This window comes from Bradyrhizobium sp. URHA0013, from assembly GCF_000518345.1.
Lineage (GTDB): Bacteria > Pseudomonadota > Alphaproteobacteria > Rhizobiales > Xanthobacteraceae > Bradyrhizobium.
The window spans coordinates 657,254-714,924 of sequence record NZ_KI912426.1; the positions used below are offsets into that span (position 1 = coordinate 657,254).

General features: G+C 64.4%; 48 protein-coding genes (1 of these 48 cut by a window edge). 23 read left to right on the top strand and 25 right to left on the bottom strand.

Features of this window, described 5'->3' with window-relative positions:
- Positions 1-72: 72 nt before the first annotated feature.
- The 3 genes from N551_RS0123665 to N551_RS0123675 all read right to left on the bottom strand — a co-directional run bounded on the left by N551_RS0123665 (position 73) and on the right by N551_RS0123675 (position 2,776).
- The gene (locus N551_RS0123665) at positions 73-387 is read right to left on the bottom strand and encodes a hypothetical protein (RefSeq protein ID WP_027569001.1); all 315 of its coding nucleotides are present in this window, start codon (positions 385-387) and stop codon (positions 73-75) included.
- Positions 388-531: 144 nt separating this feature from the next.
- Complete coding sequence (locus N551_RS0123670; protein WP_027569002.1) at positions 532-714, bottom strand: hypothetical protein; 183 nt, start codon at positions 712-714, stop codon at positions 532-534.
- 322 nt (positions 715-1,036) lie between these two features.
- On the bottom strand, positions 1,037-2,776 hold the full coding sequence (locus N551_RS0123675; RefSeq protein ID WP_027569003.1) for a methyl-accepting chemotaxis protein: 1,740 nt from the start codon (positions 2,774-2,776) through the stop codon (positions 1,037-1,039).
- Between the two features lie 220 nt (positions 2,777-2,996).
- Here N551_RS0123675 and N551_RS0123685 point away from each other — a divergent pair, with 220 nt between their 5' ends.
- The 4 genes from N551_RS0123685 (at position 2,997) to N551_RS0123700 (ending at position 9,483) form a co-directional block, all read left to right on the top strand.
- Positions 2,997-4,379, top strand: a complete 1,383-nt coding sequence (locus N551_RS0123685; RefSeq protein ID WP_027569004.1) for an ethanolamine ammonia-lyase subunit EutB — start codon at positions 2,997-2,999, stop codon at positions 4,377-4,379.
- A gap of 152 nt (positions 4,380-4,531) precedes the next feature.
- On the top strand, positions 4,532-6,118 hold the full coding sequence (locus N551_RS0123690) for a B12-binding domain-containing radical SAM protein (protein WP_027569005.1): 1,587 nt from the start codon (positions 4,532-4,534) through the stop codon (positions 6,116-6,118).
- Positions 6,119-6,124: 6 nt separating this feature from the next.
- Positions 6,125-6,910: an ethanolamine ammonia-lyase subunit EutC gene (gene eutC, locus N551_RS0123695; RefSeq protein ID WP_027569006.1), complete on the top strand. Its 786-nt coding sequence runs from the start codon at positions 6,125-6,127 to the stop codon at positions 6,908-6,910.
- Between the two features lie 206 nt (positions 6,911-7,116).
- The gene (locus N551_RS0123700; protein ID WP_027569007.1) at positions 7,117-9,483 is read left to right on the top strand and encodes an RND family transporter; all 2,367 of its coding nucleotides are present in this window, start codon (positions 7,117-7,119) and stop codon (positions 9,481-9,483) included.
- Positions 9,484-9,605: 122 nt separating this feature from the next.
- Here N551_RS0123700 and N551_RS0123705 read toward each other — a convergent pair whose 3' ends face one another.
- Positions 9,606-10,103 (bottom strand): hypothetical protein, encoded by a 498-nt coding sequence (locus tag N551_RS0123705; RefSeq protein WP_027516853.1) that lies wholly within the window; start codon positions 10,101-10,103, stop codon positions 9,606-9,608.
- A gap of 461 nt (positions 10,104-10,564) precedes the next feature.
- Here N551_RS0123705 and N551_RS38975 point away from each other — a divergent pair, with 461 nt between their 5' ends.
- From N551_RS38975 to N551_RS0123735, 6 genes are all read left to right on the top strand, one after another.
- Positions 10,565-10,798, top strand: a complete 234-nt coding sequence (locus N551_RS38975; protein ID WP_007593627.1) for a hypothetical protein — start codon at positions 10,565-10,567, stop codon at positions 10,796-10,798.
- Positions 10,799-10,993: 195 nt separating this feature from the next.
- Positions 10,994-11,878 carry a squalene synthase HpnC gene (gene hpnC, locus N551_RS0123715; RefSeq protein ID WP_027569008.1) on the top strand — a complete coding sequence of 295 codons (885 nt, stop codon included), beginning with the start codon at positions 10,994-10,996 and terminating at the stop codon, positions 11,876-11,878.
- The gene (gene hpnD, locus N551_RS0123720; protein ID WP_027569009.1) at positions 11,868-12,707 is read left to right on the top strand and encodes a presqualene diphosphate synthase HpnD; all 840 of its coding nucleotides are present in this window, start codon (positions 11,868-11,870) and stop codon (positions 12,705-12,707) included. Before hpnC ends, hpnD begins: the two co-directional genes overlap by 11 nt.
- Positions 12,707-13,960, top strand: coding sequence for a hydroxysqualene dehydroxylase HpnE (gene hpnE, locus N551_RS0123725; protein ID WP_027569010.1), 1,254 nt, complete (start codon positions 12,707-12,709; stop codon positions 13,958-13,960). Before hpnD ends, hpnE begins: the two co-directional genes overlap by 1 nt.
- A 76-nt stretch (positions 13,961-14,036) precedes the next feature.
- A complete protein-coding gene (gene shc, locus N551_RS0123730) occupies positions 14,037-16,004 on the top strand; it encodes a squalene--hopene cyclase (RefSeq protein ID WP_027569011.1) in 1,968 nt (655 codons plus the stop codon).
- The gene (locus N551_RS0123735) at positions 16,001-16,750 is read left to right on the top strand and encodes a phosphorylase (protein ID WP_027569012.1); all 750 of its coding nucleotides are present in this window, start codon (positions 16,001-16,003) and stop codon (positions 16,748-16,750) included. Before shc ends, N551_RS0123735 begins: the two co-directional genes overlap by 4 nt.
- A 170-nt stretch (positions 16,751-16,920) precedes the next feature.
- On the opposite strand, the gene hpnH is transcribed toward N551_RS0123735, so the two are convergent.
- Together hpnH and ispH are read right to left on the bottom strand one after the other, a co-directional pair.
- Positions 16,921-18,081 (bottom strand): adenosyl-hopene transferase HpnH, encoded by a 1,161-nt coding sequence (hpnH, locus tag N551_RS0123740; protein WP_027569013.1) that lies wholly within the window; start codon positions 18,079-18,081, stop codon positions 16,921-16,923.
- Positions 18,082-18,116: 35 nt separating this feature from the next.
- Positions 18,117-19,043, bottom strand: coding sequence for a 4-hydroxy-3-methylbut-2-enyl diphosphate reductase (ispH, locus tag N551_RS0123745; RefSeq protein ID WP_027569014.1), 927 nt, complete (start codon positions 19,041-19,043; stop codon positions 18,117-18,119).
- 461 nt (positions 19,044-19,504) lie between these two features.
- Here ispH and N551_RS0123750 point away from each other — a divergent pair, with 461 nt between their 5' ends.
- Positions 19,505-22,093 carry an MMPL family transporter gene (locus N551_RS0123750; protein ID WP_027569015.1) on the top strand — a complete coding sequence of 863 codons (2,589 nt, stop codon included), beginning with the start codon at positions 19,505-19,507 and terminating at the stop codon, positions 22,091-22,093.
- Here the strand turns inward: N551_RS0123750 and N551_RS0123755 are convergent.
- Positions 22,061-22,693: a DUF2147 domain-containing protein gene (locus tag N551_RS0123755; protein WP_027569016.1), complete on the bottom strand. Its 633-nt coding sequence runs from the start codon at positions 22,691-22,693 to the stop codon at positions 22,061-22,063. The genes N551_RS0123750 and N551_RS0123755 overlap by 33 nt on opposite strands.
- Positions 22,694-22,834: 141 nt before the next feature.
- Between N551_RS0123755 and hpnO the strand changes: the two genes are divergently transcribed.
- From hpnO to N551_RS39440, 3 genes are all read left to right on the top strand, one after another.
- Positions 22,835-24,226 (top strand): aminobacteriohopanetriol synthase HpnO, encoded by a 1,392-nt coding sequence (gene hpnO / locus N551_RS0123760; protein ID WP_026233264.1) that lies wholly within the window; start codon positions 22,835-22,837, stop codon positions 24,224-24,226.
- Positions 24,227-24,341: 115 nt separating this feature from the next.
- Positions 24,342-24,596: a GFA family protein gene (locus tag N551_RS39435; RefSeq protein ID WP_245287875.1), complete on the top strand. Its 255-nt coding sequence runs from the start codon at positions 24,342-24,344 to the stop codon at positions 24,594-24,596.
- Positions 24,572-24,745: a hypothetical protein gene (locus N551_RS39440; RefSeq protein WP_346730827.1), complete on the top strand. Its 174-nt coding sequence runs from the start codon at positions 24,572-24,574 to the stop codon at positions 24,743-24,745. Before N551_RS39435 ends, N551_RS39440 begins: the two co-directional genes overlap by 25 nt.
- A 15-nt stretch (positions 24,746-24,760) precedes the next feature.
- On the opposite strand, the gene N551_RS0123770 is transcribed toward N551_RS39440, so the two are convergent.
- The 5 genes from N551_RS0123770 to N551_RS0123790 form a co-directional block, all read right to left on the bottom strand.
- Positions 24,761-25,522, bottom strand: coding sequence for an anti-sigma factor (locus tag N551_RS0123770; RefSeq protein ID WP_027569017.1), 762 nt, complete (start codon positions 25,520-25,522; stop codon positions 24,761-24,763).
- Entirely contained in the window at positions 25,519-26,067 is a 549-nt protein-coding gene (locus tag N551_RS0123775) for a sigma-70 family RNA polymerase sigma factor (RefSeq protein ID WP_027569018.1), read from the bottom strand. The genes N551_RS0123770 and N551_RS0123775 overlap by 4 nt, the downstream gene beginning before the upstream one ends.
- Before the next feature lie 157 nt (positions 26,068-26,224).
- Positions 26,225-26,560, bottom strand: coding sequence for a cupredoxin family copper-binding protein (locus N551_RS0123780; RefSeq protein WP_027569019.1), 336 nt, complete (start codon positions 26,558-26,560; stop codon positions 26,225-26,227).
- A gap of 23 nt (positions 26,561-26,583) precedes the next feature.
- Entirely contained in the window at positions 26,584-27,528 is a 945-nt protein-coding gene (locus N551_RS0123785; RefSeq protein WP_027569020.1) for a metallophosphoesterase, read from the bottom strand.
- Positions 27,529-27,715: 187 nt separating this feature from the next.
- Positions 27,716-29,335 (bottom strand): GMC family oxidoreductase, encoded by a 1,620-nt coding sequence (locus N551_RS0123790; protein ID WP_027569021.1) that lies wholly within the window; start codon positions 29,333-29,335, stop codon positions 27,716-27,718.
- A gap of 198 nt (positions 29,336-29,533) precedes the next feature.
- On the opposite strand from N551_RS0123790, the gene N551_RS0123795 reads away from it, so the two are divergent.
- Positions 29,534-30,706: a M20 aminoacylase family protein gene (locus N551_RS0123795; protein ID WP_027569022.1), complete on the top strand. Its 1,173-nt coding sequence runs from the start codon at positions 29,534-29,536 to the stop codon at positions 30,704-30,706.
- A gap of 78 nt (positions 30,707-30,784) precedes the next feature.
- Here N551_RS0123795 and N551_RS0123800 read toward each other — a convergent pair whose 3' ends face one another.
- The 3 genes from N551_RS0123800 to N551_RS0123810 all read right to left on the bottom strand — a co-directional run bounded on the left by N551_RS0123800 (position 30,785) and on the right by N551_RS0123810 (position 35,189).
- Positions 30,785-32,413 (bottom strand): inorganic phosphate transporter, encoded by a 1,629-nt coding sequence (locus N551_RS0123800; RefSeq protein ID WP_027569023.1) that lies wholly within the window; start codon positions 32,411-32,413, stop codon positions 30,785-30,787.
- A gap of 98 nt (positions 32,414-32,511) precedes the next feature.
- Positions 32,512-33,954, bottom strand: coding sequence for a UdgX family uracil-DNA binding protein (locus N551_RS0123805; protein WP_027569024.1), 1,443 nt, complete (start codon positions 33,952-33,954; stop codon positions 32,512-32,514).
- The gene (locus tag N551_RS0123810) at positions 33,954-35,189 is read right to left on the bottom strand and encodes a putative DNA modification/repair radical SAM protein (RefSeq protein WP_027569025.1); all 1,236 of its coding nucleotides are present in this window, start codon (positions 35,187-35,189) and stop codon (positions 33,954-33,956) included. Before N551_RS0123810 ends, N551_RS0123805 begins: the two co-directional genes overlap by 1 nt.
- A gap of 163 nt (positions 35,190-35,352) precedes the next feature.
- Here N551_RS0123810 and N551_RS0123815 point away from each other — a divergent pair, with 163 nt between their 5' ends.
- Genes N551_RS0123815 through N551_RS0123825 form a run of 3 tightly spaced genes read left to right on the top strand, consistent with a single transcriptional unit; the run spans position 35,353 to position 40,995 of the window.
- Complete coding sequence (locus N551_RS0123815) at positions 35,353-36,141, top strand: ImuA family protein (protein WP_027569026.1); 789 nt, start codon at positions 35,353-35,355, stop codon at positions 36,139-36,141.
- A complete protein-coding gene (locus tag N551_RS0123820; RefSeq protein ID WP_035961813.1) occupies positions 36,038-37,630 on the top strand; it encodes a DNA polymerase Y family protein in 1,593 nt (530 codons plus the stop codon). Before N551_RS0123815 ends, N551_RS0123820 begins: the two co-directional genes overlap by 104 nt.
- Complete coding sequence (locus N551_RS0123825) at positions 37,627-40,995, top strand: error-prone DNA polymerase (protein ID WP_027569028.1); 3,369 nt, start codon at positions 37,627-37,629, stop codon at positions 40,993-40,995. Before N551_RS0123820 ends, N551_RS0123825 begins: the two co-directional genes overlap by 4 nt.
- Positions 40,996-41,110: 115 nt before the next feature.
- Here N551_RS0123825 and N551_RS0123830 read toward each other — a convergent pair whose 3' ends face one another.
- Positions 41,111-41,881: an SDR family NAD(P)-dependent oxidoreductase gene (locus N551_RS0123830; RefSeq protein ID WP_027569029.1), complete on the bottom strand. Its 771-nt coding sequence runs from the start codon at positions 41,879-41,881 to the stop codon at positions 41,111-41,113.
- 174 nt (positions 41,882-42,055) lie between these two features.
- The gene (locus N551_RS0123835; protein ID WP_007593600.1) at positions 42,056-42,343 is read right to left on the bottom strand and encodes a hypothetical protein; all 288 of its coding nucleotides are present in this window, start codon (positions 42,341-42,343) and stop codon (positions 42,056-42,058) included.
- A 54-nt stretch (positions 42,344-42,397) separates the two neighbouring features.
- Between N551_RS0123835 and N551_RS0123840 the strand changes: the two genes are divergently transcribed.
- The 3 genes from N551_RS0123840 to N551_RS0123850 all read left to right on the top strand — a co-directional run bounded on the left by N551_RS0123840 (position 42,398) and on the right by N551_RS0123850 (position 48,355).
- Complete coding sequence (locus N551_RS0123840) at positions 42,398-43,810, top strand: CoA transferase (RefSeq protein WP_027569030.1); 1,413 nt, start codon at positions 42,398-42,400, stop codon at positions 43,808-43,810.
- Positions 43,811-43,955: 145 nt separating this feature from the next.
- Complete coding sequence (locus N551_RS0123845) at positions 43,956-45,200, top strand: efflux RND transporter periplasmic adaptor subunit (RefSeq protein WP_027569031.1); 1,245 nt, start codon at positions 43,956-43,958, stop codon at positions 45,198-45,200.
- A 38-nt stretch (positions 45,201-45,238) separates the two neighbouring features.
- Entirely contained in the window at positions 45,239-48,355 is a 3,117-nt protein-coding gene (locus N551_RS0123850; protein WP_027569032.1) for an efflux RND transporter permease subunit, read from the top strand.
- Between the two features lie 9 nt (positions 48,356-48,364).
- Here N551_RS0123850 and N551_RS0123855 read toward each other — a convergent pair whose 3' ends face one another.
- The 6 genes from N551_RS0123855 to N551_RS0123880 all read right to left on the bottom strand — a co-directional run bounded on the left by N551_RS0123855 (position 48,365) and on the right by N551_RS0123880 (position 54,008).
- Positions 48,365-48,991 carry a LysE family translocator gene (locus N551_RS0123855; protein ID WP_027569033.1) on the bottom strand — a complete coding sequence of 209 codons (627 nt, stop codon included), beginning with the start codon at positions 48,989-48,991 and terminating at the stop codon, positions 48,365-48,367.
- A 200-nt stretch (positions 48,992-49,191) separates the two neighbouring features.
- Entirely contained in the window at positions 49,192-50,154 is a 963-nt protein-coding gene (locus tag N551_RS0123860; RefSeq protein WP_027569034.1) for an amidohydrolase family protein, read from the bottom strand.
- 51 nt (positions 50,155-50,205) lie between these two features.
- Positions 50,206-50,763, bottom strand: a complete 558-nt coding sequence (locus N551_RS0123865) for a hypothetical protein (RefSeq protein ID WP_027569035.1) — start codon at positions 50,761-50,763, stop codon at positions 50,206-50,208.
- Between the two features lie 25 nt (positions 50,764-50,788).
- Positions 50,789-52,219, bottom strand: a complete 1,431-nt coding sequence (locus tag N551_RS0123870) for a TolC family outer membrane protein (RefSeq protein WP_027569036.1) — start codon at positions 52,217-52,219, stop codon at positions 50,789-50,791.
- 184 nt (positions 52,220-52,403) lie between these two features.
- Positions 52,404-53,183 (bottom strand): enoyl-CoA hydratase, encoded by a 780-nt coding sequence (locus N551_RS0123875; RefSeq protein ID WP_027516881.1) that lies wholly within the window; start codon positions 53,181-53,183, stop codon positions 52,404-52,406.
- A 162-nt stretch (positions 53,184-53,345) separates the two neighbouring features.
- On the bottom strand, positions 53,346-54,008 hold the full coding sequence (locus N551_RS0123880) for a hypothetical protein (protein WP_027569037.1): 663 nt from the start codon (positions 54,006-54,008) through the stop codon (positions 53,346-53,348).
- A gap of 288 nt (positions 54,009-54,296) precedes the next feature.
- Between N551_RS0123880 and N551_RS0123885 the strand changes: the two genes are divergently transcribed.
- Both N551_RS0123885 and N551_RS0123890 read left to right on the top strand, forming a co-directional pair.
- Positions 54,297-54,842: a sigma-70 family RNA polymerase sigma factor gene (locus N551_RS0123885; RefSeq protein WP_027569038.1), complete on the top strand. Its 546-nt coding sequence runs from the start codon at positions 54,297-54,299 to the stop codon at positions 54,840-54,842.
- A gap of 2 nt (positions 54,843-54,844) precedes the next feature.
- A complete protein-coding gene (locus N551_RS0123890) occupies positions 54,845-55,483 on the top strand; it encodes an NrsF family protein (RefSeq protein WP_027516884.1) in 639 nt (212 codons plus the stop codon).
- A gap of 10 nt (positions 55,484-55,493) precedes the next feature.
- Here N551_RS0123890 and N551_RS0123895 read toward each other — a convergent pair whose 3' ends face one another.
- Both N551_RS0123895 and N551_RS0123900 read right to left on the bottom strand, forming a co-directional pair.
- The gene (locus N551_RS0123895; RefSeq protein WP_027569039.1) at positions 55,494-56,597 is read right to left on the bottom strand and encodes a DUF2336 domain-containing protein; all 1,104 of its coding nucleotides are present in this window, start codon (positions 56,595-56,597) and stop codon (positions 55,494-55,496) included.
- Positions 56,598-56,660: 63 nt separating this feature from the next.
- Positions 56,661-57,671, bottom strand: the 3' portion of a protein-coding gene (locus N551_RS0123900) for a GGDEF domain-containing protein (RefSeq protein ID WP_027569040.1). Its footprint extends 147 nt past the window's final position; only the last 1,011 of its 1,158 coding nucleotides appear in the window; the start codon falls outside the window, past its right edge; the stop codon is at positions 56,661-56,663.

Genomic DNA, 57,671 nt, shown 5'->3' on the forward strand with positions numbered 1-57,671 from the left:
AAAAGCGGCGAGTTTGTAGTTCAAAAAAGCCGCGGATTGCTCCGCGGCTTTTGCATTCACAGGATTCGTATCTCAGTAGCGGTCGGTGCCGATGCCGACGCTCACGCCGGGAGCGCGGAAGCCGATGCCGCTGCGCTCTTCATAGCCGCGCCGCTCGATGTAGCGCTCGCGAGGTGCATATCCGTAGGAATCGCGCCCATCGCGGATGATGACATGGCGTTCGCCGCGCTCGCGCCAGCAACGACCGTCTTCATTGCAGACCATGCGGACGTTTTGAACGTTGCTGTCCGGTGCGGCGGAAAGGTTGGGGGACAGCGGGGCTGCAGCAGCAGCGGTCACGAGAAGGGTGGTTGCTGCGGCCGCCAGAGCGGCTGTGAAAAATTTCATGGTGTTCTCCAAATGTGAGGTGTCAGTGAGGCAATAGACTGGGAACCCAATGGTTCCATGGCTGAACAGATATCGTCAGCTGCCGCCACTCTGTTCGCAGGCATCCCGTGCCCGAAAGACAGATCAACTCGCTATGATTGGCGATTATGACTTGGAAGATGGGATTGCGGAGAGAGCCATCGCGCGCTCTCTATGAAGATCGGCTTCGAGATCCTGGACGATGTCGTGGAGCAGAACGGCGGCAAGCGGATCGGTCACCTCTCGCTCCAACGCCCGGTAGCGCAAGATCAGGACCTCCTGTTCGTCGAATTGGCAGTCTGCAGACATGCTGTAATTCCCTCCGCATACCGACGCAGAGGCGGCTGGATAGTTTCGCTAAAAGTTCTGGATCATTGTCTATGGGTCATCAAGCGATGAGAGGCGGCCTCAGCCGGCCTTCGGCTTTCCACGATCAGCCGGCCCCCAGCGGAAAGCTCCAACATTGACATCATGCCCCTGTTTTGCCCGACGCAGCAAATGGATTCGCAAAATCCGCAAAAAGTAACGCCGATGGCCAAGCCATTGAAATCGCTGTCCCCGGCTACTGTGCATGGGGTTGTTTTCGCGTTTTATTGATAGAGCGACCCCAGCGCCGCCGGTGGACGTCCCGTCATCCGGCCTTGGCGATGCGGCCGTCCGCTGCGCCCGAGCGCAGGTTCTGGAAGAACTTCTCCACCTCGCGCGACAGCGTCTCCGCCGTCTCGGTCACGCTGCTCGCAGCCGTCAGCACCGAGGAGGCCGCCGTATCGGTCTCGCCGATGGCGTCGCGGAGCGAGCTGATGTTGGCGACCAGGGTCTCGTTGCCTTGGGCAGCCGATTGCGCGTTGGACGAGATCTCGCGCGTGGCGGCGTCCTGCTGGCCGATGGCTCCGGCGATCGCCGAGGTGACGTCGTTGATCTCGCGCACCGCGCCGCCGATCTCGCGGACGGCGTCGACCGCGTTGCGGGTGGAGGACTGGATCATCGAGACGTTCTCGCTGATGTCGGCGGTCGCTTTCGCGGTCTGCCCTGCGAGTGCCTTGACTTCATGTGCGACGACGGCGAAGCCGCGACCGGCATCGCCGGCGCGCGCCGCCTCGATGGTGGCATTGAGCGCGAGCAGATTGGTCTGCTCGGCGATCGCCTGGATCAGGCTGAGCACGCCGTCGATGCGTTGCGTGGCAGCGGCCAGGCTCTCGATCTCGGCGATGGATTTCTCGGTGCGCTGGCCGGTCTGCTCGACCGCGCTGGCGGATTGCCGCACCTGCCGGCCGATCTCCACCACCGACGCAGACAGCTCCTCGGCCGCGCCTGCCACCGCCGTGACGTTGTGCGAAGCCTGCTCGGTGGCGTTCGCCGCCGTGCCGGCGCGGCTGCTCGCGTCCGCGGTGACGCGGGTGATGGTCTGCGCTGTCTCGCGCATCACGGAGGCGTTGTCGCTGAGGCCGCGCATGATCGCGCCGATCGCCTCGCGAAACGCGTCGACGGATTGTTCGATGTGGCGGGCGCGCTCTTCGCGCGCGGCGGAGTCCTGCGAGACCTGTGAGGCGAGGTTGCGGTTACGCGCCATCGCGTCCTGGAATATCTGGATCGCGCGTGCCAGTGCGCCGATCTCGTCGGCGCGGTGGCTGTGAGGCACCACGACGTTCTCGGCGCCGTCAGCGACCTGCTTGATGGTCGCGGTGATGGCGGAGAGGGGGCGTGCGATCGAGCGGGCGATGATGACGATGCCGATCACGACGAGCGCGAGCGCCACGCCGGCGAGGCAGGTCAGGACGAGGGACAGGATGCGATTGGTCTCGGTCTCGTGCGCGATTTGCCTGGCGCGCTCGGCATAGACCTTGGACAGCCCCTCGAGATCCTTGTTCAGCGCCGAACGCACGGTGCGGTTGGCGTCGTTGTCGCCCCATTCGCGGCCCGCGGCCGCATTGGTCTCGACGCCGCGGCGCACCAGCTCCTTGCGAAACTCGACGAACTGCTCGATGCGCTTCTTGAAGGTGGCGAACTGCTCGGCATCGTCAGCCTTGACGATGGTCTCCCAGCGCTTCACGACGTCGAGGATCTGGGCGTTGAACTTGAGCAGGCCGTCGCCGTATTTCTTCACCACGGCGGGCTCGGTCGACATGTAGACGCCGCGCGATTCCATCACGACCGCATAGACCAGCGAGTTGACCCGCTCGACGTTCAGCGCGGCGGCGTTCGCAGTCTCGATCGCGCTCGTCAGGTCGGCACCGCGGCGGCTGTTGTAGTCGGACAGCATCGCGATCGCCGCCGTGAGCAACGCGAACAGTGCAAAGATCGCGTAGAGCTTGTTGGCAAGCGTGAAGCGGCCGGCGAGGCCGGTGGCATTCCCAGGTCGGTCAGTTGTCATGGTTTTCAGGGGCCCGAATGGCCGGGAGCGGCCGGAGAGCGCGGTCGTGCAAATGATTGCAAAACTATGCAGAATGAAGATGGACGCGGCGTTAACGCCGGGTTTGGCCCCCTTTGCCCTCGGCCGAAAGAAAGGTAGATATTTCAGCGTCTTGATCTGAAGGTATAGTCTTGGGATCGCCCTGGAGTCGCCCTCTGGCCGACGAACCCCGGAGAGACCTTTGGTCTACCGCCACACCATCGACGCAACGACCTACACGTTCCCGGATTTGCGCGACCTGCTCGCCAAGGCGACGCCGCCGCGCTCCGGCGACCGGCTGGCCGGGATCGCCGCCGCCAGCGCCGAACAGATGATCGCGGCGCGGATGGCGCTGGCCGATGTCTCGCTCGGGCAGTTCTTGCAGGAAGCCGTCATCCCCTATGAGATCGACGAGGTCACCCGCCTCGTCATCGACAGCCACGACGCCAAGGCCCTCGCGCCGGTGGCTTCGCTGACGGTCGGCGCCTTTCGCGACTGGCTGCTGTCGGACGCCGCGACACCCGAAATCTTGCGGAAGCTAGGAGGCGGAATCACCCCTGAGATGGCCGCCGCGGTCTCGAAGCTGATGCGCAACCAGGATCTGATCCTGGCGGCGCGGAAATGCGAGGTCACCACCGCTTTCCGCAACACCATCGGCCTGAAGGGCCGGATGAGCACCCGGCTCCAGCCCAACCATCCCTTCGACGACGCCAGGGGCATCACCGCATCCATCCTCGACGGCATCCTGCTCGGCGCCGGCGATGCCTGCATCGGTATCAACCCGGCGAGCGACGATCCGGCCGTGATCGGCCAATTGCTGCGGCTGCTCGACGAGGTCATCGCGCGGCTGAAGATCCCGACCCAGGCCTGCGTGCTGACCCATGTCACCACGACGCTGTCGCTGATCGGGCAGGGGGCGCCGGTCGACCTCGTGTTCCAGTCGGTCGCCGGCACCGAGGCCGCCAACCGCAGTTTTGGCATCGACCTCGCGCTTCTTAAGGAGGCGCAGGAGGCCGGGCTGTCGCAGAAGCGCGGCACGGTCGGGCAGAATGTGATGTATTTCGAGACCGGGCAGGGATCGGCGCTGTCGGCCAATGCCCATCACGGCGTCGACCAGCAGACCTGCGAGGCGCGCGCCTATGCGGTCGCCCGCGCCTTTGCGCCCCTTCTGGTCAACAGCGTGGTCGGCTTCATCGGCCCGGAATATCTCTACGACGGCAAGGAAATCATCCGAGCCGGGCTGGAGGATCACTTTTGCGGCAAGCTGCTCGGCCTCCCGCTCGGCATCGACATCTGCTACACCAATCACGCCGAGGCGGACCAGGACGACATGGACAATCTGCTGACTCTGCTGGCGGCCGCCGGCGTCACCTTCATCATGGGTGTTCCCGGCGCCGATGACGTCATGCTGAACTATCAGTCCACGTCTTTTCACGACGCGCTCTACGTCCGCGACGTCTTCGGACTGCGCCGCGCACCGGAATTCGACGACTGGCTGGTGCGGTCCGGCATTGCGGGCCCAGATTTCCGTCTTGCCGGCGATGCAGGCCTGCTGCCCGATTTTGCGTCACGGCTGATCGCGTGACTCGGCGGAGGCACCCGGCGACCCGAGGAAACCATTGGTGCCATGGGGAATTAGGCTCATGCCACAATATTGAGAAATTCCGGCGGCAGCATTACGCTATGTGTCTGTCTGGCAATTTCCGCGGCTAAGTCGAGCGTGGCGGGGGAGCTTTGATGCGAGCTGAAAGTAACGGGACGTCCCGGCGGATTCTTTGCGTGTTTCCGCGATACACATCGTCGTTCGGGACGTTCGAGCATTCCTACCCCCTGACCGATGGCGTCCGCGCCTTCATGCCGCCGCAGGGACTTTTGCTGCTCGCGGCCTATTTGCCCAAGGAATGGCAGGTCAAATTCGTCGACGAGAACCTTCGCCGCGTGACAAGGGAAGAGTTCGAGTGGGCCGAGGCGGTCTTCGTCAGCGGCATGCACATCCAGCGCCAGCAGATGAACGATATCTGCCGCCGCGCCCACGAGTTCGATCTGCCCGTCGCGCTCGGCGGTCCCTCCGTCAGCGCCTGCCCGGATTACTATCCGTCCTTCGACTATCTCCATGTCGGCGAGCTTGGCGACGCCACCAATCAGCTGCTGGAAATCTTGTCGCGCGATACCTCGCGTCCGGAAGCGCAGGTGGTGCTGACCACCAAAGACCGCGTGCCGATGACGGAGTTTCCGATCCCGGCCTACGAGCTCGCCGACGTGAAGAAGTACTTCCTCGGCAGCATCCAGTATTCCAGCGGCTGTCCCTATCAGTGCGAGTTCTGCGACATCCCCGGCCTCTACGGCCGCAATCCGCGCCTCAAATCGCCGGAGCAGATCATCGCCGAGCTCGACCGCCTGCGCGAATGCGGCATGACCGACACGGTCTATTTCGTCGACGACAATTTCATCGGCAACCGCAAGGCGGCGCTGGACCTCCTGCCGCATCTGATCGAATGGCAGAAGAGGACCGGCTACATGGTGCGGCTCGCCTGCGAGGCGACGCTCAACATCGCCAAGCGGCCGGAAATCCTCGAGAAGATGCGCGAGGCTTATTTCGTCACCATCTTCTGCGGCATCGAGACGCCCGACCCCGATGCGCTGAAGGCGATGCACAAGGACCACAATATGATGGTCCCGATCCTCGAGGGCGTGCAAACCATCAACTCCTACGGCATGGAGGTCGTGTCCGGCATCATCATGGGGCTCGACACCGACAAGCCCAACACGTCGGAGGCGCTGCTCGCCTTCGTCGAGGACTCCCGGATTCCGCTGCTCACGATCAACCTGCTTCAGGCGCTGCCGAAGACGCCGCTGTGGGACCGTCTGGAGCGCGAGGGGCGCCTGGTCGAGGACGACGGCCGCGATTCCAATGTCAACTTCCTGTTGCCCTACGACGACGTCGTCGCGTCCTGGAAGCACGCCATGGCCGTCGCCTACGAGCCCGAGAAGGTCTACGCGCGCTTCCAGTATCAATGCGACCACGTTTACGTGCACCGCCTTAAGATGCCGACACCAGACGAAATGAAGACCTGGCCCAACATCAGGCGCGGCCTCGTCATGCTGCGAAACATCTTCTGGAAGGTCGGCGTGCTCGGCGACTACAAGCGCGTGTTCTGGAAGTTCGCGCTGGGCCGCATCAAGCGCGGCGATCTCGAAGGGCTGATCGGCTGCACCCTGATCGCGCACCATCTCATCACCTTTGCGCGGGCGGCCTCGACCGGCCAGCAGAACGCCTCGAACTATTCGATCCGGCTACGCGAGGCTTCCGTCCCCGCCGAATGATGCGACATGTCTGATCCGGCCACCCCGCGTCGCCCGACCCTCGATCTGCGGTCGCTCACGCCTGCGCGCGTCGCGCTCGGGCGCAGCGGCGCGAGCCTGCCGACGCGGGCACTGCTCGATTTCACGCTGGACCATGCCCGCGCCCGCGATGCCGTGCATGCCGTCTTCGATGCGCCGCGGCTGGTTGCGGATCTCCGCGCGCTTGGCCTCGTCGTCACCGAGGCGAACAGCCGGGCGGTCGATCGCAGGGACTATCTGCGGCGGCCCGACCTGGGCAGACGGCTCGATGCCGGATCAATCGAGGCCCTGGCGCGGAGCGCTTCGGAGCCGTGCCGACTCGCGGTCGTGATTGGCGATGGGCTGTCAGCGGCGGCGGTCCACGCCCATGCGGCCGCGCTGGTGATGCGCCTGCTGCCGTTGCTCGCAGCCGACGATGGTGTCGCGATCAGCCATGTCGTCGTCGCCTCAGGCGCGCGCGTCGCGCTGGGCGACGAGATCGGCGCCATTCTCGGCGCGCGCATGGTCGCGACGCTGATCGGCGAGCGGCCGGGCCTGTCGGCGCCCGACAGTCTCGGCGCCTATCTGACTTTCGCCCCGAAGCCGGGCCGCACCGATGCCGAGCGCAATTGCGTGTCGAACATCCACAAGGCCGGGTTGAGCTATGACGAGGCGGCCTTCAAGATCGCCTGGCTGGTCCGCGAGGGGCTCGCGCGGGAAGTGAGCGGTGTGGCGCTGAAGGACGAGAGCGCGGACCGCGCGCCGCGTCGAATTGGCACGGCTTTGCCCGAATGAAGGGCATTAAGGCAAAATCGCCACATCTTGATCGATTCGGCCACACTCCGCCTGCTTGCGAGATGGGTGATTGACCTGCTAAACCCCTCGCGGCGATTTTCTGCGCATTTTCAAAGGGCAAGCCTCCCATTGGTATGGCATTTTCAAGCCGTTCGCGGGGCGCGACAAGCTCACAGACCCGAGCCGATTTAGGAACTGGACAAGGCATGCTCGAAAAGCACAGCGAGAGTGAGGTTCATGTCGACAAGGTCGAGCAAGGCCCTGCGTCCTCGATCGCCTTCGGGCTGGAGCGCATTGGGCTGATCGCCGTCCGGGCGCCCATCGTCTCCTGCATCGTCCTGCTCGTGCTGATCGTCGGCGCCGTGTTCGGCATCCACCGCATCAAGATCGACGATTCGCTGTCGCAGCTGTTCCGGTCCAACACGCCGGAATTCCGCCAGTACGAAGCGGTGACCAAGAAGTTCCCAGCCGAGGAATTCGACGTCCTCGTCGTGGTCGAGGGCAAGACCCTGCTGGCGCGGAACAACCTCGAGAAGCTGCGCGACTTCGTCACCGACATGCAACTGGTCGAGGGGACGCGCGGACTGGTCTCGCTGTTCTCCGCGCGTCAGGCGCCGGCGCCGGGCAAGCTTCCCGCCGCGCTGTTCCCGCCCGAGCTGCCCGAGGGCGCAGCCTATGACAAGTTCATCGAGGGCGTCAAAGCCAACGAGATCATCCGCGGCAAGCTGTTGTCCGAGGACGGCACGCTGGCGCTGATCGTGCTATCGCTCGATCCGGAGGTGGTCGCCTCCAATAAGCTGACCAAGACCGTCGCCGACATCCGCGCGCTGATGAAGGAAGACCTCGGCGACACCGGCCTCAACGTGCAGCTGTCCGGCGTGCCGGTGATGCAGCTCGAGATCCGCAACGCGGTCGAGCGCGACGGGCTCACCTACAACATCCTCGGCATTCTCGCCGGCTGTGTCATTGCCATCATCTTCTTCCGCAAGATCTCATTCATGGTGGCGGCCGCGTTCCCGCCGATGATCGCGATCCTGCTGGCGCTCGGCGCGCTCGGCTGGGCCAATTTCAATCTCAACATGTTCCTGAACGTGATGACGCCGCTCATCATGGTCATCAGCTTCTCGGACTCGATGCAGCTCACCTTCGCCGCGCGCGACCGGCTGATCGCAGGCCAGGACAAGTTCACCGCATTCAAGAACGCGGTGCTGGTGGTGGGACCGGCCTGCGTGCTGACGCACGGCACCGCCGGCATTTCCTTTATCGCGCTCCAGTTCTCCGACTCCGATCTGATCCGCAAGTTCGGCGAGGCGGGTCTCGCCGCCACCATCATCGCGCTGGTCGCGGTGTTGTCGCTGGTGCCGGTGTTCGGCGTGCTGTTGGTGCGCAACGAGAAGGTCTTTGCGACCAAGTTTCAGACTGCGGATGCCGGCGTGCAGGCGCTGCGTAATTTCTGCTACTGGATCGCGGTGCGCATGGTGGGCCGTCCCGGCCTGTTCAGCCTGATCGCCGTGGTGTTCGTGGCGGGCCTCGGCGTCATCTACGCCAATCTGGAGCCGCGCTACCGGCTCGCCGACCAGGTGCCGGACAAGCGCCAGGCGGTCGCCGCCAGCGACCGGCTCGACGCCAAGCTCACCGGCGCCAACCCGGTCAACGTTCTGATCCAGTTCCCCAAGGGTGAATCGCTCTATTCGCCGGAGACGCTGCAGACCATCGCCGACGTGCACGCGACGGTGGAAAAGGCAGCCGGTGTCGGCAATGTCTGGTCGGTCGAGACCCTGCGCCGCTGGCTCGCGGACAAGGCCGGCAGCGCCGACGTCGCGACCCTGAAGGAATATGTCAGCGTCATTCCGGAGCATCTGGTGCGCCGGTTCATCGATGCCGAGCAGGACGCCGTCGTGGTCGCAGGTCGCGTGCCGGACAAGGATTCCAGCCAGCTCCTGCCGATCGTCGACAAGCTCGATTCCGAGCTCGACGCCGTCCGCAAGAAGCATCCCGGCTATGAAGTGGCGGTCACGGGTCTTGCCGCGATTGCCGCGCGCAACTCGGCCGGCATGATCGAGAAGCTCAACCGCGGGCTCACCGTCGAATTCGCGCTGGTCGCGATCTTCATCGGCCTGGCCTTCCGGTCCTGGGTGGTGATGTTCGCCTGCATCCTGCCGGGCATCTTCCCCGTCGTGATGTCGGGAACGGTGCTGTGGGCGATGGGCGAGGGACTGCAATTCGCCAGCGTCGTGGCTCTGACCGTTTCGTTTGGCCTGGGCTTAAGCGCCACCATTCACTTCCTCAACCGCCTCAGGCTCGAGAGCAAGCCCGGCGTCGGCTCGGCGCTCGCGGTGGAGCGCGCGACCGTGCTGGTCGGCCCGGCATTGATCCTGACCACGCTGGTGCTGGCCTGCGGTCTCGTCGTCACGGTGTTCTCCGACCTGCCGTCGCTACGGCTGTTCGGCTGGCTCAGCGCCTTCTCGATGGTGATGGCGCTCGTCGCCGACCTCTTCATCCTGCGGCCGACGGCGATGTGGCTGATCAATCTGCACGCTAAGCTTCAGGGCACCGACAAGCCGGCGATCTGAGCGGCTTCATTCATAAGACATGAAATCGGCGCGGTCCGGACGATCGCGCCGCGTCTCCGAAAAACAACAAAGCCCCGGTTCGCGAGAACCGGGGCTTGCTGCTTTCGAAGCGGTAAGAGCTGTCAGCCCTTCGTCATCGTGATGTTGACGCCGCGAATCTCGCCCTTGGACGAGATCTGCACCGTCTGCTTGGTGCCATTGGTGCGCAGCGACAGATTGGCGGCAAAGCCGTTGGCCTCGACGAACACCTCGATCTGGCCGCCACCGGCGGTGCCCTGGAGATTGCCGAAGATGTTGCGGTTAGTCTCGCTCCAATTGCCGGAGATCCGCTCGCCCTGGCTGGTCACGTCGCTGGTGAGGTCGAACTTGTAGCTGTCGGACGCGCAGTGCAGCGCCTGCTTGAGGCTGAGACCGGTGCCGGCAACCTTGTAGTCCGCCTTGCAGCGGATGCGCTCGGTGGATCCGTCGGACAGCGACACCGTCCCCGTGCCGGTCCACGCGCCCTCGAAACCTGCAAACGGTCCGGACGACTGAGCCTGACTTGTCGAAACCGAGAAGAGCAGCACAGCGCCGATGCCGGCCGCCTTGATTGCCAGTTCAGATCGCCCAAAGAATTTCATCTTCAAAATATCCCGTTTTCGAACGACGTCCGCTTGTCACCAAGGACGTCTCGCCACATCGAAGGTTTAGTGTTCCGAGCCTGTGTCAGGTTCAATGGCCGGCCGCCCACATGTCGGCATCGCGAAGCGCGTATGCCATGGGTAGCCTCCGTATTCTCTGCGTTTCGGCATGTTTCTGGCGCCCAAGGCGGGATGGAGAGATGCAGCTCTGCAACAGGTGCGCAGCAAAACGCGGCGCACCTGGATTATGACGTAGTATCAGTCTCTTACATTTGCCAGAGAAGGCGCAGGGAAGACCTGATTTGGTGGACGTGGCGCCAATTTGGCCGCATTTGCCAGTGCTTGTGCCTTCTCCGAGGCCGCTACTCCCGCGGCGACTTGCCATCAGAACAATCCGTTCCGGTCGTCGCCCAGTGCTGCCCGGGATAGGTGCGATTCTGCCGTCAGAATGAAGGAATACAATGCGTAAGCTTCTCGTCGCTCTCACCTTGCTGTCGGCCTCCCTCTCGACCGCAGCGTTCGCCCAGCAAGGGCGCGGCACCGACGCCGAGCAGAAGGCCTGCTCGCGCGATGTGCAGAAGCTCTGCCGTCCGGTCATCGACCAGGGCGATTTCACCATCCTGGCCTGCCTCAAGGAGAACCGGGCCAAGATCTCGCAGGCCTGCGACCAGGTCCTGAAGAACCACAACCAGTAAGCTCGGCCACTGGCCCACAAAAAGGCGGCCTTTTGGGCCGCCTTTTCGGACCTGATCCGCGAAGGGCAGCCATCGAGAGACAGGATTGGTTTTGCGGCCGTATTCCCCTATATGGGGGCCGCGGCGGCATCGCCGGCACGGGCTAGCGCGAGCGAAAAAGCCCTTCCTGTCCAAACGATTGTAGACCAGCCCTCGATGACCTCTGCGAGCGAATTGCGATCCGGCAAGGGTGAGCGCGACGAGAATTTTCCCGTCGCGTCCTGGATCATTCATCCGCGTCATCGCGCGCTGATCCTGGCGTATTACAATTTCGTCCGCACCGCCGACGACATCGCCGACCACGCCACGCTGCCGCCGGATAAGAAGCTCGCTTATCTCGACCTGCTCGAGGCGGAATTGCTCGGCACGGGCGACACCCAGGCCGAGGCCGTCAGATTGCGGCACGCACTGGCCGAACGTGGCATGGCGCCGCGCCACGCGCTCGACGTGCTCATCGCGTTCCGTATGGACGTGACCAAGTTGCGCTACGAGAATTGGGACGAGGTCATCCATTATTGCCGCTACTCGGCGATGCCGGTCGGCCGCTTCATGCTCGACGTCCATGGTGAGAGCACCTCGACCTGGGCTGCGTCGGATGCGCTCTGTGCAGCGCTGCAGATCAACAACCACCTTCAGGATTGCGGCAAGGATTTCCGCGAGCTCAACCGCGTCTATCTGCCGCGCGACGCGTTGGCCGCGAGTGGCGCCTCGGTCGAGCAGCTCGGACTGGCGCAGTCCCCGCCGGCGATGCTGGCCTGCCTTCAGGCTCTCGCCGTGCGCAACGAAGCGCTGCTGGACGAGGGCAGGTCGCTCAGCGCGGAAATCAGGGATTTCCGCCTCGGCGTCGAGGTCTCGGTGATCCAGGCCTATGCCGACCGCATCGTGCGCGTGTTGAAGGTGCGCGATCCCTTGCGCGAACGCGTGCACCTGAACAAGCTCGAGCTCCTCACCTTCAGCCTCGCCGGCATGATCGGCGAAGTCGGCCGCCGCGCGGTTGGACGCAAGGCCATTTCCAGACCGGGGACTGCACATGACGCTTGAGGCGACCTCGCCCAGCGCCAATTATAGCTCGACCGCATCCGGCAGTTCGTTCTACGCCGCGATGCGCATCTTGCCGCACGACCAGCGCGAAGCGATGTTCCAGATCTACAGCTTCTGCCGGCAGGTCGACGACATCGCCGATTCCGATGGTCCGCGCGACGAGCGGCTCGCCGCCCTTCAGGCGTGGCGCAACGACATCGATGCGCTCTACCAGGGCAATCCGCCGCCGCGGCTGAAGGACTACGTCGCTTCGGTGAAGACCTTCGGCCTCAAGCGCGAGGATTTCCTCGCGATCGTCGACGGCATGGAGATGGACGTGCCGCAGGACATCCGCGCGCCTGACATGGCTACGCTGGATCTCTACTGCGATCGAGTCGCGAGCGCCGTGGGGCGGTTGTCGGTCCGGGTCTTCGGCCTGCCGGAAGAAGACGGCATCGAGCTCGCCCATCATCTCGGCCGCGCGCTCCAGCTCACCAACATCCTGCGCGACATCGACGAGGACGCGGGCCTCGGCCGGCTCTATCTGCCGCGCGAAGCGCTGCTGCATGCCGGCATCACCTCCAACGATCCGGACCGCGTGATCGTCGAGCGCGCGCTGCCGAAGGTCTGCCTGCCGCTGGCGCAGCGCGCAAAGGCGTATTTCGAGAAGTCGGACGAGATCATGAACCGCAACCGCCGCCGCGCGGTGCGCGCGCCGCGGATGATGTCGAAATACTATCATGCCATTCTGGATCTCCTGATCGCGCGCGGGTTCAACGCGCCGCGCGAGCCGGTGCGTGTGTCGAAGGTCACACGCATCGCCATCCTGCTCCGTTACGCTCTCATCTGATGCAAAAAACAGCTCACATCATCGGTGCTGGAATCTCCGGCCTTTCCGCCGCCGTGCGGCTTGCCAATGCCGGCTTCAAGGTCGCCGTGCACGAGGCGACGCAGCAGGCCGGCGGCCGTTGCCGTTCCTATTTCGACGGCGCCACCAATCTCACCATCGACAACGGCAACCATCTGCTGCTGTCCGGCAACAGTCATGCGCGCGCCTATGCGCGCTCGATCGGCACCGAGGCGGGCCTCGTCGGTCCGGAGCGCGCGCAGTTTCCCTTCGTCGATATCAAGACCGGGCAGCGCTGGCAGATCGACCTCGGCGACGGCCGGCTCCCGACCTGGGTGCTCGACGAGAGCCGCCGCGTCCCCGACACCGGGCTGACCGATTATCTGAAGCTGGCGCCGCTGATCTGGGCATCGGAAGAGACGCTGGTCGGCAAGTCAATTCCGTGCGAAGGCGTCCTCTATCAACGCCTGGTGCAGCCGCTGCTGCTCGCGGCGCTCAACGTCGATCCCCCCGAAGGCTCGGCGGGGCTCGCCGGCGCGATCGTGCGCGAGACGCTGCTCGCCGGCGGGCAGGCCTGCCGTCCCCTGATCGCGCGCGACGGGCTCAGCGCGGTACTGATCGAGCCTGCCGTGACGTTCCTGCAGGAGCGCGGGCACAGCGTTCAGCTCGGCCATGAGCTGCGCTCGTTTGCGACCCATGACGGCAAGGTCGGCGCGCTGAATTTCGGCGGCGAGGATGTGATCCAGATCGGCGCGGGCGATGTCGTCGTGATGGCGGTGCCGCCGCGCGCTGCCTCCAACCTGCTGCCGGGCCTGAAGACGCCGACCGAATTCCGCGCCATCGTGAATGCGCATTTCCGCGTCGAGCCGCCGGCGGGATCGGCTCCGATCCTCGGTGTGATTGGCGGCGTCGTGGAATGGCTGTTTGCGTTCCCGAACCGGCTGTCCGTCACCATCAGCAACGGCGACCGTCTGGTCGACATGCCGCGCGAGGAACTCGCGCAGGCGATCTGGAACGACGTCTGCAAGGCGGGCGGTGTTTCCGGCGAGCTGCCCCCCTGGCAGATCGTGCGCGAGCGCCGCGCCACATTTGCGGCGACGCCGGCGCAGAATGCCCTGCGTCCAGGGCCGGTCACTGCGCTGAAAAACCTGTTTCTTGCAGGCGATTGGACTGCTACGGGATTGCCTGCAACCATCGAGGGATCGGTCCGATCCGGTGATCGCGCCGCCGATCTGGTTCTGGCCGCCAAGGGATAGTGACAGGCGGCCCTGACGGGCATTTGTCCCGGTCAATTTCGGCCCATTCAATCGACTATCGGAGCAATCGAGCGAGATGGATTCCGTGAACGCGACCAGCCGCGAAGCCCAAGAATTCAGGAACTTGGAATCGAGCATTGCGTCGGCCACCGAAGGCGTCCTCGGCTTCCAGCAACCCGACGGCCATTGGGTGTTCGAGCTCGAGGCCGATGGCACGATTCCGGCCGAATACGTCCTGCTGCGCCATTATCTCGCCGAGCCGGTCGATTCCGTGCTCGAAGCCAAGATCGCCAATTATCTTCGCCGCGTGCAGGGCGCCCATGGCGGCTGGTCGCTGGTGCATGACGGCGAGTTCGACATGAGCGCCAGCGTCAAGGCGTATTTCGCGCTGAAAATGATCGGGGATTCCATCGACGCGCCGCACATGGTGCGTGCGCGCGAGGCGATCCATTCCCGCGGCGGCGCCATTCACAGCAATGTCTTCACGCGCTTCATGCTTGCGATGTTTGGCGTCGTGACCTGGCGCGCGGTACCGGTGCTGCCGATCGAGATCGTGCTGCTGCCGTTCTGGTCGCCGTTCCACATCAACAAGATCTCCTACTGGGCGCGCACCACCATGGTGCCGCTGATGGTGCTCGCAGCGCTGAAGCCGCGCGCGAAGAATCCGAAGGGCGTCGGCATCGACGAGCTGTTCCTGCAGGATCCGCGCTCGATCGGCATGACCGCCAAGGCGCCGCACCAGAGCATGGCCTGGTTCGTGCTGTTCCGCGCGCTCGACAGCATTTTGCGCGTGGTCGAGCCGATGTTTCCCAAGAGCCTGCGCAAGCGCGCGATCGATGCCGCGCTCGCCTTCACCGAGGAGCGGCTGAACGGCGAGGACGGCATGGGCGCGATCTATCCGCCGATGGCCAACATCGTCATGATGTACGACGCGCTCGGCAAGGACGAGAACTTCCCGCCGCGCGCGATCACGCGCCGGGGTATCGACAAGCTGCTCGTGATCAAGGACGACGAAGCCTATTGCCAGCCCTGCGTCTCGCCGGTGTGGGACACGACGCTGACCGCCCACGCGCTGCTCGAAGCCGGCGGTGACAAGGCGGTGCCGGCGGCCAAGCAGGGTCTCGACTGGCTGATCCCGAAGCAGGAGCTCGAGGTGAAGGGCGACTGGGCGGTGAAGCGGCCCGACGTGCGCCCGGGCGGCTGGGCCTTCCAGTACAACAATGCCCATTATCCCGATCTCGACGACACTGCGGTGGTCGTGATGTCGATGGACCGGATGCGCCGGGAGCACGGTGCGACCGGCTATGACGCCGCGATCGACCGTGCCCGGGAGTGGATCGAAGGCATGCAGAGCGACGACGGCGGCTGGGCTGCCTTCGACGTCAACAATCTCGAATATTATTTGAACAACATCCCGTTCTCGGACCATGGCGCGCTGCTCGATCCGCCGACCGAGGACGTCACCGCGCGCTGCATCTCGATGCTGGCCCAGCTCGGCGAGACCGCGAAGACCAGCAAGCACGTCGCGGACGGGATCGCCTACCTCCGCAAGACCCAGCACCCCGAAGGGTCCTGGTACGGCCGCTGGGGCATGAACTTCATCTACGGAACCTGGTCGGTGCTGTGCGCCCTCAACATGGCCGGCGTCCGCCACGACGATCCGATGATGCGCAAGGCGGCCGGCTGGCTGGCCTCGATCCAGAACCAGGACGGCGGCTGGGGTGAGGATGCCGTCAGCTACCGGCTGGACTACCGGGGCTGGGAGGCCGCCCCCTCGACCGCCTCGCAAACGGCATGGGCCTTGCTTGCCCTCATGGCTGCTGGCGAGGTTGATCACCCGGCCGTCGCCCGCGGGGTGGAGTACCTGATTGCAACACAGAACGAAAAAGGACTGTGGGACGAACAGCGGTACACCGCCACAGGCTTTCCCCGTGTATTCTATCTACGATACCATGGTTATCCGAAGTTCTTCCCGCTGTGGGCATTGGCGCGGTATCGGAACTTGCGGAACACCAACAGCAGGGTGGTAGGGGTCGGAATGTGACTTTGGGGACGGGGGACTATCTTACCGCGGGTCAAACCGTTGATCCGCGGCCGATATTGATCGTGACTGGACTGGTTCAGGAGGCCCGAATCGCGGCCGGGCCCGGCATGGCGGTCATTTGCTCATCGAGCAGCCCGACCCAGTTGCGGGCGCTGTTGACGGTGCTGGATCCCGAGACGATTCGCGGTGTGATCTCCTTTGGCGTGGCCGGCGGGCTCGACCCGACGCTGCGCTCCGGCGACGTCGTGCTGGCGACCGAGGTGCTCGCGGGCGATACCCGCTGGGCCGCTGGCCTCTCGCTCGGCGACGACCTGATCGCCCGCCTGACGTCCGGACGCCGCCGCGTGGTGCGCGGCAGCCTCGCCGGTGCCGAGGAAGTGGTCACGGGGCGGTCCTGCAAGGCGGCGCTGCATTCGGAGACGGGAGCGGCCGCCGTCGACATGGAAAGCCACATCGCGGCCGCCTACGCCGCCGAGGCCGGCTTGCCGTTCGCCGCGGTCCGCGTCATCAGCGATCCCGCCCATCGCGCGCTGCCGGCGCTCGCCCGCGCCGCGATCAAGCCGAACGGCCAGATCGACGTGCTGGCCGTGCTGCGCGGCATCGCGCGCAACCCGACCGCGCTGCATGGACTGGTCTCGACCGGCCTCGACTTCAACCGCGCGCTGCGCTCACTTCGCGGCTGCCGCGACTTCCTGATCGGCACCGAGCTGGTCGAGAGCGAGGCCCTGGTCTCGGAGGCAGCCTGAGCCGGTTCTGCGATCATTAAAAACCAAAAGGCCCGGTCGCCATTGGCGATCGGGCCTTTTCTGTTTCAGTGTGCGTCACTCGGATGGAGCGGAGCGCAATCCGACGACTTCAACGCGGAGGACCGTCCCGGATTTCGCTTGCGCTCCATCCGGGCTACAGGGCATCGCGCTTACGCGGCGGTCGAAGCCTTCCGTGCCGCCTTCTCCTGCGCGGCGGCGGCCTCGTCCTTGCGGATCTCCGACAGGCGCTTCTGCACTTCCGCCGAGAAGATGTACTGCGCCGGGCGCTGCTTGCTCATGTCGATCTCGGGGGCCATAGGGCCCGTGGTCCTGACGCCGCGCAGCGACACCCACATCGCCTTCAGCGGGTTGTTGATGGCTGCGGTCGCCGCCGTCGGCTCGTAGCCGCAATGGGCCATGCAGTCGGCGCACTTCTCGTACTTGCCGGTGCCGTAGGTTTCCCAATCGGTGGTGTCCATCAGCTCCTTGAAGGTCTTCGCATAGCCTTCACCGAGCAGATAGCAGGGCTTCTGCCAGCCGAAGATGTTGCGCGCGGGCATGCCCCAGGGCGTGCACTCGTATTCCTGGTTGCCGGCGAGGAAGTCCAGGAACAGGCCGGAATGCATGAAATTCCACTTCTTGCCCTTGCCCATCGCGAAGACGTCGCGGAACAGCTTCTTGGTCTTGGTGCGGTTGAGGAAGTGCTCCTGGTCGGGCGCGCGCTCATAGGCGTAGCCGGGCGACATCGAGACGCCGACACCGAGCTCGACGGTGAGGTCGAGGAATTTCGCGATCTCCTCGGCCGGATGGCCGTCGAAGATGGTGGCGTTGACGTTGACGGTGAAGCCGCGGGCCTTGGCCGCCTTGATCGCGGAGACGGCGCGGTCGAACACGCCCTTCTGCGACACGGCCTTGTCGTGGTGCTCCTTCAGGCCGTCGAGATGCACGGAGAAGAACAGATAGGGCGAAGGCTCGAACAGATCGAGCTTCTTCTCGAGCAACAGCGCGTTGGTGCAGAGCGAGACGAACTTCTTGCGCGCGACGAGGCCGCGCACGATCTCGCCGATCTCCTTGTGGATCAGCGGCTCGCCGCCGGGAATGGCGACCATCGGCGCGCCGCACTCGTCGGCCGCGTCCCAGCACTCCTGTGCGGTCATGCGGCGGTTGAGGATCGCGTCCGGATAGTCGATCTTGCCGCAGCCGACGCAGGCGAGGTTGCAGCGAAACAGCGGTTCCAGCATCAGCACGAGCGGATAGCGCTTGCGGCCAAGCAGCTTCTGCTTGATCAAATAGCCGCCGATACGCATTTCCTTGAAGAAGGGGATAGCCATTACAAGTTTCTTTCTGGGCTTGAAATTCGGGTGGGTCAGCTCGCAGCCAGTTGGGCCGGAAGCCGGAATTCGATGTTTTCCTCGCGGCCCGGAAGCACCGAGACCTTGACCGGTCCGATCCGCCGCATCGCTTCGATCACGTCATCCACGAGTACCTCGGGCGCCGAAGCGCCGGCCGTGACGCCGACGATCCTGGCATCTTTCAACCACTCCGGATTGAGCGCGCTGCCGTCGGCAATCAGATAACTCGCGACACCGGCCTCAGTGCCGATTTCGCGGAGCCGGTTCGAATTCGAGCTATTGGCAGCGCCCACCACCAAGATCACGTCGACCAGCTTGCTCAAGTCCCTTACCGCAGATTGGCGGTTCTGTGTCGCATAGCAGATATCCCGGATATCCGGGCCTTGAATATCTGTAAAGCGGACCTGCAGGGCCGAAATGATGTCCTTTGTGTCATCCACCGACAGGGTTGTCTGGGTGATATAGGCCACTGGCGTATCCGCCGGCAGCTCAAGGGCCTTAACCTCTTCAACGCTTTGGACCAGCAGTACGGGAGCGGGAACCTGGCCCATCGTACCCTCGACCTCGGGGTGGCCGGCATGGCCGATCAGGATCAGGGTGCGGCCCCTGGCGATGTAGCGCTTCCCCTGATTGTGAACTTTCGTGACCAAGGGGCAGGTGGCATTGAGCACCGGAAGGTCGCGCGCAGCGGCCTCTTCCTCGACGCTCCGGGCGACGCCATGGGCGCTGAAGACCGTCACGGCCTTGGGCGGCACCTCCGACAGCTCCTCGACGAAGATCGCACCTTTGTTTTTCAGGCTCTCGACGACGTACTTGTTGTGCACGATCTCATGGCGCACGTAGACGGGCGGGCCGTACTTCTCCAGCGCCCGTTCCACGATCTCGATCGCACGCACCACTCCCGCGCAAAAGCCGCGCGGTTGCGCCAGATAAACTTCCATTGGACGCCCATCACGCAAGTTGCACCAATCCGCTCTCAAGTTCAGGGGACACCCCGATACGAACCAATGAGTTGCAATATCCGCACCATCGGTTCGCGCACGCGGTAGCCGCCCACCCCTGCCGGGGGCCCCGGTGCATGGAGGCGCAGTACTTTGTGTCAAAAAATCGGCAGTAAGGAAAGGTGGAATGAACTTTGGTTCCGTGCCGGATCAGTTTCGCGGTATTATAGTAGAGAATGCCCGTGGCAGCGAAGTGGCGACATTTGTGCGCACGCTTCGTCACTTTCCCGCCTCAACTCCTCGGCTATACCGACGGCCCGCATGATTTTGCCATGGTCTTCCGCCGTTTACCTCAAACCTTCTGACGGCGATAACCACTCAAAACAGCAATAGGTTTCGGCCGGGAACTCCGTTAAACAGCGGGCGTTTCCGGCAAGCTGTTAACCGCAGAAAGAAAAGTAGTGCTGCAAAGCGTCGTCGTTGCCATCGTCAGGGCCTGCACCCGGTTTGCCTCCCTCGTCGTCGTTCTCGGGCTCCTGCTGGCGGTGGGGGCGGGCTATTACACGTCCCAGCATTTCGCCATCAACACCGACATCAATTCGCTGATTGCCCAAAATCTGGACTGGCGCCAACGCGACCAGCAGTTCGATCGCGCCTTCGACCGCGATGCGACGATTACGGCGGTGGTCGAAGCCAAGACGCCGGAGATGGCGACCGCGGCGTCGGACGCGCTGTATGCCAAGCTGAAGGACAACAAGACCGAATTCCAGTCGATGCAGCAGCTCGGCACCGGCGAGTTCTTCGAAAAGAATGGTCTGTTGTTCCTGCCGACAGAGGAAGTCGCCAAGGTCACCGGCCAGTTCGAATCCGCCGCGCCGCTGATCGAGATCATGGCGGGCGATCCCTCGATCCGTGGCCTGACCGGCGCGCTGGAAACAGGACTTGCCGGCGTCAAGCGCGGGCAGGTCAAGCTCGACAACACCGAACGGCCCTTCAACCAGATCGCGCAAACGGTCGAGACCGTGCTCAACAAGGGCAATGCGACCTTCTCCTGGCGCCAGCTCGTCAGTGACGAGCCGCTGACGGATTCGGACAAGCGCGCCTTCATCGAGTTCAAGCCGATCCTCGACTACAACGCGCTGGAGCCCGGCAAGGGCGCCACCGACGCGATCCGCAAGGCCGCAGCCGATCTGGATTTTGCCACCAAATACCAGGCGCGGGTCCGGCTGACTGGACCGGTCCCGATCGCCAACGAGGAATATGCAACCGTCCAGGAAGGCGCCGTCGTCAACGGCATCGGCACGGTCCTCGTCGTGCTGCTCATCCTGTGGCTGGCGCTGCATTCGGCGAAGATCATCTTCGCGGTGTTCGTCAATCTCTTCGTCGGTCTTGCGCTGACAACCGCCGCCGGCCTGATGATGGTGGGCTCGCTCAATTTGCTGTCGATCGCGTTCGCCGTGCTGTTCGTCGGCCTCGGCGTCGATTTCGGCATTCAGTACAGCGTCCGCTATCGCTCCGAGCGCTACAAGCACAACGATCTCTCGGGGGCGCTGATCCTCGCTGCCAAGCGCTCGGCTATTCCGTTATCGCTGGCGGCAATGGCGACCGCAGCCGGCTTCCTCTGCTTCATCCCCACCGACTACAAGGGGATCGCCGAACTCGGCCAGATCGCCGGCGTCGGCATGCTGGTCGCGTTCCTCACCAGCATCACCGTGCTCCCGGCGATGCTGAAGCTGTTGAACCCGCCCGGTGAGAAAGAGCCGGTCGGCTATGCCTTCCTGGCGCCGCTCGATCACTTCCTGGAGAAGCACCGCGTGCTGGTCGTCGGCGGCACGATGTTTCTGGCGGTCGCCGGCCTGCCGCTGCTCTATTTCATGAAGTTCGACTTCAACCCGATGAACCTGCGCAACCCGAAGGCAGAGTCGATCGCGACCTTCCTCGATTTGCGCAAGGATCCCAACACCGGCGCCAATGCCATCAACGTGATGACCACGTCGGAAGAGCAGGCAAGACAGGTGGAGGCAAAGCTGGAGAAGGTGCCGGAGGTGTTGCGCGTGATGTCGCTCAACAGCTTCGTTCCTGAAGACCAGCCGCCGAAGCTGAAGCTGCTCGCGCAGGGCGCCAAGGTGCTGAACCCAGCGCTCAATCCCGACCAGATCGACGCCGCGCCGTCAGACAAGGAAAACGTCGATGCGCTGAAATCCTCGGTCGACAATCTGCGCCGGACCGCAGGCGATGCGAAGGGCCCGGGAGCGGTCGCCTCGCGTCGGCTCGCGGACGCGCTGGAAAAGCTCGCCAATGGCGACGAGGCCACGCGGAACAAGGCGCAGGACGTGTTCGTCGCGCCGATGAAGATTGTGTTCGACCAGCTCCGGAACGCGATGCAGGCCGAGCCGGTCACCCTGAAGTCATTGCCGGCAGATCTCGTCAGCGCCTGGAAGAGCAAGGACGGCATCATCCGCGTCGAGGCGCTGCCGAAGGGCGATCCCAACGACAACGACACGCTGCGCAAATTTGCGGCGGCGGTACTCGTTGCCGAGCCGACCGCGATCGGCGGTCCGGTCTCGATCCTGAAATCCGGCGACACCGTGGTGAAGGCGTTCATCCATGCCGGAATCTATGCGCTGCTGGTGATCGGCCTGTTGCTGTGGGTCACGCTGCGCCGGTTCGTCGACGTGCTGATGACGCTGGTGCCGCTGCTGGTGGCCGGCGCGGTGACGCTCGAGATCTGCGTGCTGATCGGCTTGCCGCTCAACTTCGCCAATATCGTTGCGTTCCCGCTGCTGCTCGGCGTCGGCGTGGCCTTCAAGATCTACTATGTCGTGGCCTGGCGCTCGGGCAGGACAAACCTGCTCCAGACCAGCCTGACGCGCGCGATCTTTTTCAGCGCGCTGACAACGGCGACCGCGTTCGGCAGCCTTTGGCTGTCGAGCCATCCCGGCACGTCCAGCATGGGCAAGCTGCTCGCGCTGTCGCTGGTGACGACGCTTGCCGCCGTGCTGCTGTTTCAGCCCGCCCTAATGGGCAAACCCCGCAATCTCAGGGAGTAGGCAGATGTCGCCGACCTGGTCGGCGGCGCTCTTCTGACCGGGTTTGGCAGTGCCGGTGGCCTTCGGGGCTGTGGGCGCAGCCTGCGCCGCTGTAGCGCCGGTCGTTGCCGGGGCTTTCGGCGCCGCGCCGGTGGGCTTCGGCGCGCCCTTGGCCATGGCGTTGGCGGGGCTCAAGGGAATCGGGGGGCTGACCCGGGTCCAGGTCTCGCCACCGCACAGGAACCCCATCACGCAGCCCTTGATCTCGAGCTGGTCGGTGCCAACCGGCGTGATGGTCGCGCTGTAGAGCTGGCCGTCCTTGGCGTTGTAGACCTGACCTTCCCATTGATCGGCGCCGGGCTTCTTCTTCATGTCGATCAGGGTCGCCATGCCCAGCGTGGGCCGGGTCTTTTTCGACGCGTCCGGATTGTTCTCGTCGCGGCCGCCGGGCTGTTTTTCCCAGGAAACCGCGCCCCACATGCTGCCATTGCATTGGGCGACACGAATGTTGGCGACACCGTCGGCAACCCGCCAGTCGCCGGTCGGATCGGCCGCGAGCGCCGGGTTCAGGCAGGTGTAACCGCCAGCCAGTATTAGTCCGGTGTAAAGGGCTAAACGCATGATAGTTCCTTGGCAGTGCAACATGGTCTAAAGCTCTGCTTGCGAAGATGGTCCGAAAAAGGGCAAAAGGCCGCACAGATCGTTTTCAGCGACGTTCCGTTTTCAGTTGACGAGACGGCCCTCAACCGAAGTATGTAGCGGATGCACAGCCCAAATCCAGACATGTCTCAGCTGTTCGCGGACCGCCAGGCCCAGCGCAGCGCCCTACATAATCGGCATCTGAACGAGCAGTTCGTTCGGGTCCTGAAGACCATCGGCTACGATGTCGGCTTCCAGAAGGGGCAGGGACAGTACCTCTACGACCGCGACGGGGCGCGCTATCTCGACCTCTTGTCCGGTTTTGGCGTGTTTGCGATCGGGCGCAATCATCCGGTCATGCGCGAGGCGCTCAAGAGCGTGCTCGATGCCGACCTGCCCAACCTTGTCCAGTTCGACGTCTCGGTGCTTGCCGGCGTGCTTGCCGAGCGGCTTTTGAAGTACGTCCCCTATCTCGACAAGGCGTTCTTCGCCAATTCCGGCGCCGAATGCGTCGAAGCGGCGATCAAGTTCGCCCGCGGCGCCACCGGCCGTCCGGGCATCGTTTATTGTGCCCACGGCTATCACGGCCTGACCTATGGCGCGCTGTCGCTGACGGGTGATTCGAACTTTCGCACCGGCTTCGAGCCGCTGCTGCCGGGCTGCACCTCGATCCCGTTCAACGATCTCGCCGCGCTCGAAAAGGCGCTGGCCTCGCGCGAGGTAGCCGCCTTCGTCGTCGAGCCGATCCAGGGCAAGGGCGTCAACATGCCCACCGACGAGTTCCTGCCGGGTGCGGCTGCGCTCTGCAAGAAATACGGCACGCTGTTCGTCGCCGACGAGATCCAGACCGGCATGGGCCGCACCGGCCGCTTCCTCGCGGTCGAGCACTGGAACGTCGAGCCCGACATGGTGCTGCTGTCGAAGTCGCTGTCCGGCGGCCATGTGCCGGTCGGCGCGGTGCTGACGCGCAAGAGCATCTTCGACAAGATCTTCAACCAGATGGACCGTGCAGTCGTGCACGGCTCGACTTTCTCCAAGAACGACCTGGCGATGGCCGCGGGCATCGCCACGCTCGATATCATGGAGTCCGAGAAGCTGATCGAGTCCGCCGCCAAGCGCGGTGCCGAGCTGCGCCTCGCGCTCACGCGCATGGTGCCCGGCTACGAGCTGTTGAAGGAAGTCCGCGGCAAGGGCCTGATGATCGGCGTCGAGTTCGGTCCGCCGAAATCGCTGCGGCTGCGGGCGTCCTGGAACGTGCTGGAGGCGGCCAACAAGGGCCTGTTCTGCCAGCTCATCACCGTGCCGCTGTTCAAGGACCACAAGATCCTCACGCAGGTTGCCGGCCACGGCAGCCACACCATCAAGCTTCTGCCGCCGCTCACCATCACCGAGGAAGATTGCGGCTGGATCGAGCGCGCCTTCGACGACGTCATCGCCGGCAGCCACAAGGTCCCCGGCGCGATCTGGTCGCTCGGCAAGACGCTGGTGGACAACGCGGTGAGGCGATCGGCGTAAGGCCTGTGCTGCGGCCTGATGTCGCGACGTGCGACCTGCTGAAGCAGTCCGTCTCCCGAAATTCCAAATCGACGCTTATTTTCCGGCATTGACCTGACCGGGAGAGGAGTGAGCGATGCCTTTGACTGGCGGCTGTCATTGCGGCGCGATCCGCTACGAAGTCAACGGCGACATGATGGTGCACGCGCTCTGCCATTGCGCGGATTGCCGCCGCCACTCCGGGGCACCGATGGTCGGCTGGGCGATGTATTCGCTCAAAGCCGTCAAAGTCGTGCGCGTCAGCCGAAGATCTATCAATCATCCGAACATGGACGACGTCACTTCTGTGCCGATTGCGGCACTGGGCTGTTCTACAGCAACGAAAACCTGATGCCCGATATCATCGATATCCAGAGCGGGACCTATGATGACCCCGATGCCGTTCCGGCGACGATGCACATTCAGGTCGCCGAGCGGATTGGCTGGATGAAGCGGGCTCACGAACTGCCCGTCTTCGAACGATTTCCTCCGCTCGAATGACTGGATGCGCAGAGGCTAACCCTTCATCGCCGCCTCGAACTTGTCGACGAATTCGGCAAGCTCGTCGGGGGCGAGATCGCTGACGGCCCAGAAGTTCAGGCCGCGATTGCCCCAGCGCCGGCAGTTGAAGCCCTGCATGGTTTCGGTCTTGGGCGCGCGGTATTCCGCGTTCGATGTCTGCGACACGAACAAATTCACCACGTGCTGCCGGCGCTTGTAGACGACCGCACCGATGGCGCGGGCGTCGATATAATCGAGCCTGCCGCCGACCAGCGTAAAGCCTTGTGCGGTGAGGTCGATCACGGGCGGGGCGACGTCGAGCTTGCCGTTGAACCACGGCTTCACCGTGTGCTGGTCGGTCGAGACCACGTCGATGAGGTGGCCGGCCTGGAGCGAGCGCAGATGCGCGGAGACGACCTCCGACAGGATGCGCTGCTGGTCGTCCTGGCGCAGCACCAATGCAACGACGCCGGAGGCGGCGAGCGCGGAGACTGCCGAGCCCATCGCAAAGCCGCGCAGCACGGAGCGGCGGCTCGGCTGTTGGCGCTGCGGCTGCGGCTGCGGCAGCGAAGCCTCGATACGCGCACGCAGGCTCGCCGGTGCGGTGTAGCGCAAATCGGCGTCCGCGAGCACGCGCTGCATGTCGCGTTGGGCCGAAAGCTCCGCAGCGCAGGCCGGGCAGCTCGCGATATGGGCTTCGACCTCGCGCGCATGGCCGGCATCGAGCTCGTTGTCGAGCAGCGCGTGAAGCAGGATTCTTGCTTCGTCGCAGGTCATCTTGCTTGCTCCTCATCCGCCGTCCAGGCCGCGCGCAGCATGGCGCGGGCGCGGGCGAGGCGGGACATCACGGTGCCGACGGGCGCGCCGACGGCCTCGGCGACTTCGCGATAGGACAGGTTGTTGATCTCGCGCAGCACGAATGTTTCCTTGAACGGCTCGGCGAGCGCGTCGATCAGCTTGCGGATCGCGCCCGCATCGCGGCTGCGCAGCACTTCGGTTTCGGGGCTAGCCTCGGTCTCCTGCCAGATCGGCGTCTGCTCGGCAGCGCCGGGCGTATCGTCGATCGCGCTGTGCCTGTGCGCGCGCCGTGCATATTCGGCATTGCAGACGTTACGCAGGATCGCGAACAGCCAGGGCTTCATCGCCGGTCCGCGATAGCTGTCGAAATGCTTCAGCGCGCGCAGATAGCACTCCTGCACCGCGTCCTCGGCATCGGAGGCATCACGCAAGAGATAGCGCGCGAGGGTGTAGACGTCGTCGAGATAGGGCAGCGCCGCCTCGCGGAAGCGTTGCGCCTTCTGCAAATCGTCGTTGGCGGGCATCGCTCCTCGCTTTGCCTCTTGTTCTGATCGTTGCTTCGTCTCGTCGTTGCTCGTTTCGTCCCTGTTCGTTTCGTCCCTGTGTGTGACCGAAGGCACACGAGCCCGGCCGGCGTGGGACCACCGGCCGGGCAAGACGTTGATGCCTTGGTTCGAGACGTTACTCAACCTTGATCATCCCCGTCATGTGCGGGTGCAGAGAACAAAAATATTTGTAGTCGCCCGCATTGGTGAAGGTGAACGAGAACTTGTCGTCGGTGTCCAGGGTCTTGGATCTGAACTTCCCGGCCGACACAACGGTATGGGGGATGTCGTCCCGGTTGGTCCAGGTCACGGTGGTGCCGACCTTGATCTTGAGCTCGGCCGGCTGGAAGACGAAATTGTCGATATGCACCTCCATGTCGTCGGCACGGGCGGTTGTGGCGGGTACCAGCATGGCCGCGGCCCAAGCGAGACCGAAGGCGACACCGAAGTCGCGGCGATTGAGAGTCTTCATTGTCAGCTTCCGTTCGCCCTGCATCAACCCTGGAGCGGCGTGTCGATGATCGCGAGCCGCTGCTCATTCTGCTTGAAGTTGATGCTGGCAACGCCGAGCATCGCGCGGAGCTTTGCGTCCTCGACCTTCATCGGTCCGGGCGAGGGGGCAGCTCCCGGCGCCGGCTGCGGAAAGGCGGTGGAGCGTGCGGTGTGGAAGGTGACGTTGCCTTCGACCTTCTGCATCACCTGGTGAATGTGGCCGTTCAGCACGGTGACTGAACCAAAGCCCTTCACCTGTTCCAGCGCGCGGGCGCCGTCCTCGGTGCCCCAGCCCCATTCGGGGTAGACGGTCCAGAGCGGGATGTGGGCGAACAGCACGATCGGCGTCGATTTCGACTTGCCGCGCAGATCGTCCTCGAGCCAGGCGAGCTGCTCGGCACCGAGATTGCCGAGGCCTCCGGCCTTGAGGTCGACGACATTGACGAGGCCGATGAAGTGCACGCCGCCGGCGTCGAACGAATACCAGCCTGCGCCCTTGGTACCGCGGCCGTAGCGCTCGCGATAGAACTTCACGTCCTCGTCGAGGAAGTCATGCTCGCCGGGCACGTAATGCACGTCGAGCTTGCTCTGCGAGATGATGCGATCGGCATTGTCGAACTCGGCGGCCTTGGAGAGATGCGTAATGTCGCCAGTGTGGATCATGAAGGACGGCTTGACCGGCATCGCGTTGATCTTGTTGATGGCTTCCTCCAGCGTGCCGAGCGCGTTGGGATTGGCCGGCTTGTCGAAGCCGACATGGCTATCGCTGATCTGGAGGAAGGTCATTCCGGGCGCGGCCGCGGTCGCAGCTTGCGCGGAATCGATGATGCCGAGCGAGCGCGGGACGCCACCGGTGATGGTCCAGAGCACCCCGGTGCCGGCCCAGGTCATGCATTCCAACACCTTGCGGCGGCTTAAGCCGTCCTCGCCGTGATCGTGTCCGCTCATCGCGCAGCTCCACTTCGCCCGGAATTGGGCTTCGGGGAGGTGATTGGGGGAGCGGGGGTGTTATTCCCGGACGCGATGACGTTTTCGTGAGGTGGTTGGACGCGTAGCCCGTATGGAGCGTTGCGGAATACGGGACCAATCGAGCGTCCTCTCCCGGATTTCGCTACGCCCGATCAAGGCTACGCATTCACTTCGCATCCTGCAAAATCATCGCCGCGCCCTTCTCGGCGATCATCGCGGTCGGCGTGTTGGTATTGCCTGACGTGATGGTCGGCATGATCGAGGCATCGACAATGCGAAGGCCGCCGAGACCGTAGAAGCGCAGGCGTTCGTCGACCACCGCCATCGGATCGCTCACCGCGCCCATCTTCGCCGTGCCGACGGGGTGGAAGATGGTGGTGCCGATGTCGCCGGCGGCCTTCGCGAGCGAGGCATCGTCGTCGCCGACGGCAGGGCCGGGCAGATATTCGTTCGGGCGGTATTTTGCCAGCGCCTTCTGCTGCATCAGGCGGCGGGTGGTGCGGATGGCATCGGCGCCGACCTGACGGTCGTCATCCGTTGAAAGGTAATTCGGCGCGATGATCGGCTTCTCGTCCGGCGTCGCCGAACGCAGACGTACGGTGCCGCGCGAGGTCGGCTGGAGATTGCAGGCGCTCACCGTGATCGCGGGGAAGCGGTGCAGGGGATCGCCGAACTTGTCGAGCGACAGCGGTTGCACGTGAAACTGGATGTTGGCGCGTGCGCGCGTCGCATCGGAACGGGTGAAGATGCCGAGCTGCGACGGCGCCATGGTCAGCGGCCCGCGGCGGCGGAAGGCGTAGTCGAGGCCCATCAGGCCGCGTCGAACCAGATTGTAATAGGTCTCGTTCAGGGTGCGCACGCCCTCGACCTTGTAGATCGCGCGCTGCTGGAGATGGTCCTGCAGATTGCGGCCGACGCCGGGCTTATCCATCACGATGTCGATGCCGAGCGGTGACAGCCAGTCGGCAGGTCCGATGCCGGAGCGATGCAGCACCTGCACCGAGCCGATCGCGCCTGCCGAGAGGACCACCTCGCGTTTCGCACGCGTCTCGAAGATCTCGCCATTCTGGATGAAGCGCACGCCGACGGCGCGGCCCTGTTCGATGATCAGACGGTCGACCAGCACATGCTTTTCGAGCCGCAGGTTCGGGCGGTTCAATACCGGCTTGAGGAAGCCGCGCGCCGACGACCAGCGCCGGCCGCGCTTCTGATTGACGTGGAAATAGCTGGTGCCTTCGTTGTCGCCGGTATTGAAATCCGGGATGCGCTTGATGCCCATCTCCTCGGCCGCGTCGCCCACGGCATCAAGCACGTCCCAGGACAGCCGCGGCGCCTCGATGCGCCAGCCGCCGCCGGCGCCGTGATGCTCACTCGCGCCGAGGAAGTGATCCTCGAGCCGTTTGAACAGCGGCAGCACGTCGTCATAACCCCAGCCGGTCATGCCGAGCTGGCGCCAGTGATCGTAATCGGCGGCCTGTCCACGCATCGAGATCATGGCATTGATCGCCGAAGAGCCGCCGATCACCTTGCCACGGGGATAGGCGAGCGAGCGGCCGTTCAGCCCGGGCTCGGCCTCGGTCTTGAACATCCAGTCCGAGCGCGGATTGCCGATAGCGAAGAGATAGCCGACGGGAATGTGGAACCAGATCCAGTTGTCGTCGCCGCCGGCTTCGAGGACGAGGACGCGATTGCTGGAATCGGCAGACAGCCGGTTGGCAAGGATGCAGCCCGCCGTGCCGGCACCAACGACTATGTAGTCAAACTCACCTTCGAGCCGCCTTGGCATTCTGCTTCCACCCAACAGGCGTCGCCCGGGCTTGTCCGGGGCATCCACGCGCTTTCCGTTCTAATAGTCAGACGTGGATGGCCGGGACAAGCCCGGCCATGATGAGAGGACAGAGCTACCCGGAGCCCCCGCCAGTTGGGTGGACTGGTGCTTGCATGGTAGACAGGCCTGCATTTTCAACAAAGTTTGAGACCCTCCATGCCCATCGTGAACCGCGTCGCCGACCTTCAACCCGATATTCAGGCCTGGCGCCGGGACATCCACCAGCATCCGGAGCTGCTCTATGACGTCCACCGCACCGCAGCATTCGTCGCGGACCGCCTGCGCGAGTTCGGCTGCGATGAGGTCGTGACGGGCATCGGCCAGACCGGCGTGGTCGGCGTGATCAAGGGCAGCAAGCCGGCCGGCGAGGGCCTCAAGGCCATCGGCCTGCGTGCCGACATGGATGCGCTGCCGGTCGAGGAACAGACCAACCTGCCTTACGCTTCGAAGACCCCGGGCAAGATGCACGCCTGCGGCCATGACGGCCACACTGCGATGCTGCTCGGTGCTGCGCGTTATCTCGCCGAGACCCGCAACTTCGCCGGCGATGCGGTGGTGATCTTCCAGCCGGCCGAGGAGGGTGGCGCCGGCGGCTTGGCGATGGTCAAGGACGGAATGATGGAGCGCTTCGGCATCGAGCAGGTCTACGGCATGCACAACGGCCCGGGCATTCCGGTGGGCTCGTTCGCGATCCGGCCGGGTCCGATCATGGCGGCGACCGACGAGGTCGATATCATGATCGAAGGCCTGGGCGGCCATGCCGCGCGGCCGCACAAATGTGTCGATTCCGTTCTGGTCGGCGCACAGGTGATCACGGCGCTGCAGTCGATCGTCGCGCGCAGCGTCGATCCGCTGGAATCGGCCGTGATCTCGATTTGCGAGTTCCACGCGGGCAATGCCCGCAACGTGATTCCACAAACCGCGACACTGAGGGGCACCATCCGCACGCTGTCGCCGGAGGTGCGCAAGCTGGTCGAGAAGCGCGTGCACGAGGTCGTGGCGGGTGTGGCGCAGATCACCGGCGCCAAGATCGACCTGCGCTACCAGCGGAATTATCCCGTGGTGAACAACCACGCCGCGGAGACCGAGATTGCGCGTCGCATCGCGGGGCAAGTTGCGGGCGAGGCCAACGTGCTCGAGATGTCGCCGCTGATGGGCGGCGAGGATTTCGCCTATATGCTGGAGGCGCGCCCCGGCGCGTTCATCTTCTGCGGCAACGGCGACAGCGCCGGTCTGCATCACCCCGCCTACAATTTCGACGACGAGGCGATCGTCTACGGCACGTCGTACTGGGTCAAGCTGGTCGAGCAATCGCTCGCGGCGTCGTAAGGTCAAGCCGAAAGCACAAACGAAAAGGGCCCGCGCATCGCACGGGCCCTTTGTCTTCGAGTGACGCGATGATCGGCTTCAGAAGATCCGCGAGAAGATCACGTACAGCGTGCCCGACAACAGGATAGCGACGGGCAAGGTCAGCACCCAGGCCATCACCATGTTCCTGATGGTGGCGACCTGGAGACCCGAACCGTTCGCGGCCATGGTGCCGGCGACGCCGGACGACAGCACGTGGGTGGTCGAGACCGGCAGGCCGAACACGTCGGCGGCGCCGATCGTGGCGGCGGCGACGAGCTCGGCGGAGGCACCCTGCGCGTAGGTGAGATGGGTCTTGCCGATCTTCTCGCCGACGGTGACGACGATGCGCTTCCAGCCGATCATGGTGCCGAGGCCGAGCGCGATCGCGACGGCCACTTTCACCCAGGTCGGGATGAACTTGGTCGCGCTGTCGAGGCCGCCCTTGTAGGCGTTCAAGGTCGCGACCTCTTCCTTGCTAAGGTCATTTTCCTTGTCCTTCATCAGGAAGCGGATCGCTTCCGAGGTCAGGTACATGTCGTTGCGGGTGTTGCCGACGACTTCCGCCGGCACCTTGTTCAGCGAACCGTATTTCGCGACCTGCTCGCCGACATCCTTCACCAGCACTGACAGAGAAGGATAGGTGCCTTCGCTGATGTGATGCGAGGTGACGTACTGCGTCACCGCAGGACGGGGATCGCCGATGATCGCATGGCCGGCGCCCTTGGCCGCAACCACCTTGGAGGCGGCATCCGAGACCTTCGCGAACTGGGCGACCTGCGACTCCGGCAATGCGCGGTTGAGCGCGTAGGCCGTGGGCACGGTGCCGATCAGGATCAGCATGATCAGGCCCATGCCCTTCTGGCCGTCGTTCGAACCGTGGGCGAAGCTGACACCGGTGCAGGTCAGGATCAGCAGGCCGCGAATCCAGATCGGCGGGGCTTTGTGACCCTCAGGAGCGGCATAGAGCGCTGGGTTCTTGACGATCAGCTTGAGCAACAGCAGCAGGCCGGCGGCGCAGACGAAGCCAACCAGCGGCGACAGCAACAGCGCATAGCCGATCTCGGTGGCCTTGCCCCAGTCCACGCCCGAAGTGCCGTCGCGGCCGCGCATCAGCGCGTTCGCGACGCCGACGCCAATGATCGAGCCGATCAGCGTATGCGAGGAGGAGGCCGGCAGGCCGAAATACCAGGTGCCGAGGTTCCAAAGGATCGCGGCGATCAGCAGCGCGAACACCATCGCGAAACCGGCGCTGGAGCCGACCTGCAGGATCAGCTCGACCGGCAGCAGCGAAACGATGCCGAAGGCGACCGCGCCGGAGGACATGAGCACGCCGAGGAAGTTGAAGAAGCCCGACCACATCACCGCGACTTCGGCCGGCAGCGAATGGGTGTAGATCACGGTCGCAACCGCATTGGCGGTGTCGTGGAAGCCGTTGACGAATTCGAAACCGAGCGCGATCAGGAGGGCGACGATAAGAAGGATATAGGGCAGGTAGCTCGTGACCCGCGTGCCGGTCGCATCGACATCCGAATAGATGCTGTAGGCCACATAGAGCAGGCCCGCGGCGAGAATGCCGAAGAACAGGATCAGTGTCAGCGGATTGAAGCCCTTGTCGAGATTTGGCCGCGAAGCCGGCTGGATCGGCGCGGGATCGGCTACCGCGCGGTCGAATGCAACATCGGTCATGTCTGGACGCCCCTTAACTTTCTGTAAGGGCTATTGTCCCCGATGGATTTGAAGGCTGGATGACAGACGGCGCATGAAAGGGGTTTTCCCGCCCGTATTCAGGCGGCGCGCGCGGCTTTCTTCTGCAAACCGGCGACGATCTTCAAATCTTCGACAAAGCGCTGATATTCCAGCACCTTGGCTTCCGGATCGGGCAACCGCAGCAGATAGGACGGGTGCACCGTCACCAGCGCCTTGTGACCGTCGGGAAGGTCGATCAGCCGGCCGCGGGTCTTGCCTACAGGGGTGATCTTGCCGAAAACGCTCTGCGCGGCGGTCGCGCCCATCGCAACGATGAGATCGGGCTGGATGACGGAGACTTCCCGCTCGTACCACTGCCGGCAGGCTTTTATCTCCGGCGTATTCGGCTTCTGATGCAGGCGGATCTTGCCGCGCGGCACGAATTTGAAGTGTTTCACCGCGTTGGTGACATAGACCTTCTTGCGGTCGACGCCGGCCTCCTGCAGTGCCCTGTCGAGCATCTGGCCGGCCGGACCGACGAAGGGATGGCCGGCGAGGTCTTCCTTGTCGCCGGGCTGCTCGCCGACCAGCATGATATTGGCGGACTTCGGGCCTTCGCCGAATACGGTCTGGGTCGCGTCCTTGTAGAGATGGCACGACCGGCAGTGGGCGGCCTCCTCGCGGAGCGCTTCGAGATCGTCGGCAGCGGTCTTACGTTTCATCGGAGCCTCCGGCCGCTTTTGAGGCTTGTGCGGATCGGTTGCGGCATTGGCGATCATGGCGCCGGTCATGCGCTCGGCGTCCTCAATCAAGGGCTTAATGATCGAAGCCTCGGGCAGGTTCCTCCAATATTTCTTCGGCATCTCGGCCTGCATCGCCTTCACTTTCAGGCGGGCCGGATTGAAGATGCTGGCATAGTAGCGCCGCCAGGTTTCCTCCAGCCGGTCTTCGCTCGGCGCCTCGCTCTTGCTGACGCCTGATGTGAACGAGAGCGCGTGGCCATCCCAATGTGCGCACAAATCCGGCGTCAGGATCGACCAGGGCATGTCGGCAAAGCGCCGGGCGAAGAACGGCGCGGTGAGCTCGACGATATGATGCTCCGGCTCGAACCAGGCGACATAGTGTGCTTCGCGTTCCCTGCCGATCTCGCGGAAGCGCACGAAGGCGTGCATCTTGTGCTCGTCGCGATAGACCGCCTTTGCCATGGCCGTGACTTGCGCGACATCGGGATCGGTCGCGACCTCGATGAGATCGTGGTTGTCCTTCAGCCGAAACAGCAGGCGATAGAGGATCGCGAAACGCTCGGGATCGCGATGGAGGATCGCGGCCTTGGCGAGCTCGACGAATTTTGCAGGCACGTTGAAGGTGCCGTCGCCAGCCGCCGGCAGCGGAGACGACGACGGCGTCGCGAACAGCTCCGCTTCGCCGCCCTGCACGGCCCATATGACATCGGCCGGTTTCATTTGGTGAAGCACGAGGCTACGCGCGGCTTTGCGCCAGCCGTCGAAATCGGTTTCGTTCTCGAGGGTGATATATTGCATCAGAAGCCAAATCCCAGTTGTGTGGCCTTCGGCTTGAACCGTTCGATCAGCCGTGCCTCGTCGAGGCGGTGCGGCGCGGGACGGTGGTCGCTGAGGACGATGAACGGCAGCGCCTTGTTGCGGGGCACATGCAGCCGCGCGAGGTCGGCGACGCGGATGGTGGTCGTGCGGCGCGCCGCGATGATGCGCTCGACCGCCTTGGTGCCGAAGCCCGGCACGCGCAACAACTCCTCGCGGCTGGCGCGGTTGACGTCGAGCGGGAAGCGGTCGCGGTGGCGTAATGCCCAGGCGAGTTTTGGATCGATGTCGAGCGGCAGCATCGCACTGTCGTCGACGATCTCGCCGACGTCAAAACCGTAGAACCGCATCAGCCAGTCGGCCTGGTAGAGTCGGTGCTCGCGCAGCAAGGGCGGCGCGCGCAGAGGCAGCGCGCGGCTGGCATCGGGGATCGGGCTGAACGCGGAATAATAGACGCGCCTCAGCCTGTATGAACCGTAGAGATTGGCGCTGGTGTGGAGGATGGTGTGGTCGGAGGCCGCGTCGGCGCCGACGATCATCTGCGTGCTTTGGCCGGCCGGCGCGAAGCGCTGCGGCTTGGCTTTCGTGTTCGCGTTGCGGCTTTCCTCGGCCTCGTCCAGCTTCAGCCGCAGCCGGCCCATGGTGCGGCGGATCGCGCGCACGTCCTTCTCGGGCGCGAATTGCTGCAGGCTCGTCTCCTGCGGCATCTCGATGTTGATGGAGAGACGGTCGGCATATTTGCCGGCCTCGGAGATCAATGCATCGTCGGTCTCCGGGATCGTCTTGAGATGGATGTAGCCGCGGAAGTGATGCTCCTCGCGCAGTTTGCGCGCGACACTCACCACCTGCTCCATGGTGTAGTCGGGGTTGCGGATGATGCCGGAGGAGAGAAACAGTCCTTCGATGTAATTGCGCCGGTAGAAGTCGAGCGTCAGCTTGACGACTTCGTCGATGGTGAAGCGGGCACGCGGCACGTTGGAGGAGGCGCGGTTGACGCAATAGAGGCAGTCGTAATTGCAGGCGTTGGTCAGCAGCACCTTGAGCAGCGAGATGCAGCGGCCGTCCGGCGCGTAGGAATGGCAAATGCCCATGCCGGGCGCGGTCGATCCCATGCCCTTGCCGTCGCTGGAATCCCGCCTCTCGGTGCCGCTGGAGGCGCAGGACGCGTCGTACTTGGCGGCGTCCGCCAGGATTTCCAGCTTGCGTTGCACGTCCATATTGGAATCCCTTTGATTCAGCTCATGAATCCCGAAGAGTGCCAATTCGATTGACTCTCCAGGCGCCGTTAGCTTTATATTAGAACATACCATGAACAAATGAGCCAGCCGTTGGTTCTCTTTTTGAGAGCCACGGCAATCACCCCTTCAAGGAGCGGCGACCATGAGCGGCGCACGCATCAGCGCGCTTGCAGCCTTGCGCGGCCAGATCGAGCGCATCGAGACGGCGGAGGTCGTGCATCATCGCGACCGTGTCGCGCTCGGCCATCGCGAGGCCGACAACGCGCTAAAGGGCGGGCTCGCGCGCGCGGCAATCCACGAGGTATTTTGCGAGGGACGTCAGGGCGCGGCCGCGACGGGCTTTGTCACCGGACTTGCGGGGCGCGTGACGGCGCGCAAGCCGCTGCTGTGGGTGCGGCAGGATTTTTCAGAAATTGAAACCGGTGCGCTGTCGATGAGCGGGCTCACCGAGATCGGTCTCGATCCGCGCCGCATGGTGATGGTGCGCGCCGCCGATGTGGAGAGTGCGTTGCGCACGTCGGCCGATGCGCTCGCCTGCGACGCGCTGGGTGCCGTCGTGCTCGAGCTCTGGGGCGAGACGAGGCAGTTCGATCTGGTGGCGAGCCGCAAGCTGACGCTGGCTGCGCAATCTTCCGGTGTCACCGGCCTGTTGCTGCGGATGGCCGCGCAACCTTTACCCTCAACCGCCGAGACCAGATGGATGCTGCGCGCGGCGCATTCGCCGCCGGGCGCGATGTGGAGTGCTTGGGGGGCGCCGCGCTTCGATGCCGAGCTCCTGCGCAATCGTCATGGCCCGTGCGGCCGGTGGATCATGGAATGGAAATGTGATGAGTGCCAGTTCTCTGAATCGTCGGCGTATCCTCAGCCTGTGGCTGCCGCGCCTGCCCATCGATCGGATCCAGCGGTTCTTCGGCAACGTCGGACTGCATGAAAATAATGCGCCCAGCATCGTCGTTGCCAAGGACAGCAACGCGCTGGTGATCCATGCGCTGGACGAGGCGGCCGAGCGCCTCGGTCTGCATATCGGCCAGCCTCTGGCCAATGCCCGGGCGATGTGTCCTGATTTAAAGGTGTTCGACGCCGATGCCGTGGCCGATGCCAAGACGATCGGCGACATCGCCGACTGGTGCGATCGTTTCACGCCGTTGGTGGCACTCGATCCGCCGCACGGGCTGTTCCTCGACATCACCGGCTGCGCGCATCTGTTCGGCGGCGAGGCTGCGCTGTTGCAAACCCTTGTCCGTGCCCTCGATCGCCAGGGCTTTGCCGTCAGCGCGGCGATCGCCGGCACCTCGGTCTGCGCGCGCACGCTGACGCGGCAGGCATCTGGTAGTATCGTCGCCGATGGCGGGGAGGCGGCGGCAATCAGCCGGTTTCCGGTGTCCGCGCTTGGTGCGGGTGAGGCCATCATCATCGGCCTGCGCCGCGCCGGCCTGAAGACGGTCGGCGATGTCGCCGCGCGTACGCCGAGTGAAATCACGGCGCGGTTCGGCGCACGGTTCTCCACGCTGCTCGCGCATGCGCTGGGGCAGGGCGATGCGCCGATCAGCCCGCGAAAGCCGCTGCCCGACTACATCGTGGAGAAACGCTTTGCCGAGCCGATCGCGACCGACACCATGATCGCGATGACGCTGTCGCGCCTGGCGGACACGCTGATTGCGTCGATGGAGAAGCAGGGCAAGGGCGCGCGCCGCCTGGAAGCAGCCTTCTTCCGCACCGACGGCGCGGTGCGCGCGATTATGGTCGAGACCGGACGTCCCGTGACGCAAAGCAAAGTCATCGACCGGCTGTTCCGCGAGCGTCTCGATGCACTCGCCGATCCCCTCGATCCCGGCTTCGGCTTCGACATGGTGCGGCTGTCGGCAAGCCGCACCGAGATCGTGGTGCAGGAGCAGCGCGATCTCGACGCCCATGTCCACGACAATGACGAGCTTGCCGCGCTGATCGACCGCATCGCCGCGCGCATCGGCGGAAAGCGCGTCGTCGTGCATCTGCCTGAGGATACCCATATCCCCGAATGTGCGGTGCTGGCCGCGCCGGCGCAGCATCATCTCGCCGTGGCCATGCAGGCCGAATGGCCCGCGCGCACCGAGACTGAGCCGCCGCTGCGTCCGTTGCGGCTGTTCGACAAGCCTGAGCCGATCAATGTGCCGTTTGCGACCGTGCCCGACGGGCCGCCGCATCAATTCACCTGGCGCCGCGCGCAGCATGCGGTGGTGCGGGTGGAAGGCCCCGAGCGCATCGCCATGGAATGGTGGCGGCAGGACGGCAAGCAACTGACGCGGGATTATTTCCGCATCGAGGATGCCGAAGGCTTGCGCTTCTGGATCTTTCGCGACGGTCTTTACGAGGGGGAGTGCTTCGACGGCGACGGCAAGCCCGCTCCTCCCGGCTGGTATGTGCACGGTCTCTTCGCATGAACACGCCTGCTTATGCCGAGATCGGCATCACCACGAATTTCTCCTTCCTGCGCGGCGGCTCGGATCCGCGTGCCTATGTGCACCAGGCCAGCATCCTCGGCATTCCCGTGATCGGCATTGCCGATCACAACACGCTCGCCGGCGTGGTGCGCGCCTACAAGGAGCTCGACAATGACGAGGTGCTGCACAAGCCGAAGCTTTTGATTGGCACCCGCATCGTCTTCATCGACGGCACGCCCGATATCCTGGTCTATCCGCGTGATCGCGCCGCCTATGGCCGGCTGTGCCAGCTTCTCACCCGGGGCAAGCGCGGCGACGGTATCACGCGGATTGCGAAGGGCGAGTGCCATCTCACCTTCGCCGATCTCCTTGCGTTTTCCGAAGGCCAGCTCCTGATCCTGACGCTGCCGCATCGCTTCGATGCGGCGCAGACGCAGGACATCCTCGCCAAGCTGAAGGCAAGTCGTGCCGAGGGCGTGTGGCTGGCGGCGAGCCTGGTCTATCGTGGCGACGACCGCCGCCGCCTCGCGCAGCTCGATGATCTCGCCGCAAAAGCAAAAGTGCCGCTGCTTGCGACCAACGAGGTGCTCTATCACCACCCCGCGCGCCGTCCCCTCCAGGACGTGCTGACCTGCATCCGGGAGAAAACCACGATCGAGGCGGTCGGCCGGAAGCTGGAAGCCAATGCCGAGCGATTTCTGAAGACGCCCAGGGAGATGGCGCGGCTGTTCCGCGATTTCCCCGAAGCTATCGCGGAGACCATGTGCTTTGCGGACAAGATCACCTTCTCGCTCGACCAGCTCAAATACCAGTATCCGGATGAGCCGGTGCCACCGGGGAAGACCGCGCAAGGGCATCTGGAGGATCTGACCTGGGCCGGTGTCGGCAAATATTTCGGCGGCAAGATCGACGACAAGCTGCGCGCCACCCTGAAGAAAGAACTCGCGCTGATCGCCGATCTGAAATACGCGCATTACTTCCTCACCGTGCACGACATCGTGCATTACGCCCGCAGCCAGAACATTTTGTGCCAGGGGCGGGGATCGGCGGCGAATTCGGCGGTCTGCTACGTGCTCGGCATCACCTCGGTCGACCCGACCAAGGTCGATCTGCTGTTCGAGCGCTTCATCTCCAAGGAGCGGCTGGAGCCGCCCGACATCGACGTCGATTTCGAGCATTCGCGGCGCGAGGAGGTGATGCAATATGTCTATCGCCGTTACGGCCGCCATCGCGCTGCGATCATCGCCACCGTCATCCATTATCGCCCGCGCAGCGCCATCCGCGACGTCGGCAAGGCGCTGGGCCTGACCGAGGACGTCACCGCCGCCCTCGCCGACACCGTCTGGGGAAGCTGGGGCAAGGGCCTCAACGACATGCAGGTCAGGCAGGCCGGCCTCGATCCGCAAAATTCAATGATCAACCTCGCAGTCGAGCTCGCGACCGAGCTGATCGAATTCCCCCGTCATCTGTCCCAGCATGTCGGCGGCTATGTGCTCACGCAGGACCGGCTCGACACCTATGTGCCGATCGGCAATGCCGCGATGGACGATCGCACCTTCATCGAATGGGACAAGGACGATGTCGACGCGCTCAGCATGATGAAGGTCGACGTGCTCGCGCTGGGCATGCTGACCTGCATCCGCAAGTGCTTTGATCTGATCGAGCAGCACAAGGGCGAACGCTGGATGCTGGCGAGCGTCCCGCAGGATGATTCCAAAGTCTACGACATGCTGTGCGACGGGGAGTCGCTCGGCGTATTCCAGGTTGAGAGCCGCGCGCAGATGAACATGCTGCCCCGGCTGAAGCCACGGACCTTCTACGATCTCGTCATCGAGGTCGCGATCGTACGGCCGGGGCCGATCCAGGGTGACATGGTGCATCCGTATTTGCGGCGGCGGAACGGCTTGGAAAAAGTGAACTATCCATCGCCGTCACCGGAGCATGGCGACAAGGACGAACTTTACAGAGTGCTGCACAAGACCCTCGGCGTGCCCCTGTTCCAGGAGCAGGCGATGCGGATCGCGATCGAGGCCGCGAAGTTCACGGCCGAGGAGGCCAACGGCCTGCGCCGTGCGATGGCAACGTTCCGCAATGTCGGCACCATCGGCAAGTTCGAAGACAAGATGATCGGCAACATGATCGCACGCGGTTATGCGCCGGATTTTGCCAGAAACTGTTTCGAACAGATCAAGGGTTTTGGCAGCTACGGTTTTCCGGAGAGCCATGCTGCAAGCTTCGCGCAGCTTGTCTATATCTCCTCATGGCTGAAGCATTATCACCCTGATGCATTCTGCTGCGGCCTCCTGAACTCGCAGCCGATGGGCTTTTACGCCCCGGCGCAGATCGTCAGCGACGCTCGCAAGAACGGCGTCGAGGTGCGCGATATCGATGTGTCCTACAGCTTTGCGCAGAACACGCTGGAAGAAAGAAGTGACAAATATTGCGCCGTGCGCCTGGGCTTCCGCCAGATCGACGGTTTTCATTGGCTCGATGAGGATGAGGAAAGGCTGAAAAGAGGCGCGCCTCGGAATGAGTGTGTGGAGAGAGCGCCCGACTGGGCCGACCGCATCGTCGCCGCGCGCAACCGCCGGCCCTTCACCTCGCTGGAAGATTTCGCCCGCGACACCGGTCTGCCTAAGCGCGCGCTGATCTTGCTCGCCGATGCCGACGCGTTCCGCTCGCTCGGGCTCGACCGCCGCGAGGCGCTGTGGCAGGTGCGGCGCCTGCCCGGCGATGTGCCGCTGCCGCTGTTCGAGGTGGCCACCGCACGCGAGCAGCCGGACGAGCACGCCAGGCCGTTGCCGGTGATGCCGCGGGCCGAACAGGTGGTCGCGGACTATCAGACCATTCGATTATCGCTGAAGGGGCATCCGATGGAATTTTTGCGCGAGATGTTTTCGCGCGAGCGCATCGTCGCCTGCAAGGACATCAACCATGACAACGAGCGGCGCCGTGTCCGCTGTGCCGGCGTCGTGCTGGTACGGCAGCGGCCGGGCAGCGCCAGCGGCGTCGTGTTCATGACACTGGAGGACGAAACCGGCATCGCCAATGTCGTGGTGTGGCCGAAGATCATGGAGCAGTACCGGAAGGAGGTGATGGGCGCACGCCTCATCCTGGTCGAAGGCTATATCCAGAGCAGCCCCGAAAAGGTGACGCATCTGATCGCCCAGCAGATGATCGACCGTTCGCACGATCTGGTCGGCCTCGCCAACGACGCCCTCGGCCGCAAGCATCCGGTGCCGGCAGGCGCCACCGTGGTCGAACCGCTCAACGACGATCCCCGCGCCCACACCGATGCGCCCGCGCAAAAACTTCGCCATCCCCGCAATGTCCGCATCCTGCCGCCGTCGCGGGATTTCCATTGAGGAATGTAGAGCACTCTGCTGCCACACCGTCATTGCGAGCGCAGCGAAGCAATCCAGACTGTTACCGCGGAGAGATACTGGATTGCTTCGCTGCGCTCGCAATGACGAGCATATTCTAAAAATTCACCCGGTTCGAGATCGCGCCGTCCACCACCAGATTGGAGCCCGTGGTGAACCCCGACACCGGGCTCGCCAGAAACACCGCTGCGCTCGCGATCTCCTGCGGCGTCGCCATGCGGCCGGTGGGGTTGCGCTTCATCGCATCATTGTAGCGCTCGGGCATGTTCTGCTCGATCGTATTCCAGACGCCGCCCTTGAAATAGACCGTGCCTGGCGAGACCACGTTGACGCGGATCTTCTTCTTCGCGTACTGCCGTGCCAGCCCCTTGGACATGTGGATCAACGCAGCCTTTATCGGGCCGTAGGAGCTCGCCGTATCCGCTTGCGCCGCGGAGATCGATGAGATGATCACGAAGGCGGCGTCGCCGCTGCTTACACCGCTGGCCTCGAGGAACGGCCGCGCGGCGTCGAACGCATGCACGGCGCCGAGCAGGTCGAGCCGAAAATTCTGCTCCCACGAAGCGGCATCATGGCCTTGTGCCATCGCGCCCGCGTTGGAGAACAGCATGTCGATGCCGCCAAGCTCCTTTGCAGCATTCTCGATCCAGGATTTCAGTGCCGCGCCGTCGGTGACGTCGACCGGGCCGCCGGTCGCGCGGATCCCGCTGGCCTTCAACTCCGTAACGGTGGCGGCAACCTGGTCCGCGTTGCGTGCACACACCGCGACATTGCTGCCTTCGCCGGCCAGCGTCGCCGCAATCGCCCGCCCGATGCCGCGCGTCCCGCCAAGTACGACGGTGTTCTTGCCCTTGAGACCGAGATCCATTGTTTGGTTTCCTTTTTGTTGGTCGCAGCGAGTGTAGCTGTTTCGAGAGACGCCCAAAAGCCTCCACATCGTCATTGCGAGGAGCTCTTGCGACGAAGCAATCCAGACTGCCACCGCGGAAAGACTCTGGATTGCTTCGCTTTGCTCGCAATGAGCGTGTGGAAACAGCGGCCCTCACTCCGGTGCCGCCCCCACCGGCGGGCCGCCGGGCGGGCGGTGCAGGAATGTCAGTGAGACGTAGGCGCCGGCCCAGGAGCCGATCGCCGCGAAAGCCACATAGAAAGCGTTTTCGGTGTAGCTGATCACCGCATAGGAGGAGAGCATGTACCAGACCGCGCTCCAGTTCGCCGCGGGCACGCGCTTGCGCGCGATCACGGCCGAGGTGAACATGACATAGACCGCGTCGGTAGCCGCCGTTGCGATGAACACGGCGCCTGCGGTGAGGGGATCGATGGCGGCCATTGCATGTCCTTGTGTGCTAATGCGATGGTCGCAAACTAAAGGGAGAGAAGGGTCATGCAAAGCCCCACAGAAATTCTCAGTGGCATCTGGACCTCCGCCGGCGGTGACGCCGCCGCGCTCGCGCACGTGCGGCTGACGGGCGAGGAGCCGCAGATCCCGTCCTCGTTTCGCGTCGCAATTGCCGGCCAGACGACGATCGCGGCGGCCGGCCTTGCCGCTGCCGAAATCTGGAGATTGCGCAGCGGCGAGGCGCAGGACGTTAGCGTCGAGCTGCGCCATGCCGTCGCCGAATGCCGCTCCGAGCGCTACTTGCGCGTCGACGACAAGCCGCCGCCGCCCGCCTGGGACGCCATCGCCGGCGTCTACAGAACCGGCGACAACCGCTTCGTCCGCTGTCACACCAATTTTCCGCATCATCGCGACGCCGTCTGCAAGGTGCTCGGCTGCGAACCCGAGCGCGAGAAGGTGCAGGCCGCATTGATGCAATGGAAGGGCGAGGATTTCGAGACTGCGGCTTACGCTGCGGGCGGCGTCGTTGCCCTGATGCGCTCCTACGACGAATGGTCGGCGCTGCCGCAGGCCCGCGCGCTCGCCGAATTGCCGCTGGTCTCGATCGAGAAGATCGGCGAGGCCCCGCCGAAGCCATGGCCGCAACGATTGCCAAAAGGCGATCGCCCGCTCTCGGGCCTGCGCGTGCTCGATCTCTCCCGCGTCATCGCGGGGCCCGTCGCCGGCCGCACGCTCGCCGCGCACGGCGCGGATGTGCTGCTCGTGTCAGGCCCCGCGCTGCCGGCCATTCCGTGGCTGACCATCGACACCGGCCGCGGCAAGCTCACCACCTTCATCGAGTTGAAGAGCGAGGCGGGCAGAGCGCAGATGCGCGCGCTGTTGAAGGACGCCGACATCTTCTCACAAGGCTATCGCCCGCGCTCGCTCGCCGCTCTCGGCTTTACGCCGGAGGACGCGGCAAAAATCAATCCCGGCATCGTCTACGTGACGCTGTCGGCCTATGGCCATGCCGGTCCCTGGGCGGGGCGGCGCGGCTTCGATTCGCTCGTGCAGACCACGACCGGCTTCAACCATGCCGAGGGACAGGCTGCCGGCATCGATGGACCGAAGGAATTGCCGGCGCAGATGCTCGACCACGCCACCGGCTATCTGATGGCGTTCGGCGCGATGATGGCCAAGGCCCGCCAGGCCCGCGAAGGCGGTAGCTGGCACGTGCGCGTATCGCTGGCGCAGACCGGGCGCTGGCTGTGGAATCTCGGACGGCTCGAAAATGGCCTGAATACCCCGGATATTACGGGCGAGGCCGTACACGCTGCATTCATCGAGAGCATGCCATCTGGCTTCGGCACGTTGAAGGCGGTGCGCCATTCAGCGCTGCTGTCGAAGACGCCGGCGCAATGGAGCCGTCCGGCGATGCCGCTCGGCAGTCATCCGGCAGAGTGGCCGGTGACAAACTGACGTGAAGCTGACGTGTCGCAAATTTTTAACGCAAACCGAAAGGCGCCCGGCGTTTTTTAGGTTGTTTGAAATCACAATTCGGCACTATTAGCGCGACCGATGACGCCGGCATCCGCTGGTATCATCGCAGACATGACCGGGCCCCATGGTAGTTGAAAATACCAAGCGATTGCAGGTGCTTACAAAACAACGGGTAATTACATCCGTAGTTTTACTAGCTCTTGCCGGTGCCGGGGCTTACGGCTTCCTCCATGCGGGAGCGAAGGAGAAGAACCACTCCGAGATCTCCAGCCAGTCGCGCAGGAATGCGCAGAACTTCACGCCGACGCCGTCGGAATGGGCGACGCTGACGATCGAGCCGGTCAAGGCCAAGACCTTCCGCGCCGAGTATGTCACCGAGGGCAAGGTCGCTGTCGACGAGGACCGTTCGACGCCAGTGTTCTCGCCCTATGCGGGCCGGGTGACCAAGCTGCTTGCCAAGCCCGGCGAGGTACTGAAGCAAGGTCAACCGCTGTTCACGATCGAGGCCGCCGACACCGTGCAGGCCCAGAACGATTTCATTGCGGCGATGAGCTCGCAGAACAAGGCGAAGTCGGCGATCGATCTTGCCGACATCCAGTTCAAGCGCGCCAAGGACCTCTACGAAGGCCATGCCATCCCCCTGAAGGACTATCAGCAGGCGGAAGCCACCCAGGTTCAGGCGCAGAACGACATGCGCTCCTCGACGACGGCGCTGGAAGCCGCGCGCAACAAGCTGCGTATTCTCGGCTTCACCGACGAGACCATCAAGGTGTTCCAGGACAAGGGCGTCATCAATCCGGAAGTCACGATCTATTCGCCGATCGCGGGCACGGTCGTGCAGCGTAAGATCGGCCCCGGCCAGTACGTCAATTCGGGCGCCAGCGATCCGGTCTTCGTCGTCGGCGACCTCTCCACGGTCTGGCTCACCGCCTTCGTGCGCGAGAGCGATGCGGCTGCCGTGTGCATCGGGCAGGACATCAGCGTCAACGTGATGGCGCTCCCGGGCCGCCCCTTGACCGCCAAGGTCAACTACGTCGCCGCCGCGATCGATCCGAACACCCGCCGCCTGCTGGTCCGCGCCACCATCGACAACAAGGACGGTCTGCTGAAGCCGGAGATGTTCGCCAACGTCACGATCTATTCGTCCGGCGACCGCGCCGCGCCGGCGGTACCGAAGCAGGCCTTGATCTACGAAGCCGACAAGGTCCGCCTCTGGGTGGCACGCGAGGACAAGTCGGTCGAGCTGCGCGAGATCAAGATCGGTCTCATCAATGGCAATCTCGTCGAGGTCACCAGCAATCTGAAGCCCGGCGAGCAGGTGGTCACCAAAGGCAGCCTGTTCATCGACCGCGCGGCGTCCGGCAGCTGATCGACGGGCCGGGAAAAAAAGACAAGCTGAAGACCTGAATGGATCGCCTCGTCGCCCTTGCCGTCAACCGGCGCTTCCTGATGGTCGGGATGTTCGTTGCCGTGCTCATCGGCGGCCTGATCGCGTTCAACCAGCTCAACATCGAGGCTTATCCCGATCCGACCCCGCCGATGGTCGACATCGTGACGCAGAGCCCGGGGCTGTCGGCGGAGGAGATCGAGCGCTACATCACGATTCCGATCGAGACCCAGGTCGCGGGTCTGAAGAACGTGACGACCATTCGCACCATCTCGCTCTACGGCCTCTCCGACGTCAAACTGCAGTTCTCCTTCGCCTACACCTATGACGAGGCGTTGCAGCAGGTCTTGAACCGCCTGGCGCAGCTCGCGCCGCTGCCCGGCAACGTGCAGCCGCAGATCTCGCCGCTTAGCCCGATCGGCGAAATTTTCCGCTACCGTCTCGTCGGTCCGCCGAACTACAGCGTGCTCGACCTCAAGACCATCCAGGATTGGATTCTCCAGCGGCGCTTCCGTGCCGTGCCCGGCGTGATCGACGTCACCGGCTGGGGTGGCAAGAGCAAGACCTACGAGCTCCAGGTCGACTTCAACAAGCTGGTCGCCAACGGCCTGACGCTGCCGCAATTGCTCCAGGCGGTCGGCAATTCCAACGTCAATGTCGGCGGCAACACCGTCAATATCGGTCAGCAATCGGCCGTGGTGCGCGGCGTCGGCCTGATCCGCTCGATCGACGACCTCGCCAACACCATGATCTCGCAGACCAACGGCAATCCGGTGCTGGTCAAGGACGTCGCCACCGCCACCGTCGGCCAGAAGCCACGTCTCGGCATTGCCGGCCTTGACGAGGCGGACGACATTGTGCAGGGCATCGTCCTGATGCGCCGTGGCGAGCAGAGCTCGCCAACCATCAAGCGCGTCCACCAGCTCGTTCAAACCATCAACGAGTCCAGCATCCTGCCGCCCGGCGTGCGCATCGAACGCATCTACGACCGCGGCGACCTGATTGAGCTCACCACCCACACCGTGCTGCACAACATGGTGGTCGGCATTCTGCTGATCGTGCTGCTGCAGTGGATCTTTCTCGGCGATCTCCGCAGTGCGCTGATCGTCGGCGCCACCATTCCGTTCGCGTTGTTCTTCGCGGTGATCATCCTGGTGCTGCGCGGGGAATCGGCGAACCTGCTGTCGGTCGGTGCGATCGATTTCGGCCTGATCGTCGATGCCACCGTCATCATGGTGGAGGCGATCTTCCGGCGCCTGACGCAGACGACGCCGATGTCGGAATCCGAGCAGATGTCGTCCGAGACGCTGTTCGGCATGAAAAGCCACGCCATCCTCAGCGCGGCGGCCGATGTCTCCCGTTCGATCTTCTTCGCCGCGGCGATCATCATCGCGGCCTTCCTGCCGCTGTTCACGCTCTCCGGCGTCGAGGGCAACATCTTTGGGCCGATGGCGCGCACCTATGCTTACGCGCTGGCCGGTGGACTGCTTGCGACCTTCACCGTCACCCCGGCGCTGTCCGCGATCATCCTGCCCGCGCATGTCAGGGAGACCGAGACCAAGGTGATGCTGATCCTGCATCGGATCTACATGCCGGTGCTGCATTGGGCGGTCGCCAACCGCGGCATCATGCTCGGTGGCGCGTTCGGCCTCGTGCTGATGACGGTTGCGCTCAGCCGGTTGCTTGGCCTCGAATTCCTGCCGAAGCTGGAGGAGGGCAATCTCTGGATCCGCGCCACGCTGCCGCCGACCATCTCGCTCCAGGAAGGCAACTCCTACGTCAACGAGATGCGCAAGGTGATCCGCGCGCGGCCTGAAGTGGAATCCGTGGTGTCGCAGCACGGCCGCCCCGATGACGGCACCGACGCCGCCGGCTTCTTCAACGCCGAGTTCTTCGCGCCGCTCAAGCCCGCCAGCCAATGGCCCGGCACCCGCGACAAGGAAGAGCTGACCGCGCAACTGCTCAAGCAGCTCGACGATCGCTTCCCCGGCGTCGAGTTCAACTTCTCGCAATATCTCCAGGACAACGTCTCCGAAGCCGTCTCCGGCGTGAAGGGCGAGAACTCGATCAAGCTGTTCGGCAGCGATCTCCAGGCGCTGACCGACACCGCCAACAAGATCAAGTCGGTGCTGTCAACCGTGCAGGGCGTCACCGATCTTGCGGTGTTCACCTCACTCGGGCAGCCGACCATCCAGATCGACATCAACCGTGCCAAGGCCGCGCGCTATGGCCTCGCGCCGGGTGACATCAACGCCACCATCAAGGTCGCGATCGGCGGCGACACCGCGGGAGACATCTACGAGGCGGGAAGCGACCGCCACTTCCCGATCATCGTTCGTCTCGCGCCGGAATTCCGCAGGAGCGCCGAAGCGATCCAGAATTTGCGGATCGGCGCGCCCGGACCAAACGGCACCGTCACGCAGATCCCCCTGAGCGAGGTCGCCAGCATCAGCCTCGTCTCGGGTGCGGCCTACATTTATCGCGAGCAGCAGGAACGCTATCTGCCGATCAAGTTCTCGGTGCGTGAACGCGACCTCGGCAGCGCCATCCGCGAGGCGCAGCAGAAGATCGCCGATCAGGTGCAGCTGCCGCCCGGCGCGCACATGGACTGGGTCGGAGAATTCGGCAATCTCCAGGACGCGATCCGGCGATTGTCGATCGTGGTGCCGATCTCGCTGGCGCTGATCGGCGTCCTGCTCTGGTTCAATTTCGGCTCGATGACCGACACGCTGCTCGCCATGAGCGTGATCCCGATGGCGATCTTCGGCGGCGTGCTCGGTCTTTTGATCACCGGCACCGCCTTCAGTGTCTCGGCGGCGATCGGCTTCATCGCGCTGTTCGGTATCGCCGTGATGGACGGCATCATCATCCTGTCGCAGTTCAACCAGCTCATCGAAGAGGGCATGGACCGCATGAGCGCGGTGATACGCACCGGCGAATTGCAGCTTCGGCCGGTGCTGATGACCTGCGTCGTCGCCGGCATCGGCCTGTTGCCGGCCGCGCTGTCGGAAGGCATCGGCTCGCAGGTGCAGAAGCCGCTCGCGGTGGTCGTGGTAACAGGCATGATGCTCGCGCCGATCGTGATCCTGGTGACGCTGCCGGTGTTGATCTCCTTCTTCTCCCGCCGCGCACGCTGACGCCGCCAATCACAGCATCCGCTGCGCGATCCGCACCAGCATCATGGTCCCGAGGCCCAGCAGCATCAGGCTGGCCAACCGACTGCTCATCGACAGCATGCGCGGCGTCAGCCGTGATCGCGCCGTTGCCACGATCGTGCTGAGCACGGTCCACCAGATCGCGGAACCGACGAAGACACCGGCGATCAGCGGGGCTGCCGCGGCCTGCATGGAGAAGGCGTGCAGCGCAGCCAGAAACAGGATGACGGTCAGCGGATTGGTGAACCCAAGCGCGATGGCGCTGAGATAGGCGCGCGCCAGATGCACGTTGTCGATGTCGTCGGTCGCCTGGAGTGCGACCGAGCCGCGATGGGTTCGGATCGCGAACCACAGCAGTGTGAGCGCCGAGACGATGCCGAAGCTGGCGGCATTGGCCTCGACCCAGGGCTGTGCAAGCGAGCCCAGGCCCAAAACCGCGAGGGCGCTGTAAGTGAGATGCACGGTCGCGGCGCCGAAGCCGGTCGCGAGGCCCGTGGCCATGCCTGATGCCAATGTGCGCTGAATGCACAGCATGCCCATCGGTCCGATGGGGGCGGCGACGGTGAAACCAATTCCAATGCCGGAAAAAAGCGCGGCAAGATAATGCGATAAAGGCATGCACCCGCACGAACAAATGAAATCTGTGCGTGTGGGTAGCCCCGAAAATGAATCGCCGCCTCAACCAGAAGGGTGAGAAACGAGCGAGAGCACAAACACGTTCGTGTGAGTCCAAGGAGTTTGTACCTTCGCGACAACAGTTCCACACTTCACTGTGGAACTGTGTCGCGGTCGTTGAACCGCATTGCGCCTGTCGCGACTCAGAACCCGTAGAGTTGCGCCGGGTTGTCGACCAGGATCTTCTTGCGCACATCCGCATCCGGCGCCCACACCGGAAGCTGGTTGAGCAGGCGGCCGTCGTCGATCTGGTAGAGCGGCGCGACGTCGGTGGCTTTGCGTCCCTCGACACGGCTCGAATCGGGATGCGGCCAGTCCGTGCCCCAGACGATGCGGTCCGCATTCGCCGCGATCAGTGCGCGGGCATAGGGCACCATGTCCTGATAGTCGGGCGCGAGCTTCGAGGAGCGATAGGCGCCGGAAATCTTGACATAGGCCTTGCCGGATTTCACCAGCGCGACCAGGTCGGCAAATCCCGGCTGCTCCAGCCCAAGCGAAGCCTCGAGGCCGCCGAAATGGTCGAATACAACGGGTACTGGCGCCGTCTCGACGAGGTCCTTGATTGCCGAGATCATGGGGAGCGTGGTGTAAAGTTGCACGTGCCAGCCGCGCGCCTTCATGCGCTCGACTGCGGCGGTGAAACGCGGCCGACCGACATTGGGATCGTTGACGCCGCCGGTCGCAAGATTGAGGCGGACACCGCGAAAGCCGTCTGCCTGCATCGCGTCGAGCTGGGCCTCGGTCGTTTTGTCGTCGATCACGGCCACTCCGCGCGCGGCCGCGCCGCGCGCCTTCATGCCGAACAGGGTGGAGGCGTTATCGGTGCCGTAGACACTCGGCGTCACGATCACAACGCGCTCGATATGCAGCGCCTTGTGCAACGCGGCCATTTCCTCCGGCGAAGCCGGCTCCGGCGTGTAGACGCGGCCCGCGAAGAACGGAAATTTTTCGACATCGCCATGGATGTGGGTGTGACAGTCGCAGGCATGGGCCGGGACGTCGAAATTGACTGGCGTCGCGGGCTGCGCGGCACGTGCGTGGGCTTTGTTGGACATGGCAACTCCGGCGGCAAGGGAGGCAAGCAGGACGCTGCGTCGGCTGAGCATGGTTTCTCTCCCCGTTTTGTTATTTGGCGGTGGCGTCGGGACAGTATCACATCAGCCCGGCAGCCGCTGCGCTTCGCTGCATAGCTGCTCGACGAGGTCCGCAAGCGGGCGTGAGCCGTCGACGCGCACGACCGGGCAGGGCAGCTTCGCGAGCCACGCTTCATCTTTTGCGAGACTGCGGCCGTCGCGATCGCCGGCTTCGTAGTGCGAGGCCCAGTCGACGAACGACTCCGCCTCCTCATGACGCCAGCCGCCCTGTGCGACGGCATCCGCTCCGAAATGCGTAGCCTCGCGGTCACGCAGGCGCTGCAAGCGAAGCTCGCGCGGCGTCGTCACAAAGACGACGAGATCGAAGAATGGGACGAGCTCGTCGCCCCAGCCGGTGACGGTTCCGCTCAGCACCCAATCGAGCCGCGGCAAAAACATCTCGCGCATCAAGCGCAAACGCTCGGCGGCAGGGCGTGTCGTCTGGTAGGGCGGCGCCGTCGGCAGCCAGAAATAATCATCGCTGTCGTGATGCGGCAGCGCAAGCCTGCCGGCGAGCGCGCGACCGATCGTCGTCACGCCGGAGCCGGAGGCTCCCATCAGATGGATGCGGCGGCTTTTCATCGGCACCAAGGCGGACGATTTGAAGCTACTGCCCGGACGGCGTGCGCAGACCGTGCCAGGCGTCGCGGACTTGCTGGTAGTGCACCTCGGGCAGATAGTCCGGCGTGTTCAGGCTCAAGGTCTTGACGTCGAGATGGCCGACGGCGCTGAGCAGCGTGTAGGAGGCGATTACGCGGTCGCGATTGGCGCCGATCAGGCGGGCCTTGGCCTGGATCAAATCGGCCTGCGAGTTCAGCACATCCACCGTCGTGCGCTGTCCACCGGCGGCCTCGCGCTGCACGCCCTGGAGCGCGACGGTCGCCGCCTTCACTTCGGACTCCGAGGCCGAGACCGCAATCTTGGCGCCTTCGTTGGCAACCCACGCGCTGACCGCCGCCGTGCGCGCCTGGTTGCGCACCTGGTCGAGCACGAGCCGGCTCTGCGCCGTGATCTCCTTGGCCTGCCGGGTCTGTGCGGCGGCCTGGCCGCCGTCGTAGATCGGCACGGTGACATTCGCGACGATCGAGGCCTGATCTTCGGCGAAGGTGCCGAGCGTCGGGTCGTTGTTGCGGCTCTTGCTGGCGCTGCCCTGGACGCTGGCGCTCGGCAGCAGCGCGCCTTCGGCGACGCGGATGTTGGTGGAGGCGACATCAACGTCGAAGCCCGCCGCCATCACCGCCGGGTGCTGGCGGATCGCCATCGTCAGCGCGTCTTCGCGGCTCTTCGGCAGATAGCGGTCGACGACTTCGGCGGCGCGAAGCTGCGACGGCGCATTGCCGATCACCTGCGCGTAGATCGCCTGGCTCACCGCCAGCGCGACTTCGGCGGCGTTGAGATCGGAAAGTCCGCGGTTGAGCCGCGCCTCGGCCTGAGCGCTGTCGGTCGGCGTGACGTCGCCGGCGTTGAGGCGCCGCTGGGTGACCGAGAGCGTTTCGCGCAGGAAGGCGACGTTTGAGCGCTGCGCCTCGACCAGCGACTGGTTGGCGAGGACATTGGTGTAGGCGGTGACCGCGTCGAGCAGCACGCCCTGGCCGACGTTGCGCAGCGCCTCGCGGCCAGACTGCACCTGGAGTTCGGCGGCGCGCACGTTGTTGGCGGTGCGGAAACCGTTGAACAGGGTCTGCGACACGGTGACGCCGATGATCCATGGCTTCAGATTGGCCGTCTGGATGGTGTTGTCGGGCAGCAGATTGCGCACCGATTGCAGCCCGGCGCTGAGGCTTGCCACGATCTGTGGCCGGTAGCCGGCGAGCGCCTGCGGCACGTTCTCGTCGGTGGCCCGCTGCCGCGCACGTTCGGCATTGAGCTGCGGATTGGTCTGGTAGGCCTTGGCGAGCGCCTCCGGCAGCGCTTCCGCCCGTGCGGCGGAGGGCAGGGCGCAACAGAGCGCAAGCGTGGTCCATGTCGCGAGCACAGGAGCCACGCCCGATCGATGCCGCGCCATCACGCGACCAGCTCTGGCGGCACGCCCAATCATGTAATCCGCAAATCCTGGCTGTCCGCCCCCGCCGACGGCGGCTCTCTTAACTGTTTAACCAGCCGAGGTCCCGCAGGCAAACTGCCGCGGGGGAAACCCCCATCTATTCCGTGCTTGTTGCAGCTACATCACAGGGATTCTGCGGGAAAGGCAGAGTCTTACACCAGCCTGACCGCTCGCCTCCTTACCGGTTCTTGTTCACCGGCTTCCGCTTCTCGATGAACGCCGCCATTCCCTCGGAGCGGTCCTCCAGCGCGAAGGTCGAGTGGAACAGGTTGCGCTCGACGCTCATGCCCTCGGCGAGCGTGGTCTCGAAGGCGCGGTTGACCGCTTCCTTGGCCATCGCGACCGCGGGCCGTGACATCGCGGCGATCTTCTCGGCCGCGGCCATCACCTCTTCCATCAGCTTGTCGGCCGGCACGATGCGGCTGACAAGGCCGCTGCGCTCGGCTTCGGCTGCATCCATCATGCGGCCGGTGAGGCAAAGGTCCATCGCCTTGGACTTGCCGATCGCACGGGTCAGGCGCTGGGTGCCGCCGATGCCGGGGATGGTGCCGAGGGTGATTTCGGGTTGGCCAAATTTGGCGGTGTCGGCGGCGATGATGAAGTCGCACATCATCGCGAGTTCGCAGCCGCCGCCGAGGGCATAACCCGCGACCGCGGCGATCGTCGGCTTGCGGCAGCGCGCGACCCGATCGCCGCCGATCGCGGCAAAATCCTCCGAGAACATGTCGATGAAGCCTTTCGGCTGCATCTCCTTGATGTCGGCGCCGGCGGCAAATGCCTTCTCGCTGCCGGTCACGACGATGCAGCCGATGGCGTCATCGGCTTCGAGATCGTCGACGGCCGCGGCGATCTCGCGGAAGACGCCAAAGGAGAGTGCGTTGAGCAGCTTCGGCCGATTCAGCTTGATGATGCCGACCGCGCCTTTGCTTTCGACGATGATGTGTTCGAACGTGCTCATGCTCCACCCACGCTTTTGGTTGAGCGGGCAATGTGCCCGCTGGCGCGGTGGGCTTCAAGAGGCGCTAAAGCCATCGGAGCAGGAACGGCCGGAACACGCGGCGAGATGCGCGTTCCGGACGAGGTCCCGCGGGCCGGCGATCAGGCCGTAATCAAGCCAAAGTCACGCCATGAACATGCGCGCGGCGGAGGCCAGCGTCAGCAGCGTGCCGACGCCGATGAAGATCTTTCCGATCAGGGAGCTCTGGTCCCAGGCCGAGCTCTGCTGGCTGCTTGCCATCACCGGTGCCGGACGCGGCTGCGCGTCGATTGCGGCAATCACCGCCTTCTGCGCCGGCGCGTTGTCCTGTTGCAGGGCGCGGTCGATATCGTTGAGCTGATCGGGTGCGACGACCTGGCTATCGGGGTTCGGGGCGGCGGTATTATCGGCCGCGGCCTGGACGTTGTCGTTGGCCCGGCCGGTCATTGCTGAGGCGGCAGCCGCGGTCGGCGTATCGGCGGCGAGCTGCGCATTGGCGTTGGCGACTTCCGGCGGCATCTGGCTCGAGGCCGGGACCTCACGAGTGTCTGCCTTCGCCTCGTCGGCCGTTGCCGCGGCGTCCTTCTTGTCGGCCTTGTCGTCGGATTTCTGCGCCGTCTTGGCGTTGTCGCGGTGGCGCGACGTGTGACGCCGCTGCTTGCTCGGCTTGACCTCGTCCGCCTGTTGGCTCGCATTGTCCGACTTGCTGCTAGCGGCTGAACTCGGCGCCGCCTGTGCAACGCCCCCGAACAGCACCAAAAGCCCGGCCAGGAGAATCAGGGCCGCGCGCCCGCTGGCTTTCATCATGTTGACATCTCCCCAAGTCCGCCCGTCCCGGACCGAACAGAGACCCTGGCGCGTGACGACAGCGGGGCAAAAAATGGGAATCTTCGGGCCACACCGGGCAAAAGCGCGGCAATCCCTTGCCGTCGCGGCCGGCCGCGGGTGCGTACGGGACCGATCGGTGTTATGAGCCGTCGCAGATCCTGACGGCCGTATCGGTTGCGTGGCCAAGCATGATCACGAATTCGTGATCATGCTGCCGCCGGCGTAACAAACTGAAAGAACGGCCGAATTGCATGGTGAGGGGCGCGCGTGCGCGGACGTGAGGACGAGTGGACCGACCTGATGCGGTCGGCCATGGCAGGCGATGACGCGGCGTATCATCGTCTGTTGAAGGCGGTCACGCCTGTGCTGCGCGCTGCCGCGAGGCGCGGCCTGGCGCGGGCCGGGCAGCCTCCCGACCAGGCCGAGGATATCGTGCAGGAGATTCTGTTGGCGGTGCATCTGAAGCGGCACACCTGGGACAGCGAAGCCCCCTTCGCCCCGTGGCTGTTTGCGATCGGCCGCAACAAGCTGATCGACATGCTGCGGCGACGGGGCAGGCGGATCTTCGTCAACATCGACGATTTCGCCGAGATCCTGCCGGGCGAGGCGCCGCAGGAGACGGTCTCGGCCGGCGAGGTCGCCAGCCAGCTCAATACGCTGCCGCAACGCCAGCGCGACGTGTTGCAGTCGATCGCGGTCGACAGCACCTCGATCAAGGACACGGCGGCGAAGTATTCGATGAGCGAGGGCGCGGTGCGGGTCGCGCTGCATCGCGGACTTGCGGCGCTGACAGCCAAACTGCGGGACCACTAGTCATGGATACCGATCAACTCATTCGCTCGCTCGCGGCCGACAACGCCCATCGCCCGCCGCGCGTCGGCGCGGTGCTGACCATGGCGCTGCTGGTCGCCGCGCCGCTGTCGATCCTGATCTTCGCCACCTTCCTCGGTGTGCGTCACGACGTGATGAGCGCGATGCGCAACCCGTTCTTCGACATGAAGTTCGCGGTCACGCTGTCGCTCGCGATCCCGGCGATCATCGTCAGCCTGCATCTGTCGCGTCCCGAAGCTTTGCTGCGTGGCTGGGGCTGGCTGCTGCTGCTGCCCGTCGGGCTGCTCGCGGTGGCGATCGGCAGCGAGGCGATGATGGCGCCGGCCATGCCGATGACGATGCGTTTGATGGGCAAGAATTCCAGGGTGTGCCTGTTCGCAATCCCCGCGATGTCGCTGCCGCTGCTTGCGGGGGCCCTGTTCGGCCTGCGCCACGGTGCGCCGTCGCACCCCGCGCTCGCCGGTGCGCTCGCCGGCCTGGTGTCGGCGGGCCTTGCCGCGACGCTGTACGCCTCGCACTGCACCGATGACTCGCCGCTGTTCGTCGCGACCTGGTACACGCTCGCCACCGCGTTGGTGACGGCAATTGGCGCGCTGGTGGGGGCGAGGGTCCTACGCTACTAGCTCGTCTGCTTCACGCCACCGGCGCCGCGCCCTGCTGCATGCGGTGGAAGCGCAGCACCTGCTGCGCGGTCGAGCTGCGCAGCGCCTCGTAAGCGTCGCGCAGCGTCAGCATGTCGGTCTGCGGGCCGCCTGAGAGCTTCTCGCGCAGGGCGATGATGGCGCGGACGCTCGACCATTGCATGGCCGCGACCTTGGCGAGGATCATCACGCCCTCGACCCGGCTTTCGATCATCATGGTCTCGGCGGTCTCGACTGCGACGCCCGCAAGCGCCGCGAGCCCCGCATTGGTCTCGTCGAACTTGCCCTGCTCTGCGAAGGTGGCGACCTGGAGTTCGGTCAGGCGGCCGTCCTCGTGCAGCGACTTCACCAGCGCCCGCGCCATCTCGGTCTGCCGGGTCGTGGTGGCGGCGCGGATCCGCTGAGCCGCTTCCTGGACCACGCTGGACACGTCGTCCGCGAGCTCCGGATGCGCGGCCTCCAGCTTCCGGCGCACGGTCAAGGAGGCCTTCGCGACCAGCTTCAAATAATGATGGCGGGGCAGGTCGGCCCGCAGGCCGATGCAGCTGGCGAGGTCGTCGTCACGTTCGGCGCGGGTCACGAGGTCGGCGAGACTTCCCTCGGACAGTTGCGCGCCCGGATTGCTGACGGTCGATTGCACCACGTCCTCGTTGCCGCGGGTCACCAGCACGTCGGTCAGCGCTTCCGACAGCACCCGCCGCAGCGAGATCGCCTTGAGATGGTCCTGGCCCCTGGTGCGTGCGATCTCCATCAGGGTCGCCTCGTCCAGCCGTTCGGATTTCGACAGTACCGGGCCGGAAACCTCGATCACCTCGTCGAGCGCGAGTGTGCGGATGATCTTCGGCGGCGCAGCCGCGATCGATGCGAGGCGGTCGGCGAGCAGCGCCCTGGCGGACGTCTCGATCCGCTCGATCAGGCATTGGAACACGTCGTCGAACACGCGGACGTGGTCGTCGGAATAGTCCACCGCGTTGCCCACGAACAGATCGGTGACGCGGCGCAACGTCTCGACCCGGTGCGCAACGGTGCCGTGCGAGAGCGCAGTTTGCAATTCCTCGAGCAGACTCTCGGATGATTTTACGGCTTTGGATCTCATTGCCCTATCCTGGAGCGTTCGGCCCGGCCGCGGCTTCTGTCGCGCCGGGAGAAAATGGATTGGTCAGCTCGTTGCAATGCGGTTGCGCCCCTGTGCCTTGGCGGAATAGAGCGCGCTATCGGCGCGCACGAGAAACGTGTCGGCAGTATCGTTGTCGCGTAGCGTCACGACGCCCGCGGAAATGGTCACGCGCATGCCCGGGGAGAATGCGCTCCAGTCCAGATCGGCGACGATGCCGCGCAGCCGATCGAGCATGCGTGACGCCGCATCGCCGTCCATCCCTGGCAGCAGCAGCAAGAATTCCTCGCCGCCGTAGCGGCCGAAGCAGTCGGCCGGGCGGATGTTGGCGAAAATGGTGATCGCGAAGGTGCGCAGCACCTCGTCGACGACGGGATGGCCATGGGCGTCGTTGATGCGCTTGAACCAGTCGAGATCGATCAGCGCGATCGCGCAAGGGGTCGACGTCTGCCGCGATTTTTCGATCTCGGCGTCGAGAAGCCGCATGATACAGCGGCGGTTGTAGGAGCCGGTGAGCTCGTCGAGCTCCGCCAGTTCCTCGATGCGCCGATAGGCGGCCTTCAGCTCGATGCTGCGCCGGTACAGGATTTTGCGCAACGTGGCGCCGAACAGGCCGAGGAAGGCGCACTGGCCGATCACCAGCACGAAGCACAGCATCGATGCCGCCCGTTGCAGCTGGGTCGTAACCGGCAGTCCGATTGGCAAGTCCGAGGCGAGGAAGACCAACGCGAGCCCGCAAGTGGTGAGACCCCAGGTGAGCATTGCCTGGCTCGATGTCATACGAAGCGTGCCGAAGGCGAAGATCAGAAACAGCACGGCCAGGAACGCGACTCCGACTGTCGGCACCGCGAGCAGGAACAGCAGCTGCAGCGTCATATGCGCCGAGATCTGGAAGACGGTGAGGTAATGATCCTCGAACCGGTCGCCGAAGCCCGCTTCCGATAGCACGGTGAAGGTACCGATGATCAGTAGGCCGCTGAGCCAGAACAGCGACGGAACGTCCATGGAGATCACGCCGTCAAAGGCGTAGAGCAGCAGGACGGAGGCGCCGAGCGA

Coding starts and splice junctions, on each gene's coding strand:
- N551_RS0123665 (WP_027569001.1), bottom strand. CDS start 387: ATGAAATTTTTCACAGCCGCTCTGGCGGCCGCAGCAACCACCCTTCTC.
- N551_RS0123670 (WP_027569002.1), bottom strand. CDS start 714: ATGTCTGCAGACTGCCAATTCGACGAACAGGAGGTCCTGATCTTGCGC.
- N551_RS0123675 (WP_027569003.1), bottom strand. CDS start 2,776: ATGACAACTGACCGACCTGGGAATGCCACCGGCCTCGCCGGCCGCTTC.
- N551_RS0123690 (WP_027569005.1), top strand. CDS start 4,532: ATGCGAGCTGAAAGTAACGGGACGTCCCGGCGGATTCTTTGCGTGTTT.
- eutC (WP_027569006.1), top strand. CDS start 6,125: ATGTCTGATCCGGCCACCCCGCGTCGCCCGACCCTCGATCTGCGGTCG.
- N551_RS0123700 (WP_027569007.1), top strand. CDS start 7,117: ATGCTCGAAAAGCACAGCGAGAGTGAGGTTCATGTCGACAAGGTCGAG.
- N551_RS0123705 (WP_027516853.1), bottom strand. CDS start 10,103: ATGAAATTCTTTGGGCGATCTGAACTGGCAATCAAGGCGGCCGGCATC.
- N551_RS38975 (WP_007593627.1), top strand. CDS start 10,565: ATGCGTAAGCTTCTCGTCGCTCTCACCTTGCTGTCGGCCTCCCTCTCG.
- hpnC (WP_027569008.1), top strand. CDS start 10,994: ATGACCTCTGCGAGCGAATTGCGATCCGGCAAGGGTGAGCGCGACGAG.
- hpnD (WP_027569009.1), top strand. CDS start 11,868: ATGACGCTTGAGGCGACCTCGCCCAGCGCCAATTATAGCTCGACCGCA.
- hpnE (WP_027569010.1), top strand. CDS start 12,707: ATGCAAAAAACAGCTCACATCATCGGTGCTGGAATCTCCGGCCTTTCC.
- shc (WP_027569011.1), top strand. CDS start 14,037: ATGGATTCCGTGAACGCGACCAGCCGCGAAGCCCAAGAATTCAGGAAC.
- hpnH (WP_027569013.1), bottom strand. CDS start 18,081: ATGGCTATCCCCTTCTTCAAGGAAATGCGTATCGGCGGCTATTTGATC.
- ispH (WP_027569014.1), bottom strand. CDS start 19,043: ATGGAAGTTTATCTGGCGCAACCGCGCGGCTTTTGCGCGGGAGTGGTG.
- N551_RS0123755 (WP_027569016.1), bottom strand. CDS start 22,693: ATGCGTTTAGCCCTTTACACCGGACTAATACTGGCTGGCGGTTACACC.
- hpnO (WP_026233264.1), top strand. CDS start 22,835: ATGCACAGCCCAAATCCAGACATGTCTCAGCTGTTCGCGGACCGCCAG.
- N551_RS39435 (WP_245287875.1), top strand. CDS start 24,342: ATGCCTTTGACTGGCGGCTGTCATTGCGGCGCGATCCGCTACGAAGTC.
- N551_RS0123770 (WP_027569017.1), bottom strand. CDS start 25,522: ATGACCTGCGACGAAGCAAGAATCCTGCTTCACGCGCTGCTCGACAAC.
- N551_RS0123775 (WP_027569018.1), bottom strand. CDS start 26,067: ATGCCCGCCAACGACGATTTGCAGAAGGCGCAACGCTTCCGCGAGGCG.
- N551_RS0123780 (WP_027569019.1), bottom strand. CDS start 26,560: ATGAAGACTCTCAATCGCCGCGACTTCGGTGTCGCCTTCGGTCTCGCT.
- N551_RS0123785 (WP_027569020.1), bottom strand. CDS start 27,528: ATGAGCGGACACGATCACGGCGAGGACGGCTTAAGCCGCCGCAAGGTG.
- N551_RS0123790 (WP_027569021.1), bottom strand. CDS start 29,335: ATGCCAAGGCGGCTCGAAGGTGAGTTTGACTACATAGTCGTTGGTGCC.
- N551_RS0123795 (WP_027569022.1), top strand. CDS start 29,534: ATGCCCATCGTGAACCGCGTCGCCGACCTTCAACCCGATATTCAGGCC.
- N551_RS0123800 (WP_027569023.1), bottom strand. CDS start 32,413: ATGACCGATGTTGCATTCGACCGCGCGGTAGCCGATCCCGCGCCGATC.
- N551_RS0123805 (WP_027569024.1), bottom strand. CDS start 33,954: ATGCAATATATCACCCTCGAGAACGAAACCGATTTCGACGGCTGGCGC.
- N551_RS0123810 (WP_027569025.1), bottom strand. CDS start 35,189: ATGGACGTGCAACGCAAGCTGGAAATCCTGGCGGACGCCGCCAAGTAC.
- N551_RS0123815 (WP_027569026.1), top strand. CDS start 35,353: ATGAGCGGCGCACGCATCAGCGCGCTTGCAGCCTTGCGCGGCCAGATC.
- N551_RS0123820 (WP_035961813.1), top strand. CDS start 36,038: ATGAGTGCCAGTTCTCTGAATCGTCGGCGTATCCTCAGCCTGTGGCTG.
- N551_RS0123825 (WP_027569028.1), top strand. CDS start 37,627: ATGAACACGCCTGCTTATGCCGAGATCGGCATCACCACGAATTTCTCC.
- N551_RS0123830 (WP_027569029.1), bottom strand. CDS start 41,881: ATGGATCTCGGTCTCAAGGGCAAGAACACCGTCGTACTTGGCGGGACG.
- N551_RS0123835 (WP_007593600.1), bottom strand. CDS start 42,343: ATGGCCGCCATCGATCCCCTCACCGCAGGCGCCGTGTTCATCGCAACG.
- N551_RS0123840 (WP_027569030.1), top strand. CDS start 42,398: ATGCAAAGCCCCACAGAAATTCTCAGTGGCATCTGGACCTCCGCCGGC.
- N551_RS0123845 (WP_027569031.1), top strand. CDS start 43,956: ATGGTAGTTGAAAATACCAAGCGATTGCAGGTGCTTACAAAACAACGG.
- N551_RS0123850 (WP_027569032.1), top strand. CDS start 45,239: ATGGATCGCCTCGTCGCCCTTGCCGTCAACCGGCGCTTCCTGATGGTC.
- N551_RS0123855 (WP_027569033.1), bottom strand. CDS start 48,991: ATGCCTTTATCGCATTATCTTGCCGCGCTTTTTTCCGGCATTGGAATT.
- N551_RS0123860 (WP_027569034.1), bottom strand. CDS start 50,154: ATGCTCAGCCGACGCAGCGTCCTGCTTGCCTCCCTTGCCGCCGGAGTT.
- N551_RS0123865 (WP_027569035.1), bottom strand. CDS start 50,763: ATGAAAAGCCGCCGCATCCATCTGATGGGAGCCTCCGGCTCCGGCGTG.
- N551_RS0123870 (WP_027569036.1), bottom strand. CDS start 52,219: ATGATTGGGCGTGCCGCCAGAGCTGGTCGCGTGATGGCGCGGCATCGA.
- N551_RS0123875 (WP_027516881.1), bottom strand. CDS start 53,183: ATGAGCACGTTCGAACACATCATCGTCGAAAGCAAAGGCGCGGTCGGC.
- N551_RS0123880 (WP_027569037.1), bottom strand. CDS start 54,008: ATGATGAAAGCCAGCGGGCGCGCGGCCCTGATTCTCCTGGCCGGGCTT.
- N551_RS0123890 (WP_027516884.1), top strand. CDS start 54,845: ATGGATACCGATCAACTCATTCGCTCGCTCGCGGCCGACAACGCCCAT.
- N551_RS0123895 (WP_027569039.1), bottom strand. CDS start 56,597: ATGAGATCCAAAGCCGTAAAATCATCCGAGAGTCTGCTCGAGGAATTG.